We start from the raw sequence: 57,671 nt of genomic DNA on the forward strand, positions 1-57,671 counted from the left end.
AACCACTTATGTTACGGCATATGTGGGGTTGTAGGACTACGATGTGGTATACTAAAATGAAGTGGAACAGGATGGGAAGCCTGGCAATATAGCGTGAGAGCCGCGTACACGTAAGTAATAGTAACCTAGTAGTATCCTGAGTACCGCGAGGTCGGAGACGCCTTGTGGGAATCTGCCGGCACCATCCGGTAAGGCTAAATACTCCTGAGAGACCGATAGTGAACCAGTACCGTGAGGGAAAGGTGAAAAGAACCCCGAACAGGGGAGTGAAATAGAACCTGAAACTGTGTGCTTACAAGCGGTCGGAGCGTCCAGGTGGCGTGACGGCGTGCCTTTTGCATAATGAGCCTACGAGTTACTCTTCTCTGGCAAGGTTAAGTGTTTAAGACACGCAGCCGAAGCGAAAGCGAGTCTGAATAGGGCGTATAGTCAGGGGAGGTAGACGCGAAACCTTGTGATCTACCCATGGACAGGTTGAAGGTGCGGTAACACGTACTGGAGGACCGAACCGATAAACGTTGAAAAGTTTCCGGATGATCTGTGGGTAGGGGTGAAAGGCTAATCAAACTGGGAAATAGCTCGTACTCCCCGAAATGTTTTTAGGAACAGCGTGGTGGTAAAGTTATATAGAGGTAGAGCTACTGATTGGGTGCGGGGGAGTCAAATCCTACCAAATCCAGACAAACTCCGAATGCTATATAATATACACTGCAGTGAGGCCCGGGGTGCTAAGGTCACGGGCCGAGAGGGAAAGAACCCAGACCATCAGCTAAGGTCCCCAAGTTATAGTTAAGTTGAACTAACGAGGTCCGATTGCATAGACAGCTAGGATGTTGGCTTGGAAGCAGCCATTCATTTAAAGAGTGCGTAACAGCTCACTAGTCGAGCGATCGGGCATGGATAATAAACGGGCATTAAACTATACACCGAAGCTATGGGTAATATTAATATTACGGTAGGGGAGCATTCCAGCGGCAGCGAAGTTATGACGTAAGTTGTGGTGGAGCTTCTGGAAAAGCAAATGTAGGCATAAGTAACGATAAGGCGGGAGAGAAACCCGCCCACCGAAAGGATAAGGTTTCCTGATCAACGCTAATCGGATCAGGGTTAGTCGGGGCCTAAGGAGAACCCGAAGGGGATATTCGATGGACAACTGGTTAATATTCCAGTACTTTTTATAACTGCGATGTGGGGACGGAGTAGTGACACTGCCGCGATCTGACGGAATAGATCGTTAAAGGGCGTAGGTATTAGGACTGTAGGTAAATCCGCAGATCTAGCTGAAACCCGATAGTACTGCAAACCTTCGGGGGCGTAGATAGCGCAGGTAATCAGACTTCCAAGAAAAACCGCTAAGCTTCAGGTTATAAAAACCCGTACCGCAAACCGACACAGGTATCCGGGAAGAGAATTCTAAGGTGCTCGAGTGAATCATGGCTAAGGAACTCGGCAAAATGGCCCTGTAACTTCGGGAGAAGGGGCGCTGACAGCAATGTCAGCCGCAGTGAAAAGGCCCAGGCGACTGTTTAACAAAAACACATGGCTTTGCAAAATCGAAAGATGAAGTATAAGGCCTGACACCTGCCCGGTGCTGGAAGGTTAAGAGGGGATGTTAGTCGCAAGGCGAAGCATTGAATCGAAGCCCCAGTAAACGGCGGCCGTAACTATAACGGTCCTAAGGTAGCGAAATTCCTTGTCGGGTAAGTTCCGACCTGCACGAATGGTGTAACGATCTGGGCGCTGTCTCAGCCATGAGCTCGGTGAAATTGTGGTCCCGGTGAAGACGCCGGGTACCCGCAACGGGACGGAAAGACCCCATGCACCTTCACTACAATTTAACATTGACATTGGATACAGGATGTGTAGGATAGGTGGGAGACTATGAAGTGGCATCGCTAGGTGTTGTGGAGTCAACGTTGAAATACCACCCTTTCTGTATTCGGTGTCTAACCCCACTCAGTGGGGGACATTGTTTGATGGGTAGTTTGACTGGGGTGGTCGCCTCCAAAAAGGTAACGGAGGCTTTCAAAGGTAAGCTCAATACGCTTGGTAACCGTATGAGGAGTGCAATAGCATAAGCTTGCTTGACTGTGAGGCAGACAAGCCGAGCAGGGTCGAAAGACGGATATAGTGATCCGGTGGTTCTGCATGGAAGGGCCATCGCTCAAAGGATAAAAGGTACGCTGGGGATAACAGGCTGATCTCCCCCAAGAGCTCATATCGACGGGGAGGTTTGGCACCTCGATGTCGGCTCGTCACATCCTGGGGCTGGAGAAGGTCCCAAGGGTTCGGCTGTTCGCCGATTAAAGTGGCACGCGAGCTGGGTTCAGAACGTCGCGAGACAGTTCGGTCCCTATCTGTTGTGGGCGTAGGAATTTTGAGTGGGGCTGACCTTAGTACGAGAGGACCGGGTTGGACTAACCTCTAGTGAATCTGTTGTTCCGCCAGGGGCATTGCAGAGTAGCTACGTTGGGAATAGATAAGCGCTGAAAGCATCTAAGTGCGAAACTAGCCACGAGATGAGAATTCCATATAGGACCGTAGCAGACTACTACGTTGATAGGTTACAGATGTAAAGGTGGTGACATCAAAGTCGAGTAATACTAATAATCCGAAGCTTTCAAGAGCAATAAACTGTTGTTTGTTCTTCCTAACTTAACTTCTTTCAATAATATGTCACTGTTTGATGGTGAGCTGCAATAGCAGATACACTGATAAAAGATCAGACAATAAAAATATTTAGGTGCCTATATCGGTGGTGTCTACCTCTTCCCATTCCGAACAGAGAAGTCAAGCCCACCAGAGCCGATGGTACTGCGGTAACACGTGGGAGAGTAGGTCGGTGCCAAATCTTAAAGTAAGCCTGTAGTAATACTACAGGCTTTTCTTGTTTATAACCCTTCTGGGTTTCAAGACCTACTCGCTCTATCGCTCGGTAACGCGATTATTATTGTTAAAAAATGCTAAAACTTTATCCCTGATGCAATAAAACCGTATTATTGTATTTTACGTTAGTTTATAAAAGCAATTTCAAATGAGGTTCAGAGAATTATTATTTACAGGACTATTTTTATTAATTAATGCTTCAGGTTTTGCTCAGAGCAAGGATGTTAAACTTCCTGCGAACTGGTTTAATCTGGATCTTGTTCAGGATGGTTATTTTGGAATAAGTACAGAAAAGGCATATAAAGAACTGCTGAAGAATAAGAAGCCTAAAGAGAAGATCATCGTAGCAGTAATTGATGGTGGTATTGACATCAACCATGAGGATTTAAAGGATATTTTATGGACTAATAAGAAGGAAATTCCTGGAAATGGTATCGATGACGATGGAAATGGATATGTTGATGATGTTCATGGGTGGAATTTCATAGGCTCTAAAAATGGAAATCTGGCTTATGATAACCTCGAATTGGTTCGGATTTATAGAGAGTATGCGCCAAAATACCGGTCTACGATAAAGTCAACAGTTCTTGATAGTGCTCAAAAGAAAGAATTTGAATTGTACACTAAAGTAACTGCCGAGTTTGGTAAGAAATATGATGAAGCGGATCAGACTTTCAGGGTTGTTTTTGCTATTAATAAACTGATGGATTCTGTTGGATCTATTCATAAAAAAGCTATTCCATCTCTTGAAGATATCGAAAGCTATAAGGCTGAAGATGAGATGGAAGAACAGATTAAAAAAATAATCAGATCAGGATCTAAAGAAAGTGGAAGTATAGAGAAGTTCCATAAGGAGATAAAAGATGCTTACAAGCAGTACGATGTGATGTTAAGGTATAACCTAAATCCTAAGTATGACCAAAGAGCTGAATTGGTAGGGGACGATTATTCCAATGCCAAAGAGAAATTTTATGGCAATAACGATGTTAAGGGGCCAAATGCCGAGCATGGTTCTCATGTTTCCGGGATTATAGGGGCCAACAGAAAGAATGAAGTTGGCATTAATGGGGTTGCAGATTTTGTAAGTATAATGGGGATCAGAGTGGTTCCTGAAGGTGATGAAAGAGATAAAGATGTAGCAAATGGCATTAGGTATGCCGTAGACAACGGAGCGCGGGTAATTAATATGAGCTTTGGAAAGGGCTACAAATGGAACAAGGAGATAGTAGATGAGGCGGTAAAATACGCGGAACAAAAAGGGGTTTTATTAGTTCATGCAGCTGGTAATGACAACCTGAATGTGGATCTGGAAGATAACTATCCTAATAAGTATTATGATAGTCCTGAAGCAATTGCACACAAAAAGAAAATGGAAAAACTGAAGCCGGCAGTTATCCCATTTAAACCTTTAAATAGTCAGATGCAAAACCAGGGAATGGGAAGGCCAGCTGTGAGACCAAATATTAAACCTGTAATAGATTCGGCTAAATTTAATCTTCCACATGCAACCAACTGGATCGAAGTGGGTGCCAGTGCCTATAAGAATGATGCCACATTAAAAGCTTCATTCTCAAATTATGGGAAATTCAATGTTGACGTATTTGCTCCCGGATTTTTGATTAACTCTACTGTTCCTGATTCTAAATATGAAGAATTGGACGGGACAAGTATGGCGGCACCAGTAGTATCGGGCCTGGCTGCATTGATTCTGAGTTATTATCCGGATCTTAGCCCTCAGCAAGTCAGGGAAGTCATTATGAAATCTGTTTCCAAAGTGCAGCAGAAAGTTAAGCTGACCAATGAAAGAGGAGAGAATGTTAAAGCATCTTTTTCTGAACTTTGTGTAAGTGGCGGTATTGTGAATGCTTATGAGGCTTTAAAACTAGCACCAGGTTACAGCAAAAAAAAATAGGAGAATTTTCGGCTTAATCTATTGTGATTGAAGGAGGAAGCAGTGCTTGGTACCCCTTTTTATCTTTATAGACATACCGTTTTGTAATGGTGTAGTTGCCTTTTTTTCCGGGTTTTATTTTATTGGAAATTTCTTCTGGAAGACCTTCCCGATCTGATGCAGTATAGGTTCCCTTCGTGATGACCATAATATCCCTAAAGTATTTTTTCTTACCAGGAAGAACTTTATATTCACTTGACCAGGAAGATGGAGCTTCATCTTCTCCTCCTATCGTCTTTTTAACGCCATATGCCGACATAATTTGCTGATAACGGCCATTGGTTCCGGCAATGAGAAATAATGACCCGTAAAACGGCCCTCCACCGCCGCCATTCAAATGCTCAATCATAAAGGCATATTGATCTTCTCCGATTAGTAAAGGTTTAGGTATCGGACATTGTGAAAAAGCACCATAGCCTGCAATTGCCGGTTGGAATATCCTTAGCTTCCATCCCTCCTTTGTCAAAGCAAATTTCGCTAGTCCCAATAGTCCACCGGTAAATCTGGAAGTCTGGAGCCCCTCCTGATCAAATTCTGAATGATTAAAACTGATGACCTTATATTGCAGACCTGTAGAATCCCTGAAGTCCATTATATTTATCAACCTTGTGGCTGTTCCTCGTTTAAATGGAAATATAAGATTTCCTTCCTCTCCATTTGCATCAATATAAGATGATCTGTTGGAGGAGTTGATATCCCAGTTGATCAGTTCTTTTGTATAGCCGGCTTTTTTCGTAAGATTATAATATTTGCCGGGGAAAAGTTTTAATAGCGTCTTTTGTGCATTAAAAGGTTCTGAAATTAAAAGACTGCGATTATTTAATATGGAATCATTTACTATTATTTTTTTTAGGTATTCCTCGTCATTTTGAGCATAGGAAGAGTTGAAGAATTGCAATGATATAATTAAAAAGAAGAAAGCAGATTTCATAAGTAATGGTTCGGAGAACCTTTGCAGGTTGTGGCGAAAAATATAAATATTAGCGACTAAAATCTGGATTTTAATTTAAAAATAGCCTTAAAATGCTCCAAGTTTTTTTTATTTTGGAAGAGAAAACGTCATTTTCTGCTCTGATTCTGTAAAGATGAGGACTAAGCTGGAAGATAAATATTTAGTGATTTTCTATTGAAGCTTACAGTATTTGGGCTGAAATTCCTGATGCTTTTAAAGTATGCAAATCGGGATATAATAGATGTGAGATGAAATTAGTATATTGTAAAATGCTGATTATAAATCGATTTAAACGTAAAAAAGCCCATCCGTAGATGAGCTTTTATCAGTAGCGGGGAGCAGGATCGAACTGCCGACCTCAGGGTTATGAATCCTGCGCTCTAACCATCTGAGCTACCCCGCCGGGCATCTTCTTTTTTAAAGAGTTGCAAATATAGAATAATTTACTTTTCTTTAGAAATAAATATTAAAAAAAATAGTCTAGTAGTTCAAAATATAAGGATCCATCGATGTCAGAAAAGAAAAAGTTTACGTTAGAATATGAATTGAGATCGTCTCCTCGTATTTTGTTTAGCTTCATTAGTGAGCCAAATGGCTTATCTCAATGGTTCGCTGATGATGTGATTTTCCGTGATCAGCTTTATACATTTACATGGGATGACGAAATACAAAAAGCAAAGCTTTTAAGTATTAAAGAGAATAAACTGGTAAAGTTTAAATGGCTTGATGATGAACCTCATTGTTATTTTGAAATGGAAATCGTTCAGGATGAGTTAACGAATGATGTTGCATTGTCCATTACTGACTTCGCCACTGAAGATACACTTGCAGAACGTACTTTGATCTGGGATAATCAGATTACCTATTTACATAGTGTACTTGGGGCATAATTTTTCGCTTGCTTTGATTACCTTTGTATATTGAAAAAGATTCATTTACTTCTGCTCAAAGCATTTATTAGGCCTTTCTTCGTCACATTTTTTATTGTGATGTTCATCTTGTTGATGTTTTTTCTCTTTAAATATGTGGATGATTTAATAGGAAAGGGCTTCGAATGGTATGTGATTCTGGAGCTGATGTATTACGCTTCAGCTGCAAATGTATCCATGGCTTTGCCTCTTTCGATCCTGTTGTCTTCTATTATGACATTTGGAACGTTAGGGGAAAATTATGAATTGGTAGCGATAAAATCTGCAGGCGTTTCCCTGCAAAAGGCAATGATGCCCTTATTGGTTCTCATTGTTTTTATTGCCATTGGTTCTTTTCTCTTCTCAGATGTAATGCTTCCAAAGGCTAATCTGAAATTTGGCTCTTTATTATGGGACATCAGAAATAAAAAATTGTCTTTTCTGATTAAAGAAGGAGTATTCAACAACAGCATTCCAGGCTATTCGATTAGGGTAGATAAAAAAGGAGATGATGGTGTTTCACTGGAGGGAGTGATGATCTATGACCATACCAGTAACAATGGAATTGCAAAGATCATTATCGCTAAAGAGGGGAAAATGGCCAGTGATGATAAAAATCTTTTGCTGAAACTGAAGAATGGGGTGAGGTATGAGGAGTCTAGTGGCCGGAATACTGTTTATAATCCAAGACAGCAATTTACCCGAATGAGATTTAAAGAAACTGATCAGAAATTCGATATTTCAAGTTTCAAGATGAATAGGACGGATGAGCAGGGTTTCAGAAATAATACACAAATGCTCAATCTTAAGGGCTTGGTTAAAAAGGAAGATTCCTTGAGTAAGGAACTGGATAGCGTTAATAAATTTGCTGCCATGACTGTCTCCAGTTACTTTAAGCAGAATAATTATGTTAAAGGCTATACTAAGGTTAAAGCTGTTGAGAAGGCGATTGATAAGCCTGTATTAAGCTTAATGCCGGTAACGCAGAAACAAGCTGTAATTCAAAGTGCATTAGATCAGGCTAATTCTATAAAACAAACCACTTCCGGAAGGTTAACTGATTATGGAGACAGGATCAGAAATATTATCAAAGTCCAGATTGAATACCAGAAGAAATTTACTCTTGCAGCATCTTGTCTCCTTTTGTTTTTTATTGGTGCACCCTTAGGAGCTATCATTAGAAAAGGTGGTTTAGGTTTGCCTGTTGTAATGGCTATTGTTTTCTTTTTAATTTACCATATTATTGCTACTGTAGCTGAAAAGTCTGCAATTACAGGTACCCTTGCACCATTTTTCGGACCCTGGCTGGCGATTATTATATTATCTCCTGTAGGTGCATTCCTTACTTATAAGGCGACAGTTGATTCTGCATTATTTGATGTGAACAACCTGAAGCAATTTGTAGTAAGCCTGTTTAAAAAGAAAAAAACGAACCTTCAGGTCAAGCCTTAATCATTTAAGAAGTAAGGATCCATATTGGCTATTATTCCTTACTTATTTATGATACTTTAACAAGGGAATTTGAATGGGAAGGTTGTAACTTTGTACTTAATCTTAATAGCTAAACAAGCAGCTGATCTTGGCGTTTGTTTATCGATATATTTCAAAAAATGGAAATCAAATTAAATGCGATAGAAGAAGCTATTGCTGAAATACAAGCTGGTAAAGTAGTTATTGTTGTTGATGATGAGGATAGGGAGAATGAGGGTGATTTCCTTACAGCTGCTGCAAATGCAACACCTGAAGTGATTAACTTTATGGCAACGTATGGCAGAGGACTGATCTGCGCTGCTTTAACTGAACAACGATGCGATGAACTCGGATTAGAGCTGATGGTAGGAAAAAATACTGCAGCTTATGAGACAAATTTTACGGTTTCTGTTGATTTAATCGGCTATGGCTGTACTACTGGAATTTCAGCTTCTGATAGGTCAAAAACTATTCAGGCATTAATTAATCCTAAAATAGACCCTTCGGAATTGGGTAGACCGGGACATATATTTCCCCTAAGGTCTAAAGATGGAGGGGTCTTAAGAAGGTCCGGACACACAGAAGCTTCAGTAGATTTAGCGAGATTGGCTGGAATGGAACCTGCCGGGGTTTTAGTTGAAATCATGAAAGATGATGGAGAGATGGCCAGATTGCCCGATCTGATTAAAATTGCAGCTCAGCATCAGTTGAAAATTATTTCAATAAAAGATTTGATTGCTTATCGCCTAAGCAAAGAAAGCTTAATTAAAGAAGAAGTAACTGTTAATCTTCCAACAGATTGGGGAGATTTTAAAATGACAGCTTATACACAGCTGGATACCGGAGCAACGCATCTGGCAATCAGTAAAGGAGAATGGCTGCCTGATGAACCAGTGATGGTACGGGTGCATAGTTCTTGTGTAACCGGAGATATTTTTGGTTCCTGCCGTTGTGATTGTGGGCCGCAATTACACAAAGCTATGGAAATGATTGATAAAGAAGGTAAGGGCCTTATCGTCTACATGAATCAGGAGGGCAGGGGTATAGGATTAGTGAATAAATTACGTTCTTATAATCTTCAGGACGCAGGTTTAGACACTGTTGAAGCCAATATTAAACTAGGCTTTAAAGGTGATGAAAGAGATTATGGAGTAGGTGCCCAGATATTAAGAGCTCAGGGAATTTCCAAAATGAAACTAATGTCTAATAACCCCACAAAACGTGCAGGCCTGATTGGATATGGATTGGAAATTGTAGAGAATATTTCAATCGAAATCGAAAGCAACATACACAATGAACAATATCTGAGAACCAAGCGCGATAAAATGGGACATCAGATTATGAAGGGGTAAGACCCAATTCTATTTCTTTGGATTATTCTTTTGTTGTTCGTTAAGAATGGCCTCTTTGTTAATTAATTGCCTGGTTTTGGGAGCTTCCCCTTGCTGGGCTTTTTTCTTTTGATCTCTTTTGTACTTACCGGTTATTTTCTGAAGAAATTCTCTAAAGCTGTCAAACTGTTGAGTATAAACCAATCCTAATGAGGTTACATTGTTGTTCTGGTTGATGCCAGAAGTGGTAAAGATGGTTTGTTGGGTAGGAGGCTTGTTTGACAACTTGCCAATCAATGTGCCATCCTTTTTGATCAGGCCGAGAATCTCTACCTCACCTCCAACATTGTTTCTTGTGAAGCCTGAAAGTGATAAATCGTTCGTACTACCTCTGTTCACAATTCCTGCATTTAAGATGACACGATCATTAAAGAGCCTGAACGAGGCATTAGCTTCCGTTAGTGAGCGCACATTGAAGTCAACAAAGTCAAGATTTAAAGACGAAAGAACATTATTAAGCTGATTGAATAATAGCTCTGTTGCTGTACTGGTTACACCACTGGTAAGCTGTTTCCCCAGATCTTCATTTCCGGTTCCGGGAGCAAAGCTTCTTCTGATGATTAAGCTCAATGCCTGTAGGTTCAGGTTATTGGAGTCATTGAAATAAGCCTGCATTTCTTCCTTGATTGCCGGATTTGACGGGAAGAAGATGTCCAGTTTGATATCGGGTTTTAGTAGTAAGCCTGATAATCCCATTTCTACTTCTGTCAATACCCGTTCATCTTTGCTACTTCCGGGGTCTCTGTTGGCCGCAGTATAGAGATCCCTCAGGCTCGTTCTAAGTGCATATATGGCCTTCAATTGTATTTGGGCAGCGGTAGGGTTGCCTGTCCATCTGATCGTCCCACCTTGTCTGATATTGAATTTCTTATTGATCACTTCCTGCGCGGTGAAATCGAAACTACCATTTTCAATGATATAATCTCCGGACATGTCGAAATCCCCCAGGCTATTTATCTTTAAGGTGAGATCAGTAGCATTCCCTCTTCCACTAAGGTTCCCCAGACTGGTAAAGATGTTGGCAACACTATTTGCATCAACATCTAGTTTTAAATTCATGGTGAGTCCATCAAAACTGGTTTGCTTTTTTACCGTTTTGGTCGTATCCTTACTTACAAATGTGATGAAATCCTTACTTGAAACGGTTTCAGAGCTATTTAATGGAAGATTAAAAACGGTTCCTTTTTCAGTTTTTGCATCTATATCGATAAACATGCGATTCGTCGGGCCTTTGAAAATAAACGTCCCTGTTCCGTAGGCTTGTCCATAGTAAACGGGGTTGTCTTTCTCTGTGGTGTTAAGTGCCATGAAATTTTTCGCTTTTACTACCACATCAATAGTCGGGTTATCGATGTTATTGAGGTCGACTGTTCCATTTGCCACTGCCTGGTTATTATCTACATCAACTAATATAAGGTCATTTATTTTAATGATACTATTGTCTATAATCACCTGGTCATTGAGTGTATAGGCTGTTTGAAGATAATTTATAGTCATTTTGCCCTTGTTAAAAGCCACTTCTCCATTGATTTCAGGTTTTTCAAAGGGGCCTTTGACATTGAGGTCTGCTGAGATATTTCCTTTTAGTTTTGACACCAGTTGCTTCACAAAAGGCTCCAGAACAGCCATTTCTGTCTCATCTAATTTCAGGTGAAGATCTATTTCTTTTTTCTCCAGATCGAGATTGCCTCTTGCTCTGAGGGTTTCTTTATCAAGGGCAACAATGGTAGTGTAGATATTGACCACGTTGTTGGCTTTGTGATAAGAAGACGTATCTGTTAAACTACCAATATAAGTATCATTGAAACTAAGCGAGTCAATGGTGATGTTGTCCGAAATTCTTGGCGATTTCAATACCTGATAAAGTTTTGTTTCCCCATTTAACTGCCCGGATAATCTAACGCCAAGCCCTTTTACAAAAGGATTTAACGTCTTCAAATCAAATTTTTCGAACCCAACAAGGATCAGGTCTTCGGGATCTTTGGAAAGGACCCCGTCAATTTTTAACAGCTGATGCCCATTACTTAGATCAAAATTGTCGATCTGTGTTTTGCCCTCATGAAAACTAATTCTTACTTTTTCCTGAATTTTCCAGTCTTCATTATTGATTTTCAAAATAGAAGGTAGGATGCTAATCCGGCCAACAGTATCTGTAGCAAATTCAACAAGACCGTTCAGATCGAGTGAATTTGCATCGTCTGAATTGGCGAGTTTTACGTTTAAAGCCAGACTATCATTTCTGAGAATATTTGAAATATTGACATTCTTAATGTATAGACTATCATTAATGTCAACCCGGTCGGAAGTGATAATTGCCTGTAGCTGATTGACAGATGTATTCTCATCTACAATGATGTTGTTGACTACTATCCCTTCATATTTCAATTTTTTTACAAAACCATTTATGGTGGCTGTCTTCTTCTGAGAATCGAAATTTCCAATAAAAATTGCCTGATCTTCAATTTCTAAGCCTGGAACAAGGAGCTGGGCAACGGGCTCGAATTTTTTGATCTTTAAGTTGAATTGAAAAATCTGGTCTTTATAATTGATGATTTCCGCTTTAAGTGAAGGAATATAAGTTTTAGCTAATGCCTTAAAGTAAGATGGTAATGTGTTCAGATCATATTGACCTTTGATACTGGCATCCAGAATATCTGAATTGATTGTCAGGCTTCGGTCTTTGCCAATACCATTGGCATTTAGCTGTATGGAATCAATATGATAAATTCCTTTTACATTATTCAGTTGTATATGTTGTACTAGTAAGTTACCCTGAATATTGTCCAGATTGGTCCCAGAAAAATTAGTGCTGAATGTAGCGTCAACCTGAAGAGAGTCCTTATATAATTTTAGTGCTTTGAGTCTCGCTTTTTTTATGTCAGCTTTAAAGTTGAATTCCGGAAGTTTTCCGTTAAGATTGACTCCCCCATCAAAATTCAGTTTAATATTTTTATCATTAACCTTTAAACTTCCATCGAAATATTTTTTTTCAAAAGTCCCATCGATATTAACATTTGTATACCTGTAATTGTTGAAATCAATATAATCGATATCTCCATCTAGTTTTTCATACAGACTTTTGATTTCCGTACCTCGGCCTTTAACATTTAGGGAAGCGGTAATTCTTCCAAGGCTTTTTTCGTCAATAAGGTTTCCCAAATTGAAATCGTAGGTTTTTACATTTCCTGAATAGGATGGAGTTCCTTTTTTGTCGATTTTCATATTGACATCGGAAACCACACGGCCTAGCTGTGTTTTGAATTCTCCATAGGCGATGAAATCATTCTGGAAACCTGTAAAAGAGCCATTAAAGTTTACATTTCCGAATTTGGAGACCACCTCAGGTATTGTTTTTGCTTTTTTTCCAGTGATGCCAGTCAGGATTTGATCAAGATCCTTTTTATTCGTTCCCGCCATTTCAATTTTGAGATCCATAAATGTCTCTTTTAAAACCGGCAGTCCTTTGAGGACAAAATCACCTTTGATATGAGTTGCTTTCCCCGCTTTTATGGCCAATTTTTTTGCCCTCAGGTTGTTTACCAAACCAGTGATCTGCCCGTCAACGTCCAGATTTAGGTTCATCTGATCCAGCTCTGAGGTAAAGAAAGATACATCACGGGAAGCGATATGACTATTTTTAAAGTTAGCCTTCATTCTTACTTTATTGACATAATCATTGAAATCTTTGAAACGATTAAAGCTCATTTTAAAATAATCCTGGAGCTTGCTGTGATTGGTTTCCAATAATAATTTCTGAAGTTCTATTTTATTGGTATCAACAGTGGTGAAAGCGGTTAAATTTTTAAGGTAAAACCCACTTTTCTCTTTAAAGGTGAGATTTTTGATATCTGCCTGAAGGATGTGATCAGTAGTATTCAGTTTTTCAAAGATTCCATTGAGGTTGCTCAGATGAACATCTTCAAAGTTTACCCCTTTCATGACCGTATCAATCTTGAGATTCTTATATTTAAAATCGATGTTATTCAGAATTATCCTGTCAAATGTAATTTTGTATGGTTTTTTCTTCTTTTTTACTGTTGGTGCACCCGAATCAAAGTAATCGATGATGAAATCAAGGTTGGTAGATTCATCTTTATAAGATTTAAGAAAAAAAGTCCCGTCATTGAGCTGAACAGTACTTACATCAATAATCCTCTTCTCCAGGGAAAGTTGATTAATATCTACCAGAAGCTTAGGTGTATTTAGAAGCGTATCCTTTTGCTGATCCAAAACCAGCAGGTTTTCAAGCACAAGAGATTTAAAAGGTTTGATATATATTCCCGTTAAAGATATCGTGGTATTGAGCTCTTTGGATAAATATGCCGCTGCTTTTTTTGCTACAAAAGTCTGTACCGGCTTAAATTGAAGCGCGAATAACAAGATCGCAACTAGCAATAATACTGATGCAACAAACCAAAGAAGTATTTTTAATAGTTTTTTAATAGTTTTGTAGCTTAATTATAATCATTGTGCCAGTAATACTCGCTATTGAATCTTCTTGTGATGAAACTTCGGTTGCTATCTGTAACAACGGCAAAATTACTGCCAATGTTATTGCAAACCAAACAATTCATGAAAATTATGGTGGTGTAATTCCTGAATTAGCTTCAAGAGTACATCAACAAAATATCGTGCCTGTGATACAACAGGCCTTAATTGATGCTAATGTAGACAAAAAGGAGCTAAATGCGGTTGCTTTTACTCGGGGACCGGGTTTATTAGGTTCTTTATTGGTTGGGGTTTCATTCGCTAAATCTTTTGCATTGGCACTAGATTTACCATTGGTGTCCGTTAATCATATGCATGCGCATATTCTCGCCCATTTTATCGATGAGCCAAAACCTGCTTTCCCTTTTCTTTGTCTGACGGTTTCTGGGGGTCATACACAAATTGTTCTTGTAAAGGATTATTTCGATATGGAAATTGTTGGAGAGACCTTGGATGACGCGGCAGGAGAAGCTTTTGACAAAACGGCTAAAATTCTGAATCTTCCTTATCCTGGTGGTCCGTTGATCGATAAATACGCAAAGCTTGGAAATCCATTGGTATTTAAGTTTCCAGAGCCACAAATTAAAGATTTGAATTATAGTTTTAGTGGATTAAAAACTGCGATACTCTATTTTATAAGAAAGCAGGAAGTGGAAAATCCTGACTTTATACCAGAACATTTAAATGATATTTGTGCTTCTGTTCAATATAGCATTGTGCATATCTTGCTCAATAAACTAAAGAAGGCGGCAAAACAGTATGGGATTAAGGAAATTGCTATTGCAGGGGGAGTGTCAGCAAATACCGGATTAAGGGAAGCGTTGCAAAAAACAGCTGTAGAATCTGCTTGGAATGTTTATATCCCTGCTTTTGAATATTGTACAGATAATGCTGCCATGATAGCTATTGCCGGATATCAGAAATATTTAAAGGGAGATTTTGTTGAACAGGATGTTGCCCCAATGTCCAGGATGAATTTTTAATATAATAGAAGTGAATTATGAATGCAACGAGTTTTATTTTTTTCGGGTTAATGCTAATTCCCTTTATCGTGTTTATCGTTTGGTTGATTAAACAAGATAAAAAGCGAAATTACCTTGGGTTAGCTGTGTTGCTTGCTGCGATTATAGTAGCAGTTATAGTGGCTATTTATGTGGATGCAAAATATATGAAGATGCACTAAATGAAATTCAGCAATAAAAAAACGCCTGTTTTGTAATTTACAAAACAGGCGTTTTTTTATGTTGGGATAGGAATTAAACCCTTTCTTCCAGTTTTTCACCTGTTACCTCTGCTCTGATCTTAGCTTCAATTTCTTCAGACAGTTCAGGGTTATCCAGTAACAACTGTTTAACGGCATCTCTACCTTGACCAAGTTTTGTCTCTCCATAAGAGAACCATGAACCTGCTTTTTTAATGATGTTAAAGTCTACACCTAAATCTATAATTTCTCCGGTTTTAGAAATACCTTCACCGAACATGATGTCAAATTCTGCAATGCGGAATGGAGGGGCAACCTTATTTTTTACAATTTTTACTTTTACTCTGTTTCCTGAAACTTCATCAGAATCTTTAATCTGAGAAGTTCTACGGATATCTAAACGTACAGAGGCATAGAATTTTAAAGCATTACCACCTGTAGTGGTTTCCGGATTTCCAAACATCACCCCAATTTTTTCACGTAACTGGTTGATGAAAATACAGCAACATCCTGTTTTTGCAATTGTTCCTGTTAGTTTACGAAGGGCCTGTGACATTAGACGTGCTTGTAATCCCATTTTAGAATCACCCATCTCGCCTTCAATCTCTGCTTTAGGTACAAGTGCAGCAACAGAGTCAATTACGATCACGTCTATTGCTCCTGATCTGATTAGATTATCTGCAATTTCAAGCGCCTGCTCTCCGTTGTCTGGTTGAGATATCAACAGATTGTCCACGTCTACACCCAGTTTTTTTGCATAGCTTTTATCAAAAGCATGTTCCGCATCTACAATAGCTGCAATTCCGCCTTTTTTCTGCGCTTCTGCAATAATATGAGTAGCAAGAGTAGTTTTACCTGATGACTCAGGACCATATATTTCTATCACCCTTCCTTTTGGAACACCGCCGATGCCTAAGGCAATATCTAAACTAATTGATCCTGTTGAAATAGATTCAATTGCCTCTACTGCATTATCGCCTAATTTCATTACGGTACCTTTACCATACGATTTCTCTAACTTATCTAAAGTTAGTTGTAGTGCTTTTAATTTGTCTGCGTTTACGCTCATATTATTAAATTCTGGAAGTAAGATAAAATATTACCGTTGGAAGAATAAATAACTTTTACTTACATGCTAATTATATTAGCAAATATAGCTAATCTTTAATCTAATGCAAGAAATAAAAATATTTTTTTTGATTAGTCCGTTTTTTCGCTAATTATTTTAGTTATTTTATTATTTTGTTGGAAATATTTACAAATATTAGTTATCTCACAAATGTTGCATTTAGGAGATCTTGCAAGGCAGACATACCTTCCATGTAGAATCAACCAATGATGTGCAATATGAATGGTATGTTCCGGAAGGTTCTTTACCAGTTCTTTCTCTACTGCCAATGGAGTTTTTCCGGAAGATAAGCCAATCCTTTTGGAGACCCTGAATACATGGGTATCTACAGCCATTGCCGGAGCGTTGTAAATTACTGAAGCAATTACATTTGCGGTTTTCCGGCCAACACCAGGCATCTTCTGCAATTGGTCAATATCTGAAGGAACTTCATTGTTAAAATCATTTAATAACATCTTGGCCATTCCAACCAGATGTTTTGCTTTATTATTGGGATAACTGACACTCCTGATATAATCGAAGACGATGTCCGGAGTTACATCGGCTAATGCTTTTGCATTGGGAAAACGTTGAAATAATGCAGGAGTCACCTGGTTGATCCGCTTGTCAGTACATTGTGCAGACAGGATAACTGCAACTAATAACTGATAGGGATTATTGTAATGTAGTTCTGTTTCAGCATCGGGCTGTTTTGCAGAAAAATGGGCAACAAAAAGTTTGTATCTGTCTTTTTTGAGCATAGGCAAATATATACAGAAGAACTAAGAGAAGGTTAAAAAAATCGGAAGGAAAATAGAAAGTGCAGATTAAATCAGGGATTATCGAAAGCTGGCCGAAAAATAAGTGCATAAAAAAGCTGCCCTTTTGAGGCAGCTTCAGTTTTTTTTTGAATTACTTTGCTCTGGAATAGGCTAAAATTTTCTCGATGGTTTCATCGGAAGGATTTTTTGTTAAGCGGTCCAGTTGTGGCCTGATGTGGTCATAGAACATCATGTCGAGTTCTATAACTGCATCAACTGCAGGTTTTTCCTGCTTCGGTTGTGTGCAATTCAATCGGTTAAGTGAAGTAAAGGTTTCCATCATAAGCAATAAAAAAATATTTGTTTACTAATGTAAACGTTATTGTTATAAATTTATTTTAACCTAAACTACAATTTTTTGTGGACATTTTATCCAGATAAAAATCATGAAATTTCTTTCACCTTCATCATCTTACGAAGATTGCTTAAAGCGTAGCGCATTCTTCCCAATGCGGTATTTATACTCACATCGGTCAGGTCCGCAATCTCTTTAAAACTTAGATCAGCATAATGACGCATAATTAAAACTTCCTTCTGGTCATCGGGTAATAAATGAATCATTGCCCGAAGGTCATAATGAGTTTGTTCTCTCAGCATCTTTTCTTCTGCACTTTCTTCGTGAATCTGAAGCAGATTAAAGATATCCGTTCCGTCAGCGCTGGTGATCACAGGAGCCCGTTTCTCGCGTCTGAAATAATCGATCACGAGGTTATGTGCAATACGCATTACCCAGGGTAAAAATTTACCCTCTTCATTGTAACGCCCCGACCTGAGTGTATTGATGACTTTTATAAATGCATCCTGGAAAATATCCTCCGCGAGATATTGATCCTTAACTAATAAATAGATAGATGTGTATATTTTTGACTTGTGTCTTCTCAGAAGTTCTTCCAAAACCGATTCATCACCGGTAAGATATAACTTCACCAAGTCCTGATCACTATATAATTCTAATTTCATAGGAGTATCCGTACTAAAAAGTTCCCTGCTAATTGCTATAAAATACTTAGTAGATGTTTTTTTCGATATTTTTCTCCTGTTAGTTAGTGGTTTAGTTTGTCAGTTGATTTTTCAAAAGAAGCATTTTTTTATTACAATACAATATAAAAAGTGTTAAAAAAAATTAAAACTGCACTGAGACCCTTATTTTTGCATCCTCTCAAAAAAGGTAATATTGCTTTTTTTGGGTTATATTAGCACTATTCTATCCAGAAGTCAATGAATAACGAAATCAATAAAGATCCACATAAACATATAATCATAAAAGGTGCCAGAGTCCATAATCTGAAGAATATAGATGTCGCAATCCCGAAAAATAAGCTGGTAGTCATTACCGGAATGTCAGGATCCGGGAAATCTTCTTTAGCTTTTGATACTTTATATGCCGAAGGTCAGCGGCGCTATGTAGAAAGTTTGTCTTCTTATGCACGACAGTTTATGGGAAGAATGAATAAGCCGGATGTGGACTATATCAAAGGAATTGCACCAGCGATTGCCATTGAACAAAAGGTAATTACTTCCAACCCAAGATCTACGGTTGGTACCTCTACCGAAATTTACGATTACCTTAAACTTTTGTTCTCCAGAATCGGAAAAACCTACTCCCCGGTATCAGGTGAGATCGTTAAGAAGGATACTGTCAGTACAGTGGTTGATTTCATTTCCGGTCTTGAACCAGAAAGCGTAGTCACCATTTTCTGTCCTTTATTTCCTCATAACAACAGGTCTATAAAAGAAGAGCTGGCCGTATTACTGCAAAAAGGATTTCTCCGGATTTTTTATCAGGAGCAGATTTTAAAAATCGAAAGTATTCTAGAGGATGAGTCTTTTGCCGATTTTGAGCTGGCCGATGCAGATACCGTAAGAATCCTGATCGACAGGATTGTCCTGAATAATGATGAGGAAACATTGAGCCGGATTGCAGATTCTGTACAAACTGGTTTTTTTGAGGGCAAAGGCGACCTATATGTAGAGCAGGAAGGTAAATCAACACATTTTTGCGATCGTTTTGAGCTTGATGGGATTCGCTTTGACGAGCCTACTCCAAATTTCTTCAGTTTTAACAATCCGTATGGAGCATGTAAAAGGTGTGAAGGTTATGGAAATGTAATTGGCATAGACGAAGATCTGGTTGTTCCGGATAAAAGCAAGAGTTTATATGACAATGCAGTCGCTCCCTGGCGTGGGGAAAAAATGAGGGAATGGTTAAATAAACTAATCAAAAATGCAGATAAGTTTGATTTCCCTATTCACCGCCCTTATAATGAATTAACAGAGAAGGAGCAAAGGCTGATCTGGACCGGAAATAAATATTTTGAAGGTTTAGATGCCTTTTTCAGGGAATTGGAAGAACAGACTTTCAAGATTCAGTACCGGGTGATGTTGTCCAGGTACCGTGGAAAAACTGTTTGTCCGGACTGTAAAGGATCCAGATTGCGTAAAGATGCTTCCTATGTGAAGATTAATGATAAATCTATCATTGACGTCGTATTGATGCCGCTGGCGACGATTCTTGACTTTTTTAATCAATTAGAACTTACGCCGAATGATGAGAAAATCGCAAAAAGATTGCTGGCTGAAATTGTCAACCGTGTGCTGTATCTTAACAATGTCGGATTGGGGTATCTGACTTTAAATCGTCTTTCAAATACTTTATCAGGGGGAGAATCACAAAGGATTAATCTTGCCACCTCATTGGGAAGTAGTCTGGTTGGCTCTGTATATGTTCTGGATGAGCCAAGTATAGGTTTGCATCCCAGAGACACCAATAAGTTGATAGAAGTATTAATTTCGCTTCGTAATGTAGGAAATACAGTGCTGGTAGTGGAGCATGAAGAAGAGATGATGAAAGCAGCCGATCATATTATTGACATTGGTCCGGAGGCTGGAACACATGGTGGTAATCTTGTTTTTAGCGGCACTTATAGCCAGATCATAAAAGATAAAGAAAGCCTTACCGGCCGTTATCTTTCCGGAGAAGAGAAAATTGCTATACCTGCTAAAAGAAGAGGTTGGAAGGACCATGTTCTGATAAAAGGGGCGAGGGAAAATAACCTTAAAAATATTGATGTGAAATTCCCTTTGGGCGTATTCACTGTGGTAAGTGGAGTTTCCGGAAGTGGAAAAACCAGCTTAATTAAAAAAATACTTTATCCTGCCTTACAAAAAGCAATAGGAAACTATGCCGGAGAGCAAACTGGTGCCTATGATGGGATATATGGGAACTACGATTTGGTAAGCCAGGTGGAGATGGTGGATCAGAATCCGATCGGAAGATCTTCAAGGTCCAATCCTGTGACCTATGTAAAGGCCTGGGATGATGTGAGAGCGTTGTTCTCTGCCTTACCCGCTGCAAAGGCTGCCGGACTAAAACCTGCAGCATTCTCGTTCAACGTAGAGGGCGGACGATGTGATGTTTGTCAGGGAGAAGGAGAGGTGAAAATTGAAATGCAGTTTATGGCCGATATTTATCTGCCTTGTGAAGCATGTGGAGGAAGAAGGTTTAAGCAACAGGTACTGGATATCACCTATAACGATAAAAACGTTGCAGATATTCTGGATTTAACGATTGATGAAGCGGTCGACTTCTTTAAAGGAGAGCCCAAAATCATGACGAAGCTTCAGCCGCTGGTAGATGTTGGTTTGGGATATGTACATCTTGGTCAGTCATCCAATACCCTGTCTGGTGGAGAAGCGCAACGGATAAAACTGGCCTCTTTTCTGATTAAAGGAAATAATGCGAACAAAACCTTATTTATTTTTGATGAACCAACTACAGGATTGCATTTCCATGATATTAAAAAGCTATTGATTGCACTGAACACGTTAATTGAACAGGGAAATACAATTTTAGTAATTGAACATAATATGGACATGATCAAATCTGCTGACTGGATTATCGATATAGGCCCTGAAGGAGGGGATAAAGGCGGTAACGTTGTTTTTGAAGGAACTCCTGAAGAATTGGTTTCCTCAAACTCTTCTTATACTGCGAAGTATTTAACTGCACACATGAAATAATTGTATCTTCGCGCATGCTTTTTTTAACACTCTTTTTAGGGGTAATACTGAATATGGTGGGATATATTCCACCTGGAAATATTAACCTTACTGTAGTTCAGATTACAATAACCAGGGGAATCCGACAGGCACTATACTTTATTGGGGCTTTCTCTGCGATTGAAATACTTTTCACCTTTGGGGTGATGCGTTTTGTGCAGTGGCTTTCCAGTGAAATCAAGTTAGGGGACATTATTGATGTAATTATGGTCCTGATGTTTGGCATTTTAGGTTTCATCACCTGGAGATCAAGAAAAGAGATGCCTAAGGCAGATTATTCTAAAAAGGACAGCATTAGATATGGGATGCTTTTAGGGGTGATTAACCCCATGCAGATTCCCTATTGGTTATTTGTGGGTACCTATCTGATCTCTCACGAATGGATTGATATCGGTTATCTCTCATTGACAATATTCAGTATTGGCTCAGGAATAGGAGCGGCTTTAGCTTTATACGGATTTGCCCGTTTCGCCCAATATATACAAGAAAAGTTTGCGTTAAGTAGTTATCTGGTAAATAAGGGGATTGCATTGTTGTTCTTTGCTTTGTCGGGATACCACATTTGCAAAATAGTATACATTCATTGTATTAAATAGGTCTTTATTTTTTCAGAAACTCTACATTCCAGATTTTTTCAGCTCTTCGTCCGATAATCCAGAAAGATGCTGCAAGGACACAGAAAAATAGCGCTTTATGCCAGTTATCCCAAAAGTATTCGAAATACCGGGTGTAAAGGTTAATAAATAGAAAAGTAATCCCGAATTCCCGGGCAATATCGTCCCTGTATTTTAGACCTGCAAAAATACTGATGATGCAGGCTGCTGCAGAAATGATAGCCCAATAGAACAAACTGATTTGCTTTACTCCATACCAGGCTTCTAAAGTCTCGTAGTTGCCAAATACAGAAAGGAACCATAGGGATACAAATAAATAAACCATTCCACTGATGTACGTCGCCGGGAAAAAATGACCGGTCTTTTTACGACCTTTCATTAAAAAAGATAATCCGGTAAGTGCAGCTCCAAAGCAGACAAAACGAAGTGGATAATTCATTCCTGCGAAGTACCAGTTCCATCTGGAAAGGTACCCTGTTTCTGTTCCGAACCAGGCACCTAGGGAAATCAGTGCAAAAACCCATATCAGTCTTGATTTGAAAAAATAAGCAAGAACGGCATAGATCAATACTGCAAAAAGCAATAACAAAGAAAAATGAGCACTGCCAGTACCTATTGCTTTGCCTAAATAGGCGATAGCATTAGCCGTAAGCATAACTGCGGTAAATATTAATGCTTCATTACTGAATACCTGATGTGATTTGGTTTTCTTTCTTTTGAAGCTCAGATAGAAGAGGTAGGATGCACCAGCTATAGAGAGAAAGCTGATGATGCCATCGGAGGTGTCATAAAGACGCTCCAGATACTGCAGAATCGTATTGTCTATGAGCAAGGCTCCCAACGAAATTACCCCGCATGCCATTGCGATCCAGAAAGAATATTGAGCTAACCGCCTCCAATCAAAGGATTTTGTTTCGTAGCTGGCCCGCAAACGTTGAACATCCGCTTCAGTAAGCAATTGTTCTTCCTGCCAATGCTCCAGCATCTCATCTAGAAACTCACTCTTTTCCGAATCTATCTTCATTTTTTTACTGACTGTGGTGATGTTTTTTTCTGTTTCCGGATAAAACCCTGCCGGCATTTTGTCGGCAGGGTAGCATTGCTATGGTAAGAATAAATATTTTTCCCGGGATTATTTCAATAAATCGGGTACTTTTTTACTATTTCCTACAATCCATACAATATCTTCATTTTCGAAGATAAGATTGGAATCCGGATTAAGAATGCGCTCTCCTTTTCGTTCAATTCCGACAACCAGTCCCTGTGTTTTTTCCCGTATTCCGGAACTGCGTATGCTTTGCAAATAAACAGGAGAACTGCTATTGATCACGATTTTCTGAAGTGTCATGTCCTTTTTAGGAAAACTGGATTCTTCCGCTATTTCCTCTTTAGCACCCTCAAACAACTCTTTGATTGCTGCCAGCTGATTATCTGTACCAATCACCAATACCTTATCATTCGGATAAAGCCTTTCATCCCGGCCGGGTGTAGGAATCATTATTTTTCCACGTTCTATCAATGCGATATTTACACCGTATTTTTCTCTGATCGAGAGTTCAATAAGTGTTTTTCCTACAAGTGCTGACTCAGGTGCAACAATCAGTTCGGCAAGGTGAGTGTCCCATGGCAATATTTCCGGCTGAGCATTTTGTGCTTCACGTGCGTTGAGGTTAAGCAGGAAGCGACTTTCCATTTTATTGTAGAAACCCTGCAACTTTCTGGAAAAAATAAACATCCCGACAATCATCAGAACAATGGCAATGACCACCGCAATCCAGGTACTATAGAATTGATAAATGAGAAACCCAACAAAGAAGAGTGCCAGGGAAATTCTTAAAACTTCCAACGCTACCAAAGGGCCTCTGGTATATTTCTTGTTTAACCACAAATGAGAATAAGCTTTCTTTTCAATTTTTCTGATGGCCAATGCCCATAAAAAAGGAGTCATGAAAAACAGCGTAAGTATTAAGCTGATAATGATCCCGTTGTTTCCGTTGATAATGTTTTTGGTGATGAAAGGTTGCAGGTATCTGGATCCCAGAAACACAATCGCAATGATGATCACCGAATGGATAATTGTGTTAAAAGTATAAGATTTCAATAAAACCTTCCAATCACTCAAGGTGGTAATCCCGGCTGTGCTGGAACTATATCTGTTGATGGCTTCTACCCATCGTTTAGGTAGCGTACGTTCCAGAAACAGGTAAAAAGGTTCTGAGGCCTTGATCAGATAGGGAGTGGTAAAGGTGGTAATTGCAGATACAGCTACTGCAATAGGGTAGAGGAAGTCGCTGGTTACCTTTAAAGTCAGGCCAAGAGTTGCGATGATAAAAGAAAACTCCCCGATTTGTGCCAGACTTAAACCTGTCTGAACAGAAGTCTTGAGGGGTTGTCCCGATAATAAAGCACCCATTCCGGAGCTTAGAAATTTGCCCAGTACCGTAGCCACTGTAATGACCAGGATCGGAACTGCATAATCAATTAAAATTCCCGGATCAATCATCATCCCCACGGAGACAAAAAAGATAGCTGCAAATAAGTCTTTCACAGACTTTGTCAGATGTTCTATGCGCTCAGCCTGAGTCGTTTCAGCCAATATGGAACCCATGATAAAAGCGCCTAATGCTGGTGAGAAGCCAACTTTTACAGCCAGTAATACCATCAACAGACATAAAGCAATAGACACAATTAACATAGTCTCATCATTCATGAGCTTTTTTGTCGCCTTTAAAAAGGTCGGAACAAGAAATATTCCTCCGATAAACCATAGGACAAGAAAGAAACAAAGCTTCAGAATGGAAACCAACATATCTGCGCCTGCAAATTGCTGACTTACCGCAAGTGTGGAAAGCAATACCAATAATAAAATGGCGACCAGATCTTCGACAATCAGCACCCCAAAAACCAGGCCCGCAAACTTTTTATGTTTTACTCCAAGTTCTTCAAAAGCCCTAATGATAATGGTGGTAGAAGAAACAGAAAGTATTCCTCCCAAAAAGATACTGTCCATCGTAGACCAACCCATAGCCAGCCCAGCCATAAAACCAATAAGCAGCATAAAGACAACTTCAACGATGGCGGTAATAGAGGCAGAACCACCCACTTTAACCAGCTTTTTGAAACTGAATTCCAGACCTAAACTGAAAAGTAAAAAGATAACCCCAATTTCAGCCCAGATATGAATGCTGGCATTATCTGTTACTGTCGGGATAAATTTAATATGGGGGCCAACCATTAAGCCGGCCAGAATATAGCCTAAAACTAAAGGTTGTTTTATTCTTTTAAATAATAACGTGGTAATCCCGGCCGCGGCAAGTATCAGGCCTAAGTCGGTGATTAATACGGGTAAATGTATCATAGAAAATGTGTTTTTTTAAAGTTATAAAATTGTGTCGATCAGATTTCGATTATCTATAACTACCAGAAAACATGTTTAGGATACAAGAAGCTAAATATATAAGCATATCCGAAATTTTGGAATAAATGATAATATCGGATGAGTATAAGCGGAACGTATGGTTCTTTTTCTTGTCCACGCAGGAAAAACCAGGGATTACTTACCTGCTTATTTGTCCCATGACTGATGAAGGTAAGGTCTTCCAGAAATGCTTTTTTTAAAGAGGTTCTGGCTTTTGAAGGGGGATTGAAATAAAGTTTCTTAGTATTGAAATTTGATTTACTGACATAAGGGCTGACCGTGCCTAATCCCTTTCCCTGTACATTTTGCAAAGAAATTACCTGACTGAAAAAGAAAAGAATAGCAGATAATAAAAACCTCATTGAGGTAAATATAATAAAAAAATGCCTTTTTTTACAGTAAAAAGGCATTTAATTGTGGTTTAACCTATTTTTTTGAAATAGGAGAGGGTATCTTCTTTGTCTTTTTGAAGCTGCATTTTCAAGGCTTCTAATCCTGTGAATTTAACATCATGCCGTAAAAATTCAAGAAAGGTCATGGTGATGTACTGGCCATAAATTTCTTTATTGAAATCAAAAATGTTAACCTCAATATTTCTGGTCATGCCATTGATGGTTGGTCGCTGGCCGATATAAGCCATCCCCTTATAGGATTCAGTACCCATATCCACAGTAACGGCATAAATACCATCTGATGGAATGAGTTTGTAGGTCTCCTCCAGAAAAATATTGGCAGTGGGAAAGCCGATGGTTCTCCCTATTTTATCTCCTTTGATTACCCTTCCATGTATAGAAAAATTATAACCCAGATAACTGGCAGCCAGAGCAACTTCTCCATTGAGCAGGGCTTTTCGGATTTTTGTAGAGCTGACAGCAACATCATCCACGTCCTGTTTGGCAATCTCCTCAATTTTGTAATCAAACTGTTTGGAAAACATCTCCAGTTCCTGCATCCCTCCTTTACGGTCTTTTGCAAACCGATGATCATAGCCTACAATCAGTTGTTTGATCCCAATGGTGTCAACCAGAATATTTTTAATATACTCAGCAGGACTAAGATTTGAGAAATCCCTGGTAAATGGGGTGATGATCAAATGATCTACACCGAGTTCTGAAAGGATCTTTATTTTTTCTTCAATCGTGTTGATCAATTTAAGATCCTGATTTTCCGGATCAATAATCATCCTTGGATGAGGGAAAAAAGTAAGAATTACACTTTCTCCGCCAGTTGATTTTGCTAATTCACAAAGCCTTTTGATGATCTTCTGATGTCCGAAATGAACCCCGTCAAAAGTCCCTATCGTTGCAACGGCATTATCTAGCTTCTTAAACTCAGAAAAATGGTGGTATGTTTTCATTAGAAAATCAATATTATCGTAAATAAGCTCAAACCATTCCCTCTCATTTTAAGAGAAAATAGCAGGAGCTGTTAATTTCTTAGTGTTTAACCCTAGCGGTTCTTCAATTTTATTAATGCAGAGACTGGCGTTTTAGGACCACTCCTCCCTTTATATCTGCAATTTGTTGTTGGACTACAAAAGCATCCGGATCGATATTTCGAATTTCAGTTTGCAGCTTCCCCATCTCCAGCTTAGTTAATACCGTATATAAAATGTCAATGTCTTTTTTGATTCCATAACCACCTTCACCCTTGTAAATAGTTACTCCGCGTTTCATCTTTTCGATGATAAATTCTTTAATTTCCGCACTCTTATCGGATATGATCGTTACACCTGTATACTGCTCCAGACCATTCACCACAAAGTCTATAGTGTTGGAAGCCGAAAGATAGGTAAGAATGGCATACATAGCTGTTTCTACACCAAGAAATATGGCGGCGAAAGAAAAAATAATGATATTCAGGATCAATATAATATTGCCCACAGTAAGCATACTTTTTCTACTGATGTAAAGGGCTAGAACTTCTGTTCCGTCAATGACACAACCACCACGCATGGCCAGACCTATCCCTCCTCCAAGAAAAAAACCACCAAAGAAAGCGATCAATAAGGGTACATCAGTAACTGGCTTAAATGGCAATACAATCAAAAATACCGCGAGTGCTGAAATAGCAATAGCGGTTTTAATAGCAAAGCCTTTACCAATCTGCTTAAATCCAAGAATAATAAATGGAATATTAATCAGCATAATCAGATAGGATAGTTTTAATCCGGTCAGACTACTGATCAATAGCGAAATACCAGTAACACCCCCATCAATAAAATGATTGGGAATTAAAAAGCTTTTTAAGCCAAAACAGGCCGAGACAATACCACATGTAATCAAAAGGAAGTCTTTTACAGACCTTGCATTTTTACTTTTGAAGTGGCTTTGCATAATTGATTAAGGTTGAGGTTCTGTCGGATTGCCCGATTCTCTTTTACTGCGAAGATAGTTGACTAAATCTGTTACTTCAAATGCATTTTCAAGAAGGAAACTACCGCTGCGTGTACGCGTCAACTTTGAAAGGTAAGCACCATTGTTTAAATGTTTTCCAAAGTCTGAAATCAGAGATCTTATATAAGTTCCTTTGCTGCAAACGATCCTGAAATCAATTTCAGGAAGTGCAATTCTGGTGATTTCAAAAGTTGGCACCGAAACAAACCGCAGGCGTAATTCCGTTTCTTCCCCACGACGTGCTTTTACATATAAGCGCTCTCCGTTTACTTTTACTGCTGAATGAGCAGGTGGATACTGTTGAATTTCTCCTGTAAAAGGAGCAGTAGCAGCATAAATAGCTTCTTCTGTAATTCCATCTAAAGGATATTCCTGATCTACGACGGTTTCCATATCAAAAGATGGGGTAGAGGCGCCCAGGATCATCGTGCCCGTATATTCCTTTTCTTCTGCCTGGAAGGTGTCTATCTGTTTGGTTAATTTACCTGTACAAATAATCAGCAAGCCCGTAGCCAAAGGATCCAGAGTTCCGGCATGCCCCACTTTAAGCTTCAACGGTTTCAGGGAATTTCTGATCTTTCCAACCACATCAAAGCTTGTCCATTTATAAGGCTTGTTAATGAGCAACAATTCACCTTCAGCAAAATTAAAGTCCGGAAAGGTTTTCGTATTTAATATGTTTTCACTCTCTGTCATTTCACTACACGCTTTTAATACGTTTTCTTTGTTAGATTTAATGTTTGGATGCTAATTTCTTCAGTTAAGATACATGAAGAGGAGTGCCGGAAAAATATAAAGCAAGGATCACTACGCCGATAATAATTCTGTACCAGCCAAAAACGCGAAACCCATGTTTAGATAAGAATCCTATAAATGATTTAATTGCTATAATTGCAACAATAAAGGCTATCAGGTTACCAAAAAGAAGCAGTTTAACATTCTCCGCATTTAGTAAATGATATCCCTTAAATAGCTTATAACCTGTAGCTGCGCACATAGTAGGTACGGCTAAAAAGAAGGAGAATTCAGCTGCAGCATGTCTGCTTAACTTCTGTTGCATCCCTCCGATAATCGTGGCTGCGCTTCTGCTTAGTCCTGGAAATACAACTGCTAAGACCTGAAAACATCCAATTTTGAAAGCAGAGATATTGGTGATTTCTGCTTCATGATGAACTTCTGGTTTTGTAAACACTTTATCAATGAAAAGCAAAATAACACCGCCCAGTAGTAAAACAATAGCGATAAATATAGGATTGCCTAATTTTTCATCGATGAAATCATTTAGCAATTTCCCAAATACCAGAGCCGGTATAACTGCGATAATGAGTTTTACATAAAACTGCCATTTGCTAAAGTCAAAAAACTTCTTCCAGTAAAGTACAACAACTGCAAGGATTGCCCCCAGTTGGATGGCTATCTCAAATAATTTAACAAATTCATCTTTCCCAATTCCCATGATGGCACTAGCAATGACCATATGGCCGGTTGAAGAAACCGGTAAAAATTCAGTTATTCCCTCAATTACAGCGAGAATAAAGGCCTGTAAATAATTCATGAAAGCTTTATTTTTTTAGAATGGCATAAACACCAAATCCGAATCCAAATAAAACGGTCATAGGAGCCAATAAGGTTTTTCTGAAATCGTAAATGTCTGTAGTACCTATCATAAGGATAAAGCCGAATACGACAATCGCAATACTAATCAATAGCAATTGATAGTTCTTTTTTGTGAATACAAGTTCAGTTTTGCTTTCCTGATTTACAGGAGTGTTTTTTTTTTCTATCATTATCTGTAAAGGTCGTAAATTTTTAGACGTAAATATTTGCTGACAGCAAAGGAGGTACTGATGGCGGTGATGAAAATTCCAACTCCCACCAGGCCAAGTAAGACAATGCCAAATTCGGTGTAATTGCGTAAAATTACTATTTCAGGAATTTCTCTTTGTGCATAGTATAAAATGCCTAGAAGAATAAGAATAGCAATAAATGCAGCGATTAGTCCATGTAATGCCGCGAATAAAATAAAAGGCTTGCGGATAAAATTTCTGGTAGCACCTACAAGTTGCATACTCTTAATTAAGAATCGTTGAGAGTAAATCGCCAGACGTATGGTATTGTTAATTAATGCAATGGAGATGATTAATAAAATTGCTGCGAATGCTAAAATAATCAGTCCGATAGTATTGATATTTTTATTCACCATATCAATTAACGAGCTTTGATAGATTACTTCCTTTACGACCGGGCTTTTGCCAATATTAGCTTTCAATGCGTCTATGCTTTTGTTATTTGCATAATCTGCTTTCAGATACACGTCAATGGTTGAAAGTAATGGGTTATAACCTAAAAAGTTTACAAAATCCTCACCTAAATCAGTGGTCAGGTTTTTAGCCGCCATTTCCTTGTTTACATACTGTGTCGTTTTAATTGCAGGATTCGCATTCAGCTCTTTTTGGAAAGCCAGAACATCGGCCTCCTTAGCACCCTCATCCACAATGATATTCAATACAATGTTTTCTTTAACATAATTGGAAAGATTTTTAGCATGTACTAATATCAATCCTAACATACCCAGCATTAATAAAACCAGTGCTATGCTAAAGATAGTAGAAATATAAATGGTTTTTGTCTTCTTAGAAGCATCGCTTACTTCAAATTCTTCCATGTATTTGTTTTTATGTTTTGCGAAAATAAAAAAATATAAGCAACTAATTTAAAATTATAGGCCTTTATCCCTTTTTAATCTTTCAAACTACAACGTTGTATCTGTAAAAATAGTTTAATGAAGCTGCTTTTAACCTGATTTATTGGACTGAAAAATCTTTTCTATGTAAGACTTTTGTAACATTTCCGTACCAAATAGGAGTTTTGGTCGTTAGTATGGTGTAAAAACACAAGTACTCAAAGGGGGGGAGAAGGCGAATTTTAGAAGGGAAACGTGTACTTAACATACCGAAAAACAAAAAAATACCTTATGAAAAAACAAATTACTTTAGCTGTCATGGTCTTATTTATCGTAGCAGGAACACTAACCGGATGTAAAAAAGAAACTGGGGAAGCAGCCCCGTTAAAAAAGAAAATCGAAGGAAGATGGCAGGTTGCCAAAGTAGAAACTACTATTGAAGGAAATGAAATGGCTGTTTATACCGGGGTTTCAGGAGATTTCTTCGAATTCAGAGGTGATGAAAATGATCAGATGGAATTTAATATTGGCACAGACCGGGCGCTTGGTAACTACGTCGTTTTGGCTAGCGATGACATTAATCTATCATTTTCGGGAAAATTGTTCAACTGTGATGTACATACCATTACCGATAATCAATTGGAGTTTACGGCAACATCAAACGGTGTCAGCCCAGCGGAAACCAGGAAGTATTTTCTGACCCGATAAATCAGAGGAAAATAAATAAAAGAAGCTATCCTGTTGTTTCAAAAACATTAGGATAGCTTTTTTTATATTTGCCATCAGCCTGTATTTTCACCTCTTGTCACAGGCTTTATTATGCTAAAAAGATATAAAGATCCAGATTTTTTGAAGCCTGTACCGGAGTTTCTCAATAGAGCTTCTATACTGCATTATCTGCTAAAATGGCTGGTTCTTACCCTGTTGATAGGTACTGCTGCGGGAACACTTTCCGCATTGTTCCTGACTTTGCTCAATCTGGTAACAAATTTTAGGGAAGGCCATACGGCACTGCTTTATCTGCTTCCGTTAGCTGGGTTTCTGATCGGGTTATTATACCATTATAAAGGAAGAGATGTGGAAAGAGGGAACCACCTCGTTTTTGATACTATCCATAATCCAAAAGATGTGATCTCCTTTAAAATGACGCCTTTTGTATTGTTGGGAACTTTGATTACTCACTTGTTTGGTGGATCTGCGGGAAGAGAGGGAACAGCCCTCCAGATGGCAGCGTCTACTGCTGATCAATTGTATAAACCTTTTCAATTAGGACCTGATGACCGCCGTATTTTACTAATTGCAGGGTTGAGTGCTGGTTTTGCTGCCGTGTTCGGAACGCCATGGGCAGGAGCGATATTTGGGATTGAAGTATTGCTATTGGACAAAATCCCTCAAAAAGCATTATTCCCAACCATCGTCGCGGCTTTTATCGGGGCTTGGATAACTGAATTATGGGGAGTAGGGCACACACATTACCATATGGGGCTGGTGCCTTCGGTTTCATGGAAGGGAATTGGTTATAGTGCGCTGGCAGGGTTGGCTTTTAGTACCGCCGCGATTTTATTCGTCAGATTAACTCACTTGTTTTCTACCCTGTTTAAAAAACTGAATTATCCTCCCCTGCGCCCATTTGTTGGTGGGGTTATTGTACTTCTTCTGGTCTTGGTGCTGGGTACACATAAATATATAGGATTAGGAATTCCGATCATTGTAGATGCCTTTGGCCAGGCTTCGCAAGTGGAGGATTTTGCTTTAAAGATACTGCTGACTGCCATTACACTGGGGGCAGGCTTTAAAGGAGGTGAGGTTACCCCATTATTTTTTATCGGAGCAACTCTTGGAAGTGCCTTATCTGTTTTTTTACCATTACCGGTAGGCTTACTTGCTGGAATGGGATTTGTTGCCGTATTTGCAGGAGCGGCAAAAACGCCGGTTGCCTGTTGTATAATGGCATTTGAATTATTCGGTGTTTCCTGTCTGATCTATGTAACAGTTGCTTGTGTGGTTTCCTTTCTGATCTCTGGTCACCACAGCATTTATAATGCACCTGAAAACAAATCGCCACGCCATTTTTTGTTCGGTAAATTAGGTATTTAAGAAAGGGTTTCTAATCCAACCTTTATTTCCTTATTTTCGCGCTATATATAAGGCATAGCTGTAATGGATTATCAATTTAAAGAAATAGAACAAAAGTGGCAAGAGTTTTGGGCTCAGAATCAAACGTTTAAAGCAGAAGAGCAATCTTCAAAACCTAAGTTTTACGTACTGGATATGTTTCCTTATCCTTCAGGAGCAGGTTTACATGTTGGTCATCCACTAGGTTATATTGCTTCAGATATATTTACAAGATATAAAAGATTAAAAGGATATAACGTATTGCATCCAATGGGATACGATTCATTCGGTTTGCCAGCAGAGCAATATGCCATACAAACAGGGCAGCATCCGGCTCTTACAACGGAAGTAAATATCAATACTTACAGGAGGCAGTTAGATCAGATTGGTTTTTCATTTGACTGGACTAAAGAAGTGCGGACTAGTGATCCTGAATATTATAAATGGACACAATGGATCTTCATGCAGCTTTTCAACTCCTGGTATAACCTGGAAACCGATCGTGCGGAAGACATTACCAGCCTGTTGGAAAAATTTAATGCTTCAGGAAGCGCTGATGTAAAAGCAGTCTGTGACGAAGATATAAAGTCTTTCCTGCCAAGTGATTGGGCAGCAATGACTCATGAGGAAAAACAGGAAGAATTGTTAAAATACCGCTTAACTTATCTGAGAGAAAGTACAGTGAACTGGTGCCCGGCATTGGGAACGGTACTCGCAAATGATGAGGTCAAAGATGGCTACTCAGAGCGTGGAGGCCATCCGGTAGAACAGAAAAAAATGATGCAGTGGAGCATGCGGATTTCTGCCTATGCAGAGCGTCTGTTGCAAGGATTGAATACAATCGACTGGCCGGAACCCGTTAAAGAAATGCAACGCAACTGGATTGGAAAAAGTGTGGGAGCCAGCGTTCGTTTTAAAATTGAACCGTCTGAAAAAATCGCAGCATTAAGCCAGGATTATATTGAAGTTTTCACCACCCGTGTGGATACGATTTTTGGGGTTTCTTATCTGGTACTTGCTCCAGAGCATGAACTGGTAATTGGCCTGACTACTCCTGAGCAATTGGATGAGGTGAACAATTATATCGCTCAAACCAGGAAAAAATCTGAACTTGACCGCATGGCTGATGTTAAAGCTGTTTCGGGTGCATTTACAGGAAGTTATGTCATTAATCCGGTAAGCGGAGAGCGTATTCAGTTGTGGATTGCAGATTATGTATTGGCTGGATACGGTACTGGTGCGGTAATGGGAGTGCCTAGTGGTGATCAGCGCGACTGGTTATTTGCCACTAATTTCAAATTACCCATCGTACAGATTCTGGATAGCCAGAAAGATATCGATACACAGGCTGATGCCACCAAAGAAGGTAAATATATCAATTCCGGTTTCATTAACGGAATGAATTATGCAGAGGCAACACAAACTTTAAATAACTGGTTGGAAGAGCAGGAAGTGGGAAAAGCAAAAGTCAATTACCGCATGCGTGATGCCATCTTCGGACGTCAACGCTACTGGGGAGAGCCAATTCCTGTTTATTTTAAAGATGGATTACCATACCTGATCAAGGAAGAAGAATTACCCTTAATGCTTCCTGAAATTGACAAATACCTGCCAACGGAAAGTGGTGAGCCCCCATTGGGAAGAGCCGAAGACTGGAGTTATGACGATCAGTATGAGTATGAACTGAGTACGATGCCCGGTTGGGCAGGTTCGAGCTGGTACTGGTATCGCTACATGGATGCGAAAAATAAGTCTGCTTTCGCTTCTAAAGAAGCCATCGAATACTGGAAAGATGTTGATCTATATATTGGTGGTGCAGAACACGCTACCGGACATTTGTTATATAGCCGGTTCTGGAATAAATTCCTGAAAGATCTTGGTCATGTGAATGAGGAAGAACCTTTCAAAAAATTGATTAACCAGGGAATGATCCAGGGTAGAAGTAACTTTGTGTATCGCGTGGTAGATGAAGAGGGAAGAGGAACGAACACTTTAGTTTCTTATGGGCTAAGGAAAGAATATAAAACGTCTGCATTACATGTTGACGTTAATATTGTGGAAAATGAAATCTTGAATATTGAGAAGTTTAAGTCTTTCAGACCTGAATTTGCTGATGCAGAGTTTATCCTGGAAAATGGAAAATACATTTGTGGAGTAGAGGTGGAGAAAATGTCCAAATCCAAATTCAATGTGGTCAATCCGGATGTGCTGATTGCGAGCTATGGAGCAGATACTTTAAGAATGTATGAAATGTTCCTGGGGCCATTGGAACAAAGTAAACCATGGAATACCAATGGAATTGAAGGCGTCTTTAAATTTCTTCGTAAATTCTGGCGCTTGTTCCACAATGAAGAATGGATTTTTAATGTAAGTGACTCCGTACCGGCGAAAGCGGAGTTGAAGGCCCTGCATAAAATCATTAAAAAAGTACAGGATGATGTAGAAAGGTTCTCTTTTAACACGTCTGTCTCCAGCTTTATGATTGCAGTAAATGAATTGACCGACCTGAAATGTAAAAATCGCCAGGTATTGGAAGACCTTGTAATTGTACTTTCTCCTTATGCTCCTCACATTTGTGAAGAACTTTGGGCGAATCTGGGACATGAGCCTGGTAGCTTATCATATGCTAAATATCCTGAATTCAACCCTGCTTATATGGTAGAAGATGAATTTAGTTATCCGGTCTCCGTGAATGGTAAAACTCGCTTAAACCTGAATTTAAGTCTGACTTTAGAGCCCAAAGAAATCGAAGAAACAGTTCTGGCTGACGAGCAGGTGCAAAAATACCTGGAAGGAAAAACACCTAAAAAAGTAATTGTCGTGAAAGGTCGTATCGTAAATATTGTGATCTAGATCTTAAAACTGATGTTTTAATCACAGAAAAGCTCCGGGCAATTGTTCGGAGCTTTTCTTTTTACTAGAGAATTTTTCCTTTTAACAGGTGTATTTTTGATTGTTCAGATGTATCATAAATTTGCATACCTTAGGATTTTTGTTTTCCGGATAGATGAATGATCAGAAGAATATAGCTTGGTACAGTTATAAACTAAAAGGGTTTATCAGCGTGTTGCATAGCTTTTTGTTCCTAGATAAGATTTTCCGGTTATCAACCTTAACCAGACACAATCACACAAAATGAATAAACCTATCCTACTTATCGCAATCATTTTATTGTTAAAAATGAATGCTTTCAGCCAGCCAAATGTGCATGGCCAATCCAGTACTTATCAATGGCCTTCAGATCCTTTAGTAAAGAACAAACTGGAAAAATGGCAAGACCAGAAATTCGGAATGATCATTCACTGGGGGCTGTATGCAGTCCCGGGGATTATGGAATCCTGGAACCTCTGTTCCGAAGATTGGATTTCCAGAGATAGTACCATCGCTTATGAAGATTATAAAAAGTGGTACTGGGGCTTAAGCGAAAAATTTAACCCGGTTAATTTTAATCCGGAACAATGGGCAAAAGCAGGAAAGTCTGCAGGTATGAAATATCTGGTATTTACAACAAAACACCATGATGGTTTCAATATGTTTGATACAAAGGAGAGCGATTTTAAAATTTCCAACGGTCCTTTTAAAGGAAATCCGAAAGCAGATGTGGCGAAATATGTTTTTGATGCTTTCAGGAAACAGGACTTTATGATCGGGGCCTATTTCTCTAAACCAGATTGGCATTCTCAATATTACTGGTGGTCGAAATATGCAACGCCAGACCGCAATAATAATTACGACATCAAAAAGAACCCATGGAGGTGGAATAAGTTCAAAACACAAACCTTTAATCAGATTTCTGAGCTGATGAACAATTACGGATCTGTCGATATTCTTTGGCTTGATGGCGGATGGGTAAGGCCACTGGAAACTGTAACTGATGAGGTGCGTGCCTGGGGAGCAACCATCCCGGCATGGAGTCAGGACATTGATATGCCAAAGATTGCAGAAATGGGTCGTAAGGCACAACCCGGACTGTTAATTGTAGACCGGACTGTTCATGGGCCTTACGAAAATTATCAGACTCCGGAACAACACATTCCGGAAAAACAATTGGATCATCCCTGGGAAAGTTGCATGACCCTGGGTGGCGCCTGGGGATTTGCGGCAAATGATCAGTATAAATCTGCAGGAACCGTAATCCATTCCCTGATTGAAATTACAGCTAAAGGAGGAAGTTTGCTGCTTGGTGTAGGGCCGAAACCAGATGGAACCATGCCGGAAAAGGTAATTAGCCGTTTAGAAGAAATAGGAAATTGGATCAATAAAAACGGGAAAGCGATTTATGGAACGAGAATCACCAAGAATTATCATCAAGGCAATACCTGGTTTACACAAAGCAAAGATGCTAAAACCAGGTATGCATTGGTATGCCTGAAGGAGGGAGAAGATATTCCGTCTACAATTTCATGGGTTGGCAATGAGCCGGCTAAAGGAACAAAAATCAAACTTTTGCAAACCGGAGAAAATGTGAAATGGGTAAAAGAAAATGAACAGATTAAAGTAATTCTGCCAAAAGGACTCCCTAACAACCTGCCTGCACTCGCATTTTCTTTTTCTACTGCTCAATAAAACAAATGAAACAGGTTTTTCAAATATTTATATTGACAGCAGTCTTGACGACTGCCTGTTATCAATCTGGTCGCGCTCAGAAAAAAGCCGCTTATAAAGACCCGACGGTTGCTATAGAACTGAGAATAAAAGATCTTCTTGGCAGAATGACCCTTGAAGAAAAGGTCGGACAGTTATCTGTACTGCTTGGGTGGGATATGTATAGCAAAAATGGAAATGCAGTGGAGGCAAGTGAGCAGTTCAAAAAAGCATTGGCCACACAGCATACAGGAATGTTATGGGCAACGTTAAGGGCCGATCCCTGGACAAAGAAAACACTGCTGACCGGATTAACCCCTGTACAGGCAGCCAAAGCCACAAATGCCATTCAAAAATATGCTATAGAAAATAGCCGGTTAAATATTCCAATGTTGTTGGCCGAAGAATGCCCGCATGGGCATATGGCGATAGGCACAACTGTCTTCCCTACTTCTATAGGTCAAAGCAGTACCTGGAATCCTGATCTGATTAGAGAAATGGCTGCAGTTATTGCATTCGAAGCCCGTCTCCAGGGCGCCCATATTGGTTATGGACCTGTTCTGGATCTGGCACGTGAGCCAAGATGGTCCCGGGTAGAGGAAACCTATGGAGAAGACCCGGTACTCAATAGCAGAATGGGAGAAGCGATGGTTAAGGGTTTTCAGGGAAATAATTTAAAAAGTGGAAAGAATATTGTTGCGACACTTAAACATTTCACCGCCTATGGTGTGCCCGAAGGAGGGCATAATGGAGGTAGTGTAGCTGTGGGAAAAAGAGAATTGTTCCAGTCTTATTTACCACCATTTAAAGCCGCAGTAAAGGCGGGTGCTCAATCAGTCATGACTGCTTATAATTCTATTGATGGAATTCCTTGTTCTGCGAATCATGATCTGCTTACCGGTATTTTAAGAGATCAATGGGGCTTTAAGGGTTTCGTTGTCTCTGACTTGGGGAGCATCTCAGGACTGGTTAGTAACCACCATGTCGCAGCAAATGCAACTGCCGGGGCGGCAATGGCTATAAATGCCGGTTTGGATGCCGACCTGAGTGGTTATGGTTATGGACCTGCGTTGATAGATGCATTTCGTAAAGGAGAAGTGAAAGCCGATGTGCTGGACACTGCAGTAGCACGTGTACTTCGGATCAAGATGAAAATGGGACTATTCGAAAACCCTTATGTGGATGTTCAAAAAACGAAGTCAGTCAGGAATGAAACGCATATCGCTCTGGCGAGAAAAGTAGCAAGTGCTTCGTTGGTTTTGCTTAAAAACAAAAATAATGTCCTTCCTCTGAGTCATAAGCTTAAAAAAATTGCAGTGATAGGACCCAATGCTGATAACATTTATAATCAGCTGGGAGATTATACCGCACCTCAGGACGAAAATGCAGTAGTGACGGTGCTGGAAGGAATAAAAGCAAGTGTTGGTAAAGGTGTTGAAGTAAGTTATGCTAAAGGCTGTGCGATAAGAGATACGGCTTCAAACGGTATAAATGAAGCGGTTGAACTTGCCAGAAATGCTGAGGTAGCTGTTGTTGTATTGGGTGGATCCAGTGCCAGAGATTTTAAAACAGAATACCTGAATACAGGCGCAGCACAGGTGAAAGCTGCTGAAGTAACGTTAAGTGATATGGAAAGCGGAGAAGGATTTGATCGTTCTACACTCGACCTTATGGGAAGGCAAATGGAACTGCTTCAGAAAATAGTGAAGACTGGAACCCCTGTGGTATTGGTCCTGATTAAAGGGAGGCCTTTAAATCTGAATTGGGCTGCGGATCATGTGAATGCCATTGTGGATGCCTGGTATCCCGGACAGGAAGGAGGAAATGCGATTGCTGATGTCCTTTTTGGACGTTATAATCCTGCTGGAAGATTACCGATTTCTGTTCCAAAATCAGTAGGTCAGCTTCCGGTATACTATAACCTCAAAAAGCCGGCAAATCACAGCTATGTGGAAGTAGATGATCGTCCGTTATACCCTTTTGGCTATGGATTAAGCTATACAACTTTTGAATATAGCAATTTGAACGTCCAGGTCTCGGGAGCACAGGAGAACCTCTCTGTTAAAGTAAAACTGGATGTTAGGAACAGTGGAGAAAGAGATGGTGATGAAGTTGTTCAGCTGTATATTGTCGATAAAGTGAGTTCAGTCGTTACTCCGGTAAAACAATTGAAAAAATTTAAGCGTGTCTTTTTAAAATCCGGACTGCAGCAGTCGGTAGAATTTGAGTTAAATGCAGAGGATCTAAAACTGTATAATCAGCAAATGAACTGGGTTCTTGAACCTGGTGATTTTACGGTAACGCTGGGTGGCTCCTCTGAAGACGTCCGACTAAAAAGGGATTTTACAGTGCAGTGAATTTAACGTGGTTTCTTCTTTTAACCTGATTTTATAACAAAGGACTCCAACTCTTTTCACCGATCAAAAAGAGTAATTCGCCGTCAAATAATTGCGCGAAACCTAAAATCTATGGATGTAATCTGTAACAAAAATTACCTTGCGCAGACTAATTGAAGAAATGAAAATTATTATGAAAAAATCTATACTATTATTTGTTGGTTTAATCTTAATGCTGGGAGCAAAAGCCCAGTTTCCAATGGGAGGGACATCAGCTAAAAAGATGGTCACAGGACGGATTACCGCGATAATTCTGGATTCAGTGAGCAAAAAACCAGTCGACTATGCAACCGTATCCTTAATAAAAACTAAAGACAATAAGTCCGTAAACGGGGCAGTAACTGATGAGCGTGGAAAATTGAGCCTATCAAATATCAGCCCTGAGGAATATAAACTGTCTGTTGGTTTTATGGGCTATAAAACCAAAGTAATTGTGGTGAAAACCACGCCTGAGAAACCGGATTTAAATGCGGGAACAATTTATCTGAGCCCTACTGCCAGCAATCTGAAAGAAGTAGAAATCAGCGGACAAAAAGCCTTGATTGAAAATAAAGTGGATAAACTGGTTTATAATGCAGAACAGGATATTACCAATGCAGGTGGAGATGCCACCGATGTAATGCGTAAGGTACCGATGTTGTCTGTTGATGTAAACGGAAATCTGCAGATGAGGGGAAGTGCGGTGCGGGTATTGATCAATGGAAAACCTTCCGGAACGATGGCAAACAGTGTTGCTGATGCTTTAAAAATGATCCCTGCAGAGCAAATAAAAAGTGTGGAAGTAATCACCAGCCCCTCGGCAAAATATGATGCTGAAGGTTCAGGTGGGATTGTCAATATCATCACAAAAAAGAAATCTGCCGAAGGAACCAGCGGAAGTGTAAATGCTTCAGTAGGTACCCGCTCAAACAACGGGGCTTTTAATTTAAATGCCAAAACAGGACGTTTGTCCTTAACCGGTAGCCTGGGGGTAAATCACGCTTATCCTCAAAATTCAAAAGTGGTGTCTTCAAATATATTGACGAAAAAAACCGGGGAAATCACCAGCGTATTGCAGGATGGATATTCTAAATGGTCGAGAGTAGGTTACAACGGTAGTGCCGGACTCGACTATGATTTCAATAATTACCATAACATCAGCACCAATGTGAAAATTAACAGGTTTTCTAATGGCGGTCCGGGTAGTTCAGACGTGACGACGAATGGTGCCGTTCTTCGGAATATTCGCGACATGGATATGGGATTCAACAATATAGACTGGAGTGTGGATTACCGCAAAACAAGTAAAAAAGAAGGAGAAGAATTTAGCGTTTCCGCACAATTATCTGCGGGAAGAAACACCAGTGATTTTTCTAACCGGACTATCGCTGAGCTGCCTGAACCATTTGACGTAACAGAATTGGGGTCAAATACAGGAAAAAATAATGAATATACAGTGCAGTCTGATTACGTTTACCCTTTCAGTAAAACAACAACTTTGGAAACAGGCTTAAAAGGGATTTTTAGAAACATCATCAGTAATTATGGTAATGCATCACAGGATTTTGATTACGATCAGAATGTTGGATCTGCTTATGGTGTGCTGGGCTTTAAGCTGACTAAAAAGATTACTGCCAAAGCAGGCCTTAGAACAGAATATACCAAGATAAATGGATTGTCTGGCAATGGAGCAAAATTCAATAATGACTATTTTAACCTATTCCCAAGCTTGATCCTTTCTCAATCATTAAAAGGCGCAAGTACGATTAAGGTGAGTTATAACCGAAGAATTCAACGCCCGAGTTTGTTCTATTTAAACCCCTTTGAAAATAAAAGCGATCAGTTTAATATCATGAGGGGTAATCCTGATCTGAATCCGGAGTTGAGTGATAATATAGAGATGGGGTACTCCACTTTTATCAAAGGATCTGTGATTAACGCTTCCGTATTCTATCGTTCCACTAAGGATGTGATTGAAAGTGTTGTTACTCCTCTCCCTGTTCCTTCTGGAGCACCTCAGGCCTTCCTGACCAGTTATACCAACGTAGGAAGAAGCGAATCTTATGGTATGAACCTTTTTGGAAGTTATAATCCTAAACCAAAATGGACCTTAATGGCAAATATTGGTTTAAATACCTATAACGTGAACAACAATAGTTCTGAGAATAGTGTGAACACTGGCACATTCCTGAATTATACTGCATTTGCCCGTTCGGCTTACGCCTTCCCTGGAGGATGGAACACCGAGCTATGGGGAGTGATCAACTCTCCCCGTCGTACATTCCAGGGTAAAACTGATGCAATGTACTTTTACGGTGGGGCAGTGAAGAAAGAAATCTGGAAGAAAAAAGCAACGATAGGTCTGAATGTATTGAATCCTTTTAGTCGTGACCTGGTGATCAATACTGTAAATAACGGAACAAATGCAAAAGATGGTTCCAGCTATGAGCAAAAGACGAATATCCATTATCCTTTGCGTTCATTTGGAATCAACCTGAGCTATAACTTCGGTAAATTGAAATTCACCCAACCTAAAAAAGGTGTCAAAAATGACGATTTAAAGAAAGAAGACCAGGGAGGAATGGGAGGTGTTCAGAATTAGATTCTGACCTCAACGATACCTGATTAATAACAGCCCTTTCCGGACAGCCCGGAAAGGGCTGTTTTATTTTTTCCTGACTGTTTTCAGAATCATCAGGTTTAAAGGATTCAGTGGATATCCACTGATGTTGTTTTGAGTCATAACGATAGACTGGTCATAGAGTATCGGAACGATATTCGCATATTCTATCACCATTCTATCCATTTGTTGGTTAAGAAGGAAGCGCTTTTTTGGATCGTTTTCATAATAGCTGCTTTCAAAAAGACGATCAAAATCTTTATTGAAGTATCCGGTATAGTTGGGGCCATCCGGGACTTTGTTTTTGGAATAAAACATGGCCAGGTAATTTTCAGCGTCCCCATAGTCGGCGATCCAGGAACCTCTGAAAAAATTTACCGCATTTTTTGACATCATATCTCTTAAGCTTGCATTCGGGCTCACATCAACCTTTACCTTTATCCCTACGGCATTCAGCTCCCCCTGAATAAATTCCATCAGGTCTTTGTAAGTGGTAGAGGTACTGAGGGTAACTTGTGGCATACCTTTTCCATTTGGGAAGCCAGCCTCAGCCAGTAACCTGGCCGCCTTCTCCGGATTATAATGATATCCCTTTACCGCAGTGCTGTCAAATCCAGGCATGCCCTGGGGAATAAAACCTGAAGTTGCCGGGATTCCAATACTGTTCCTCAGGTATTTAATTAGTTTTGGCTTGTCGATGGCGTAGTTAATTGCCTGACGTACTTTCTTATATTTTAATGGCGAATTTTTGGCGATAGATTTAGAAGTGTCAACCAGAAAACCTGCATATTCCGTACAAAGATAAGCGCCTTTCCGAAGTTTGAATTTGCCCTTGTATTTGCTGGTCATGTTCCCGCTTTTAGTTAAAATATCATCGCGGTAACTGCCGTCAACTTTATCGAAAAAATCAAGCTCTTTTTTGATAAAGTTCATAAAGGCACTCTGCTTGTCGCTAATAAAAGTGACCTTCACCGCATCCAGGTAGGGTAAAGGCTGGCCATTCTCTTTCTCCCAGTATTTTTCATTTTTTACCATGACAAGAATTTCATCTTCTTTCCAATACTTGAATTTGAAAGGACCCGTTCCTATTGGATGACTTCGGAAATCTTTGCCATAATGCTCAACTACTTCATTCGGAACTACAGAACAGTACTGTGCAGTCAGTAAGCTGAGGAAGGGCGGAAAAGGTTTAATGAGTTTGATTTGAAAGGTGCTGTCATTTATAGCGACAAAATTATGGATATCCTTTACTTTATCACTAAAGATCCAGCTTCCTGATGAGGCAACTTTAGGGTCTATTAAACGGTTAAAACTATATACAAAATCAGAAGCGATTACCTTTCTCCCTTTTCCATCCGGGAAAATTGGGTCATCATGGAAATAAACATCAGCCCTGAGGTTAAAAGTATAACTCAACCCGTCATCAGATATTTTCCAGCTTTTTGCAATGCAGGGCAGTGTATTTAAGTTGCTGTCTATCTGCACCAGTCCGTTAAAAATCTGGTTTACCATCCAGAGCGCATTCTGGTTCCTGGCAAAGGCGGGATCCAGAGAGGTCAGGTTCTGATCAAGGTTCATATTAAACACCTTTTTCTCTTTATCAGAAGTGCCATGTGTACAAGCCGCAATGCCCAGAAGGAATAATCCGCAAAAAATATGTGTGATAATACGATGCATCAGTGTAGGAATACTAATTTTGCACAAAGTAATAAATAATTCAATATGTCTTTTTTAAATGCGGTTATAAATAAACTGGAGGATGAAGTGCTAAGTGAAGAACTTCAGGAACGTGTAGATCTGATCCAGCATAAAATAAAATTTATGGAACAGGTAACTGTCGCCTGTCTGGATACCGAAAATCATTTAAACTTTGATTTGGAAGGCATTATTAACGACGCAGGAGGTGTTTTACAGGCCGATATCAGTCAGGCAAGAGTTTTAATTTATCTGGAAAAGGGTGCAGGTATGTTGGAAATGATGGGTATTGTGCCTTCCTTGCTGAATAAGGACTGGCCTGCAGTAGAATACAATAGGGTATACCTTTTGGATGATCAGGCTGCGGAAGCCAGCGATGCTTCTGCCATGGTGGCTTTATTGGAGGATATCGCCGAAATGTTATATCCTGGATATTTCATTTTCGGAAATGAAGGTAAAAACTGGAGTAGTTTTGGAGTGTAAAACTTTTTAAAAAGCAATGAATTTATCCATTTGCTGATTGCTGAACTTTAAAGTATCTTCTTTAAAAAAATCATCCTGCTCATTCAATTCCGTTTTAATAGCGGAAACATGAATTCTTAAAGGAAGAACATTTAAATGGAGGTAACTGCAAACTCCACCAAAATGATCAATGCCTCTGATGTTGCCGTATTTCCCTGAAGATATACCCACTAAGGCAGCCTTTTTATCGTAAAAACTATCTGGAAACTGGCAGGCATCAATAAAAGTTTTCAGTACCCCTGGAAAACTGCCATTGTACTCGGGGATGACGAATAGAAATTTGCTGGTTTTGATCATCAACTCCTGAACCGGTTCAAATTCAGGGCTTCTTTTTCCATATAAATCCGATGAAATCAGGCTGTCCGGTAACTGCTCTAAACTAAATATATTTGCTTGTAATCCTTTTTCTGCTAGTGCTTTCTGGTAATATTTTGCTACTTTCAGCGTATTACTTCCAGGTCTGTTTGTTCCTGATATGATAGTTACCATGTAAAAATTGTTAATAAGATGTGTAAAACACTTCTGACCTATATGCCGTATGTGTCAAATTGTTTGTATCTTAGCTAATCATTAAAATGTGCCTAAATCAATACAAAAATAGCATTTTTTATAGACTTAAATCAAGTAAACAGCAAGCCTTCAGTAAATAATTGGTAATTATTAAAAAGATAAATGAGTAAAATTATTGCATTGGCAAATCAAAAAGGTGGTGTAGGTAAAACTACTTCATCTATAAACTTAGCCGCAAGTTTAGCCGTACTGGAATACAGAACTTTATTGGTTGACGCAGATCCTCAGGCAAACTCTACCTCTGGTATTGGCTTTGATCCAAGAAGTATAAAAAATAGCATCTACGAGTGTATCATCAATGATATCGAACCAATGGATGCGATACAGAAAACAGAAACCCCTAATTTAGATCTTTTGCCTGCACACATCGACCTGGTTGGTGCGGAGATTGAAATGATCAACCTGAACAACAGGGAGTATAAAATGAAGGCCGTTCTGGAGAAAATCAAGGATCAGTATGATTTTATCATTATTGACTGTTCTCCCTCTTTAGGTTTGATTACCATTAATGCACTTACTGCTGCAGATTCAGTAATTATTCCTGTTCAGTGTGAATATTTCGCCCTTGAAGGATTGGGAAAACTATTGAATACAATTAAAATTGTTCAGAACCGTTTAAATACTGAACTGGAAATCGAAGGTATTTTACTCACGATGTATGACGTCCGTTTACGTTTGTCAAATCAGGTAGTAGAAGAGGTAAGAACTCATTTCCAGGAATTGGTTTTTGAAACAATTATCCAAAGAAATACCCGCCTCAGCGAGGCACCTAGTTATGGTATATCTGTTATTATGCATGATGCAAATTGTAAAGGAGCGATCAACTATCTGAACCTGGCACGGGAAATCGTCCGCAAAAACGGATTGGTAAATGAAGTGCAGGATGTAAATACAGCAATTATATAAAATTATTTTAATGACATCTTTTCAGCGAAAAACAGGTTTAGGTAAAGGGTTAAGTGCGCTTTTAGATGACAGCGACTCGGTTAATCCGCCGAAAAACGGAGTAAACCCTGTCAGCGAAACCAGGCAGGAAACCAGCAATAACAGTGCTATTGGAAATATCAGGATCTCTGATATCGATACGAATCCTTTCCAGCCGCGTACTGAGTTTGATCAGGTTGCTTTAATTGAACTTTCTGAATCAATCAAAGTTCAGGGACTGATCCAGCCCATTACAGTTCGAAAACAAAGCGGAAACAGATATCAGCTGATTTCAGGTGAACGAAGACTAAGGGCCTCCAAATTGGCAGGCCTGACCGAAATTCCTGCATATGTACGTAGTGCCAATGACCAGCAAATGCTGGAGATGGCGCTTATCGAAAATATCCAGCGTGAAAATCTGAATGCAATTGAGGTAGCCCTTAGCTTTCAGAGGATGATGGAGGAATGTAACCTCAAACAAGAGCAATTGGGTGAACGTGTAGGTAAAAACCGGTCTACGGTAACCAATTATCTTCGTTTGCTGAAATTACCACCGGTGATTCAGATTTCCATCAGGGATCAGAAGATCTCTATGGGCCATGCACGCGCATTAATCAACGTTGAAGAGGTGGATAAACAACTTTTTATCCATCAGGAGATTATTGATAAAGGTCTTTCGGTAAGAAAAGTTGAAGAACTGGTAAGAAGCATTAACAGTGTTGAGGTAAAATCCAAGTTTCAAAGGCAGCCAAAAGGGGTGTCTTTTGAATATCAGAAATTACAAAAGGACCTGGCCTCTAAATTTGCAACTAAAGTGAAACTCAAAGTAGGGCAGAACGGTAAGGGAGCAATTGAAATTCCTTTTATGTCTGAAGATGACCTCAGCAGGATTTTAGAATTATTGGATTGGTAATGTCGAAAATTTTTCTGCTGTCGGTCTTTTTATTTTTTGCTTCTTTCGCAGCGAGATCACAAGAAGTATTGGTCAATAAAAAAGACAGCACGGCCTTAACTCCGGTTGCAAAAAAAGTAGATACTTTAAAACCTAAATATGTAAACCCTGGTAAGATAGCCGGACGTCGCGCAATGATCCGCTCTGCAATGTTGCCTGGTCTGGGGCAGATCAGAAACGGATTTACCTTTTATAGAGGATTAAAAGTAGCCGGAATCTATACCGGAGCGACCTTACTCACCCTTTCCTTCATTGATAACAATAAGAACTACCATATTTTTCTGGATGAACTTCTGGCACGTCAGAATAATGGTGGGAAACCCGTTAACCCACGTTACGCCAGTGTCAGCGATCAGGGTTTGATTACCGCAAAAGATACTTTTAAACGAAACAAAGAGGTTATCATCTTCTCTTATGTTGGGTTGTATCTTTTAAATATTGTAGAAGCTTACATCGATGCAAGATTGAAATATTTTGATGTGGGAGATGTTGCGGTTAAATTTTCTCCGACAGTGATCAACATGAACACCAATTCCATGTATGGTTTGAGTACACCTGCAGCGGGATTGAAGCTTAGTCTTAGTTTTTAAGGCAAGATAAAATAACGACTAGAATACAAATAGAAGCAACGATGAAACCTTCATAATTCATGAAAGCTTCATCACCTTTAAATACAAATAGAAGCAACGATGAAAATAGCACTATTGGGTTATGGTAAAATGGGTCAGATTATTGAACGTTTTGCACTTGAAAGAGGCCACGAAGTGGTCTTAAAAATTAGCGTAGATAATCTAGACGATCTGAATAAATCTAATTTATCTAAAGCAGATGTTGCAATAGATTTTAGTGCTCCAGATGCTGCAATAGGCAACATTTATGCGTGTTTTGAAGCGAATCTTCCAATAGTTGTCGGCACTACAGGCTGGTATGGCCAACTTCAGGGAGTAAAAAATGAATGTTTGAGCAGTAACAATACCCTATTGTATGGATCAAACTTTAGTATAGGAGTAAATATCTTTTTCCATATCAATAAAGTATTGGCAAAATTGATGAGTAATTTCCCTGCCTATGACGTGCAGGTCGAAGAGATTCATCATACCCAAAAGCTGGATTCTCCAAGTGGAACCGCAATGACCATCGCAGAAGGAATCATTGAAGAGCTGGACGGTAAAACGGAATGGGTAAATGAGCTGGTAGGAACTCCTTTTGAGGATGTCATTAAAAAAGAACAGGTGTTGATTGAATCACACAGAATTGAAAATGTCCCTGGAACGCATACTGTAGTATATAGTTCTGAGGTGGATGACATTGAATTGAAACATACCGCACACAGTCGTGCAGGTTTTGCTTTAGGTGCTATAGTTGCAGCGGAGTGGTTGCAAAATAAACAAGGCTTTTATAACATAGCCGATATATTTAATTTTAAATAAAGAAGTATGAATTGGAAATTCTGGCAAAAGAACAAAGATGCCAAGCCAAGAAAGAAAAAAACTAAAAGCCGTGAATGGTTTGACGCCATCTTATTTGCGGTAATAGCTGCTACTATTATCAGGGTATTTTTTATTGAAGCTTATACCATACCTACCGCTTCCATGGAAAGGTCATTACTAGTCGGTGATTTTTTGTTTGTAAGTAAAGTAAATTATGGCGCAAGAATTCCTATGACACCGATTGCATTTCCTTTTGCACACCATACCATGCCTGTTACCGGTACTAAAGCATATTGGGATGGAGTTCAGTGGAAATACCGCAGGTTGCCTGGTTTATCAGATATTAAAAGAAATGACGTAGTAGTATTTAATTATCCTCAGGGAGATACGGTGGCCCTGGAATATCAGGATCAGGATTATTATCAACTGGTAAGATCTCTGGGCTGGAAGCAGGTAAACAGTCAGTTTACAATAGTTACCCGCCCTGTAGATAAAAGAGAGAATTACATTAAACGATGTATAGGAATTGCCGGTGATACGGTTAGTATGAAAAACGGATTGGTTTATCTCAATGGAAAACCAGAGAAGTTGAAGAATACGGGCCAGATCGGTTATGAAGTTGTATTTAAGAGTCAGGATGTGAATTTTGGCGTTTTTGAGACGTTGGGCTTTAATGTTTCAGAAGATATTGCTCCAATGAGTCAGACTTCTTATCAGTTTACCGGTACAGAACCAATGATGGAGAAGGTGAGAAAGCTGGACTTCGTTCAGTCGGTGAAAGAGCTTACTGAAGCTGACCAGAAAAGAGATGGGGATATTTTTCCTTACGATCCGAACAGAAACTGGAACGTAGATAACTTTGGTCCGATCATTCTTCCAAAAAGAGGATGGACGGTAAAACTGGATAGTGCGACTATGCCTTTGTACGAAAGAAGCATCAGAATTTATGAAGGAAATAAAGTAGAGAAATCTGGTAAAGGCTGGTTAATTAACGGTGTGCCTGCAGATAGCTATACTTTCAAAATGAATTACTATTGGATGATGGGAGATAATCGCCATAAATCAGCGGATTCACGCTATTGGGGTTTTGTACCTGAAGATCATATCGTTGGAAAAGCATTGTTCATCTGGATGAGCTATGATACTAACGGGTCTTTCTTTAACAAAATCAGGTGGAACAGGTTACTTAAAGGAATACATTAGACCATATTTATTAGGTTAAAAGCGGGTAATGCTATGCATTACCCGCTTTTTTTTACCGGATTTTCGCTTTGAAAAATGCGTTTCTGGCTTATTATAGAGAATATATCTTATTTTTTTGTTACTTAAGTAGATCGTACTTAAAAAATAATTTAAAAAGTATGCTGTTAATTCGTAAAAATATTTTAAGTTTGAGATGACAAAACCTAAACCTTTGACCGCTAGTATCAAAAAATATCACCAGCTAAGGACAGATGTGATCAAACATCTTTACTACAGTAAGGCTTTAACACTTACTGAGTTGAGTCATCGTACGCATAAAAGCTTGCCCTTAATTACAAGTGTGGTTAATGATCTGGTAGAAGACGGGTACGTTTTGGAGCATGGTCTGGCTCCATCGACAGGAGGAAGACGTGCGCTGACCTTTCTGTTGAATAAGCAAAAGCAAAGGTATATCGTTGCCGTAGCTATGGATCAACTGGTAACTCAGGTGGTAATTTACGATTTGCTAAATCAGGTTCAAGCGAAACCTGAAATCTTAAAGCTTACCTTAAAAGACGATCCTGAAGTCACAAAAACACTGATAAATTTCTTAAAAACATATATATCCGGATCCGGTATTTCAACCGGACAAATATTGGGAGTAGGAATGGGAATGCCTGGTTTTGTAAATGCAGAACAAGGAGTAAATCATACTTTCTTTACCATAACAGGGGATGGAAATTTAACAAAATATTTAAGTAAGGAACTTGGACTACCTGTATTCATCGACAATGATTCCAGTATTATTGCATTGGCAGAATTGAAATTTGGTGCGGGAAAGGAACTTAAAGATGTTATGGTTGTCAATATCGGTTGGGGGATCGGTTTGGGAATGGTAATCAACGGTAGTTTGTTTAGAGGACATAGCGGATATGCTGGCGAATTTAGTCACATTCCCTTATCTCAAAGCAACAAACTCTGCTCTTGTGGGAAACGGGGTTGCCTGGAAGTCGATACCTCTTTACTGGTATTGGTAGAAAGGGCCAAATCTCAGATCGCTGAGGGCGTGAGTTCTAGTCTGGAACGCTTATTTGAAGAGAATAACAAATTACCTGGTGATCATTTTCTGGAAGCAGCTAAGGCGGGGGATCCCTTAGCTGTTTCTATTCTGGCTGATGCCGCTTTTCTGATTGGAAAAGGGCTGGCTACCTTAATTCACATTATTAACCCAAAGCTTATTGTCTTAAGTGGTAGAGGTGCAACTGCAGGAAAAATCCTGATGGCACCAATACAACAAGCCATTCACGAGTTTTGTATCCCCCGACTTGCGGAACATACGGATATCAAAGTCTCTGAACTGGCCAATGAATCTGGTCTTTTAGGTGCGGCGACACTCGTAGTAGAGAATTGTAACTTTAACTAAAAAATACAGAAGGATTTTAGCCTAGGGATAAGCTAAAACCTTTTAAAGATCAATGCATTACTAAAACAATTAACCTAAATTCTAACTAATTAAATTTATCGGAGATGAAACACATGTACTTAAAGTGTATGGCTGTTTTGTTATTAAGCGTAATAACAATATCGGCTTATGCGCAGCAGAAAGTTACCGGAAAGGTAACAGAAAAATCAGGGGAGCCCATCCCTGGTGTGAGTGTTACTGAAAAGGGCACAAAAAATGGCACCGCAACAGACGGCAGCGGAAGATTTTCTATCGCCGTGAAACCAGGTGCAGTTCTGACTTTTTCTTCTATTGGATTGCTAACGCAAGAGATTACTGTAGGAGCGAATGGAACTATAAATGTTACTATGGCGGATGATGCAAAAGCATTATCTGAAGTAGTGGTAACTGGTTTTGGTACAAAAACCAATACCAGGAAGATTAGTTACTCTGTGACTGAAGTAAAGGGGGAAGAACTCGCCAAGGCCAATAGTGCGAACGTCGTAAATGCTTTACAAGGGAAAGTTGCAGGAGTAATGATCAATCAGGGAGCCAGCGGGCCTCAATCTTCTTCAAGAATTAGAATCCGTGGTAATGCTTCATTAGGGGGAAATACTCAGCCATTGGTTGTGATCGACGGGGTTTTAATCGAACCGGGAACAACTGGTGCGGATTCTTGGGGTGATAATGCCGATTTTGGTAATATTATGAAGAATTTGAATGCTGATGATTACGAAAGTTTAACGGTCCTAAAAGGAGCTGCTGCTTCCGCATTATATGGTTCTAAGGCGCAAAATGGGGTGTTATTAATTGCTACAAAAAAGGGACGTAAGACTGATGGATTGGGGATTAATGTTGCACAGACTTCTTCTTTTGATCAGGCATATAAAATTGTTAATTTCCAAAATGAATATGGTGGCGGTATCTTGCCACAATTTGAGAAAGATGCAAATGGCGTTGATAAAATAGAGGACATCGCTGCAATTAATCGGGGTGGATATTCCTTCGGACCAAAATTCGATGGACATATGGTAAAAGACATGAATGGACGTATGGTTCCATGGAGTGCAAATGATCCGCTTAACTTCTTTGAAACTGGTAAATTTATAAATACAAACGTTGCGATTGAAAAGGCTGGTGAAAACAATAGCTTCCGCTTGTCTTATACCAATCTTCACAATACCAGTATTCTTCCAAACAACGCACTGAATAGAAATACTTTCGCATTTAGGGGTACTCAGAATATTTCCAGAACAATTTCTGTTGATGCGAGTGTAAATTATACCATGTCTGAATCAAAAAATCCTGGAAGACAAGGAAGTAGGAATAATCCATTGTTCGCATTTACTTATTATATGCCTCGACATGCAGACATTGATTACTATACTAAGAATTACATCAACCCTGCAGGTGGTGCGTTAAGCTCTGTTGATGCAGATATCAATGATCCTTATCGTTTGGGAAGCTGGGCTTATGCTTTTTTTGAGGACAATAGAATTCAAAAAGAAAATAACTTAATTGCCAATATTGATTTTAATATCAAATTAACGCCTTGGTTAACAGGATTGGTAAAAGCAAATACAAATGCTTATACCACTCAATATGAAAGAAAAAACAGGGGGGCGAGGATCGGTTTTGCAGGAGGAGATTATCAAATTGATCAGTCCAGCAATAAATCATACCGCGTACAGGGATTGTTGACCGGAAATCGCAAAATTACTGAAGACCTGGAAACTAATTTTGCTCTGGGGGGAGAAACCTATCGGTCAAATGTTAATAATTCTGGATATTTCAGTTCGGCATATACCAATGGAGGTTTGAATGCTCCCGGGTTATTTGCGATCTCCAATTCATTGAATCCGGCAACTACCAAATCTTATCCAAATCCTGGAAAGCGTACCGATGCGGTATATATCTATGGTGATTTTACCTGGAGAAATATGTTGACTTTGAACTATAGTGCCAGGAATGACTGGTCTTCAACGTTGACTTACAGAGATGGTTCAGGTGATCATTCTTATTTCTATCCTAGCGTGGGTATGGCATGGACTTTCACCGAATTACCTTTGTTTAAGGGAGAGAATTCTATCTTATCTTTTGGTAAATTAAGAGCGGCATATTCTTATACCGGTCTGGATGCAGAAGCACAATTCACGAATAAAGCAGGATATTATAACCTAAACGGAACTTTCAATAATGCATCTGGTGGTAATCAATCCATATTTGGTTTCTCAGATAGAATTTTGAAAAATCCAGATCTTAAGAATCAGTTAACTAAGGAATTAGAGATCGGTACTGATTTAAGATTCTTTGGAGATCGCCTTGGGTTTGATGTCTCTTATTATAAAAGAAATTCAACCAATCAGATTTTAAGTCTATCTCTTCCTATGGAATCGGGAGTAACCTCACGATCGTTAAACGCCGGGAATGTGCAAAATCAAGGGGTGGAGATCTTAATGACTGCAAAACCAATCGTTACAAAAAATTTCAACTGGACTTCCAGCATTAACTTTACAAGAAATAAAAATAAGATTATCTCTCTTACTTCAGGAGTGGATACTTATGAACTGGATTATGCTTTTGGTAACGACATCGTTTCTGTTGCGAAAGTTGGTGGAGATTATGGTACGCTGGTAACGGGGTCAGCTTTCTCTTACTATCAAAAGAAAGATGCCAATGGAAATGCGATTGCCAGCCCTAGCAATGGTAAAAAGGTATTGGGAAATACAGGGTATGGAACAACAGGAGGTTATTATACCTTTGTTCGCTCTCAGGATTATAACGGAGAAAGAAAAGAATTGGGTACTATGATGGAGAAATTCCTGGCAAGTACAACTCAGCAATTCACTTATAAAGATTTTACACTTGGTTTTCAGATTGATGCTAAAGTTGGTGGTCTGATGGCTTCAGGAACACATCAATATGGTTCTGCAAATGGATCATTGGAAAACTCATTATTTGGGCGTGATGCAGCAAGTGGAGGAGTAACTTACACTGATGCTGATGGTGTTGTAAAACATGATGGAATCATACCTGATGGCGTTTTGAATGACGGACTGGTTTCAAAAGGAGTGGATCTTGGTGGTATGACCTATGCCGAAGCTGTTGATAAAGGTTTATTGCAACCAATCCCAGCTTATGCTTATTATGAAAACCTTAGTCAATGGTCTAGTGGTATTCGTGAATATTCTGTATTCGAAAACACATGGGTGGCTTTAAGAGAAGTTTCTGTTGGCTATTCTTTGCCTAAAAAACTGCTTTCAAACTTCAAAATCAATAGCCTTAGAGTAACATTGACAGGTAGAAATTTGGGTTATATATATAAAACGGCTAAGAACGGAATTAACCCTGAAGGTATCTTTAGCAATAGAGCAGGTGCATTCGCTGAGTATGGAGGCTGGCCTTATGTGAGGAGTTTAGGTTTCAATATAAAAGCGGCGTTTTAATCAAATTAAAAATATTGACATGAAAAATATAAAGAAAAACACAAAATATCTTTCACTACTATTTGTAGTTATGATATCAGGGGCGTCATGTAAGAAACAGGCCTTTGTGGATGCGAACTTGAATCCGGAAACACTTTATAGCGTTAAACCTGAGGATCAGTTTTTAAAAGCATCTACAAGTATCCCAAATGACTTTGAGTACTTTGCCGATGTATACCGTGCAGCGAATCTTTGGATGCAATATGCGACACTTAATGCAGGAAACTCTGCAAACTTTAACAATGTCGGTTCACAGTTTAATACCCGTTACGGAAACTTTTACAATAATGTAGGGTCTGCTTTGGTCGATGGCATCCGTAATATCGATGGAATGCCGGCTGATCAGAAAGGAAAATATACCCATATACGAGCCATTAGTCAGGTACTGTTGAGCTATTATGCGTTTTACACAAGTGATATCAATGGAAGTATTCCATATACTGAAGCTTTTCAAGGGCGATATGGCGGTACTTTTACACCAAAATACGATACTCAAAGTACAGTTTTTTCTACCATTGATACTCAGTTGAAAGATGCTGTTGCTGTTCTTAAATCTGGAGCTGCGGGGCAAGTAGAACTTGGTGGAAACGATCCAATGTTTAATGGAGTTGCTGCCAATTGGGCTAAAGCGGCAAATGCACTTCGTTTGAAAATCGCACTCCGTTTAATCAAGGTTGACCCTGCAAAATTAAAAGCAATTGCAACTGAAGTTCTAGCTGACAATGTACAGATGTCTGGAAACGCAGATTCCTGGATGGTTAAAGTTGGTCCAAGTTATGCTGATGCAGGCTCTAACTGGAATCCTGATAATTTCGTTGCAGGGAAACCTGTCCTTGATTTTATGAAGGCCAAACAGGATCCAAGATTGAGAATTTATTACAGAACCAATAAAAATCAACAATACTTAGGTAGTTATACAAGCCCGGATGATGCTAAACTTCCACAGCATGCGGCTCTTTATAAAGCAACGGATACACTGTCAGAATTGCAGCATAGATTGTTTACACCTAATTTTGATGAAAACGATGGATTTAAGTCTGGTACAGGAAAAGGATTCTTTCCCATTCTTACCTATCCTGAGTACTGTTTTATACGAGCAGATCTTGCTGCAAGAAGCATTACTTCTGATGTGGCAGAAGATTGGTATAAAAAGGGAGTTTATGCATCTGTACAGTTTTATAATGAGAGAGCAATAGATGCAAAAATCAGCTCGTATGTAGAGGTTAAATCTACCGAGATAGATAGTTATTATAATGCCGTAGGGGTGAAATTTGAGGCTGCTAAAGCAATGGAGCAAATTGCTGTTCAGGCTTATCTGGATTTCTTCAGACAGCCATTGGAAGCATGGGCATGGTGGAAGCGCACTGGATTTCCGAATACGACTTCCGTTCTGGCATGGTCACCTTTAGTCGCTAACGGTTCTGAGTTGAAACTAATTAGAAGAGCTGGTTTGACTAATTTGGCTCCTTCAAATCTTAATTACAATAACCAACAAGCAGCATTTGCGGAAATGGCTAAGAATCCTGATTTTGGACAAGGACCAAATGATCCTTTCGGCCGCGTATGGTGGGATAAAAAATAATCAATGAAAAATCATTAAATTTAAGGAACTCCGGATTACATCCGGAGTTCTTTCTATTTTCGAAGGCTATGAAATTTAATAAATCGATCGTGATGATCTTGTGGTTTGTAGGAACATTTAACATCTCAGCAACCAATGGTCCAAAAATACTATCCTGGTCTAAATTGTCTTCTTTTCATTTAATAGATAAAAGTGGAAAGGATGTTGGTCTGATCTCAGAAAAATTAACCGTATTGTTATTGCTGTCTCCCGAATGTCCATTGTGTCAGAATTACGCTCCTATAACAGCTAAGCTAAAACTTAAGTATCCGGGTGTTGCATTCTATGGAATTGTTCCCGGAGCGGCTTATAGTGCAAAAGAAGTGGCAGAGTTTAGTCAGAAATACAAAGTCAATTTTCCGGTTTTAATAGATAAAAATCATTTGCTGACCAAATACATTAAAGGTACTACAACACCCGAGGTTCTGGTCATTAATCGAATAGGAGCAATCACTTACAGGGGATTAATTGACAATTGGGCGGTTAGCCTTGGAAAAAAAAGACAGATTATTACAGAAAATTACTTGGATGATGCTTTATCTCAACTTATGACTACAAAAACAAGTATTTATAAAGAAACCAAGCCTGTTGGATGCTTAATCAATGATTTATAACTTATTATCTAATCCAAGCAAAAAATATTTGAATGAGAAATTATTTCGTGATTAGCCTGCTGTTGTTGAGTACAGTGGTTTCAGCTCAGAAAATTACCTATTACCAACACATCGCGCCCATTATTAAGACAAAATGTGCTCCTTGCCACCGGCCTGGAGATGCGGCTCCATTTTCCCTGCTTACTTATCAGGATGTGGCCAAAAGAGCGAGTTTTATTAAAAAAGTAACGCAGGCTGGATATATGCCTCCATGGAAACCCGATAATCACTATAGGGACTTTCAAAATGACCGCTCCCTTTCAGCAAAAGAAAAGCAACTGATTGTAGATTGGGTAGATCAAAAAGCTCCAGAGGGAAAAGCAACTCGCGGACAGGAAGAAATAGCTTCTTTAAGTGCAACCGAAACAAAGTTTCATAGAAAACCTGATTATACCATCAAGATGAAAAAGCCATTCCTTGTAAAAGGGGATAATAAAGAGCGTTTCATTGTTTTTAAAATTCCTTTTGAGCAGGGACAGTTGCAAAATGTCGAAGCAATTGAATTTGAGTCCAGCAATAAAAAAATAATTCACCATGCCAACTTTGCTATCCATCCGGTAGAAGAAGGAATTGACATTAATCAGGGGGATGATTATTTGAACCTGACGGATGATGATCGTACAAAGTACGCGATGTATTTCCCATTTAAAAAATCAATGACGTATTATGGAGGCTGGATTCCAGGAACTTCTTATGAATCTTATCCAAATGATATGGGCTGGGTGATGCCAAAAAGAGGCGTGATTTTGTTAACAATCCATTATGCACCAACAGGAGTCGATATGGAAGATATCTCAGGAATTAACTTCTTCTATAAGAAGACCCCGATAAACAGAAAAGTGAGTGTGATCAGTTTGGGATCTGGTGGAATAGGAGAGAAGTCTATCGAACCTTATTTTATGATTCCTGCAGACTCAGTGAGAAAATTTAATCTTAAGATTACCACCCCTGAAGATCAATCCTTGCTATATGTCTGGCCTCATATGCATTTGTTGGGTAAAGATTTTAAAGCTTATGCTGTATCTCCACAAGGGGATACAATCAAATTGGTCTCCATTCCTTCATGGGATTTCAGATGGCAGGAGATCTATCGATTTAAGAAACTGGTCAAAATTCCAAAAGGTTCTGTGCTGACAATTGAGGGAACCTATGACAA

The 57,671-nt window shown here is 39.3% G+C and carries 42 protein-coding genes, 1 tRNA gene and 2 rRNA genes (2 of these 45 running past the window's edge); 27 read left to right on the plus strand and 18 right to left on the minus strand.

Translation table 11 applies throughout. From position 1 onward, the window contains the following. The 3 genes from BFS30_RS08370 to BFS30_RS08380 all read left to right on the plus strand — a co-directional run. Positions 1-2,626: ribosomal RNA gene (locus BFS30_RS08370) — 23S ribosomal RNA — on the plus strand (it extends 252 nt beyond the left edge of the window). A 113-nt stretch (positions 2,627-2,739) separates the two neighbouring features. After that, positions 2,740-2,851, plus strand: a 5S ribosomal RNA gene (gene rrf, locus BFS30_RS08375). Between the two features lie 183 nt (positions 2,852-3,034). After that, a complete protein-coding gene (locus BFS30_RS08380) occupies positions 3,035-4,798 on the plus strand; it encodes a S8 family peptidase (protein WP_069378865.1) in 1,764 nt (587 codons plus the stop codon). A gap of 13 nt (positions 4,799-4,811) precedes the next feature. Here BFS30_RS08380 and BFS30_RS08385 read toward each other — a convergent pair whose 3' ends face one another. Beyond that, positions 4,812-5,768 carry a hypothetical protein gene (locus tag BFS30_RS08385; protein WP_069378866.1) on the minus strand — a complete coding sequence of 319 codons (957 nt, stop codon included), beginning with the start codon at positions 5,766-5,768 and terminating at the stop codon, positions 4,812-4,814. 350 nt (positions 5,769-6,118) lie between these two features. Continuing rightward, positions 6,119-6,192 (minus strand) — tRNA-Met (locus BFS30_RS08390). Positions 6,193-6,298: 106 nt separating this feature from the next. On the opposite strand from BFS30_RS08390, the gene BFS30_RS08395 reads away from it, so the two are divergent. From BFS30_RS08395 to BFS30_RS08405, 3 genes are all read left to right on the plus strand, one after another. Beyond that, positions 6,299-6,679, plus strand: coding sequence for an START-like domain-containing protein (locus BFS30_RS08395; protein ID WP_069378867.1), 381 nt, complete (start codon positions 6,299-6,301; stop codon positions 6,677-6,679). A 30-nt stretch (positions 6,680-6,709) separates the two neighbouring features. Next, entirely contained in the window at positions 6,710-8,149 is a 1,440-nt protein-coding gene (locus BFS30_RS08400; protein WP_069378868.1) for an LptF/LptG family permease, read from the plus strand. 158 nt (positions 8,150-8,307) lie between these two features. Then, positions 8,308-9,519, plus strand: coding sequence for a bifunctional 3,4-dihydroxy-2-butanone-4-phosphate synthase/GTP cyclohydrolase II (locus BFS30_RS08405; RefSeq protein WP_069378869.1), 1,212 nt, complete (start codon positions 8,308-8,310; stop codon positions 9,517-9,519). A gap of 9 nt (positions 9,520-9,528) precedes the next feature. Here the strand turns inward: BFS30_RS08405 and BFS30_RS08410 are convergent, their stop codons facing one another. Further along, positions 9,529-13,953, minus strand: a complete 4,425-nt coding sequence (locus BFS30_RS08410; protein ID WP_069378870.1) for a translocation/assembly module TamB domain-containing protein — start codon at positions 13,951-13,953, stop codon at positions 9,529-9,531. Between the two features lie 74 nt (positions 13,954-14,027). On the opposite strand from BFS30_RS08410, the gene tsaD reads away from it, so the two are divergent. Continuing rightward, positions 14,028-15,029, plus strand: coding sequence for a tRNA (adenosine(37)-N6)-threonylcarbamoyltransferase complex transferase subunit TsaD (gene tsaD, locus BFS30_RS08415; protein ID WP_069378871.1), 1,002 nt, complete (start codon positions 14,028-14,030; stop codon positions 15,027-15,029). A 17-nt stretch (positions 15,030-15,046) separates the two neighbouring features. Further along, the gene (locus BFS30_RS08420) at positions 15,047-15,229 is read left to right on the plus strand and encodes a hypothetical protein (RefSeq protein WP_069378872.1); all 183 of its coding nucleotides are present in this window, start codon (positions 15,047-15,049) and stop codon (positions 15,227-15,229) included. A gap of 73 nt (positions 15,230-15,302) precedes the next feature. On the opposite strand, the gene recA is transcribed toward BFS30_RS08420, so the two are convergent. From recA to BFS30_RS08440, 4 genes are all read right to left on the minus strand, one after another. After that, positions 15,303-16,316, minus strand: a complete 1,014-nt coding sequence (gene recA / locus BFS30_RS08425) for a recombinase RecA (RefSeq protein ID WP_069378873.1) — start codon at positions 16,314-16,316, stop codon at positions 15,303-15,305. Positions 16,317-16,447: 131 nt separating this feature from the next. Further along, on the minus strand, positions 16,448-17,116 hold the full coding sequence (nth, locus tag BFS30_RS08430; RefSeq protein ID WP_069378874.1) for an endonuclease III: 669 nt from the start codon (positions 17,114-17,116) through the stop codon (positions 16,448-16,450). A 151-nt stretch (positions 17,117-17,267) separates the two neighbouring features. After that, positions 17,268-17,459 (minus strand): hypothetical protein, encoded by a 192-nt coding sequence (locus BFS30_RS08435; protein ID WP_069378875.1) that lies wholly within the window; start codon positions 17,457-17,459, stop codon positions 17,268-17,270. Positions 17,460-17,560: 101 nt separating this feature from the next. Further along, entirely contained in the window at positions 17,561-18,136 is a 576-nt protein-coding gene (locus BFS30_RS08440) for an RNA polymerase sigma factor (protein WP_069378876.1), read from the minus strand. A gap of 258 nt (positions 18,137-18,394) precedes the next feature. Here BFS30_RS08440 and uvrA point away from each other — a divergent pair, with 258 nt between their 5' ends. Both uvrA and BFS30_RS08450 read left to right on the plus strand, forming a co-directional pair. Next, complete coding sequence (gene uvrA, locus BFS30_RS08445; protein ID WP_069378877.1) at positions 18,395-21,196, plus strand: excinuclease ABC subunit UvrA; 2,802 nt, start codon at positions 18,395-18,397, stop codon at positions 21,194-21,196. A gap of 14 nt (positions 21,197-21,210) precedes the next feature. Next, entirely contained in the window at positions 21,211-21,831 is a 621-nt protein-coding gene (locus BFS30_RS08450; protein ID WP_069378878.1) for a lysine transporter LysE, read from the plus strand. A 4-nt stretch (positions 21,832-21,835) separates the two neighbouring features. On the opposite strand, the gene BFS30_RS08455 is transcribed toward BFS30_RS08450, so the two are convergent. The 9 genes from BFS30_RS08455 to BFS30_RS08495 form a co-directional block, all read right to left on the minus strand. Further along, a complete protein-coding gene (locus BFS30_RS08455) occupies positions 21,836-22,873 on the minus strand; it encodes a DUF2157 domain-containing protein (RefSeq protein WP_069382353.1) in 1,038 nt (345 codons plus the stop codon). A gap of 108 nt (positions 22,874-22,981) precedes the next feature. Beyond that, positions 22,982-25,207: a cation:proton antiporter gene (locus BFS30_RS08460; protein WP_069378879.1), complete on the minus strand. Its 2,226-nt coding sequence runs from the start codon at positions 25,205-25,207 to the stop codon at positions 22,982-22,984. Between the two features lie 59 nt (positions 25,208-25,266). After that, positions 25,267-25,629, minus strand: a complete 363-nt coding sequence (locus BFS30_RS08465) for a hypothetical protein (RefSeq protein ID WP_069378880.1) — start codon at positions 25,627-25,629, stop codon at positions 25,267-25,269. Between the two features lie 59 nt (positions 25,630-25,688). Then, positions 25,689-26,624, minus strand: coding sequence for a bifunctional riboflavin kinase/FAD synthetase (locus BFS30_RS08470; protein ID WP_069378881.1), 936 nt, complete (start codon positions 26,622-26,624; stop codon positions 25,689-25,691). A 112-nt stretch (positions 26,625-26,736) separates the two neighbouring features. Further along, on the minus strand, positions 26,737-27,603 hold the full coding sequence (locus BFS30_RS08475) for a YitT family protein (protein ID WP_069378882.1): 867 nt from the start codon (positions 27,601-27,603) through the stop codon (positions 26,737-26,739). 6 nt (positions 27,604-27,609) lie between these two features. Beyond that, positions 27,610-28,359 (minus strand): tRNA pseudouridine(55) synthase TruB, encoded by a 750-nt coding sequence (truB, locus tag BFS30_RS08480; RefSeq protein ID WP_069378883.1) that lies wholly within the window; start codon positions 28,357-28,359, stop codon positions 27,610-27,612. A 64-nt stretch (positions 28,360-28,423) separates the two neighbouring features. Next, positions 28,424-29,218, minus strand: coding sequence for an undecaprenyl-diphosphate phosphatase (locus BFS30_RS08485; RefSeq protein WP_069378884.1), 795 nt, complete (start codon positions 29,216-29,218; stop codon positions 28,424-28,426). 7 nt (positions 29,219-29,225) lie between these two features. After that, positions 29,226-29,450, minus strand: coding sequence for a DUF3098 domain-containing protein (locus BFS30_RS08490; protein WP_069378885.1), 225 nt, complete (start codon positions 29,448-29,450; stop codon positions 29,226-29,228). Continuing rightward, positions 29,450-30,328: a cell division protein FtsX gene (locus tag BFS30_RS08495; RefSeq protein WP_069378886.1), complete on the minus strand. Its 879-nt coding sequence runs from the start codon at positions 30,326-30,328 to the stop codon at positions 29,450-29,452. The genes BFS30_RS08490 and BFS30_RS08495 overlap by 1 nt, the downstream gene beginning before the upstream one ends. A 309-nt stretch (positions 30,329-30,637) precedes the next feature. Here BFS30_RS08495 and BFS30_RS08500 point away from each other — a divergent pair, with 309 nt between their 5' ends. From BFS30_RS08500 to BFS30_RS08525, 6 genes are all read left to right on the plus strand, one after another. Beyond that, positions 30,638-31,054: a hypothetical protein gene (locus BFS30_RS08500; protein ID WP_069378887.1), complete on the plus strand. Its 417-nt coding sequence runs from the start codon at positions 30,638-30,640 to the stop codon at positions 31,052-31,054. A 111-nt stretch (positions 31,055-31,165) separates the two neighbouring features. After that, complete coding sequence (locus tag BFS30_RS08505; protein WP_083251994.1) at positions 31,166-32,443, plus strand: chloride channel protein; 1,278 nt, start codon at positions 31,166-31,168, stop codon at positions 32,441-32,443. 63 nt (positions 32,444-32,506) lie between these two features. After that, positions 32,507-35,314, plus strand: coding sequence for a leucine--tRNA ligase (gene leuS / locus BFS30_RS08510; RefSeq protein ID WP_069378888.1), 2,808 nt, complete (start codon positions 32,507-32,509; stop codon positions 35,312-35,314). Positions 35,315-35,596: 282 nt separating this feature from the next. After that, positions 35,597-37,027, plus strand: a complete 1,431-nt coding sequence (locus BFS30_RS08515) for an alpha-L-fucosidase (protein WP_069378889.1) — start codon at positions 35,597-35,599, stop codon at positions 37,025-37,027. 32 nt (positions 37,028-37,059) lie between these two features. Further along, positions 37,060-39,402 carry a glycoside hydrolase family 3 N-terminal domain-containing protein gene (locus BFS30_RS08520; RefSeq protein WP_237028726.1) on the plus strand — a complete coding sequence of 781 codons (2,343 nt, stop codon included), beginning with the start codon at positions 37,060-37,062 and terminating at the stop codon, positions 39,400-39,402. A 172-nt stretch (positions 39,403-39,574) separates the two neighbouring features. Continuing rightward, complete coding sequence (locus BFS30_RS08525) at positions 39,575-42,022, plus strand: TonB-dependent receptor domain-containing protein (RefSeq protein WP_069382355.1); 2,448 nt, start codon at positions 39,575-39,577, stop codon at positions 42,020-42,022. Between the two features lie 63 nt (positions 42,023-42,085). Here BFS30_RS08525 and BFS30_RS08530 read toward each other — a convergent pair whose 3' ends face one another. Beyond that, the gene (locus BFS30_RS08530) at positions 42,086-43,717 is read right to left on the minus strand and encodes an ABC transporter substrate-binding protein (protein WP_069378891.1); all 1,632 of its coding nucleotides are present in this window, start codon (positions 43,715-43,717) and stop codon (positions 42,086-42,088) included. Positions 43,718-43,762: 45 nt separating this feature from the next. Here BFS30_RS08530 and BFS30_RS08535 point away from each other — a divergent pair, with 45 nt between their 5' ends. Then, complete coding sequence (locus BFS30_RS08535) at positions 43,763-44,218, plus strand: hypothetical protein (RefSeq protein ID WP_069378892.1); 456 nt, start codon at positions 43,763-43,765, stop codon at positions 44,216-44,218. 6 nt (positions 44,219-44,224) lie between these two features. Here BFS30_RS08535 and BFS30_RS08540 read toward each other — a convergent pair whose 3' ends face one another. After that, positions 44,225-44,746 (minus strand): NADPH-dependent FMN reductase, encoded by a 522-nt coding sequence (locus tag BFS30_RS08540; protein ID WP_069378893.1) that lies wholly within the window; start codon positions 44,744-44,746, stop codon positions 44,225-44,227. Positions 44,747-44,929: 183 nt separating this feature from the next. Here BFS30_RS08540 and BFS30_RS08545 point away from each other — a divergent pair, with 183 nt between their 5' ends. The 10 genes from BFS30_RS08545 to BFS30_RS08590 all read left to right on the plus strand — a co-directional run. Continuing rightward, positions 44,930-45,733: a ParA family protein gene (locus BFS30_RS08545; protein WP_069378894.1), complete on the plus strand. Its 804-nt coding sequence runs from the start codon at positions 44,930-44,932 to the stop codon at positions 45,731-45,733. 10 nt (positions 45,734-45,743) lie between these two features. After that, positions 45,744-46,664, plus strand: a complete 921-nt coding sequence (locus BFS30_RS08550; RefSeq protein WP_069378895.1) for a ParB/RepB/Spo0J family partition protein — start codon at positions 45,744-45,746, stop codon at positions 46,662-46,664. Continuing rightward, positions 46,664-47,293: a DUF5683 domain-containing protein gene (locus BFS30_RS08555; RefSeq protein WP_069378896.1), complete on the plus strand. Its 630-nt coding sequence runs from the start codon at positions 46,664-46,666 to the stop codon at positions 47,291-47,293. The genes BFS30_RS08550 and BFS30_RS08555 overlap by 1 nt, the downstream gene beginning before the upstream one ends. Positions 47,294-47,392: 99 nt before the next feature. Beyond that, positions 47,393-48,133 carry a 4-hydroxy-tetrahydrodipicolinate reductase gene (dapB, locus tag BFS30_RS08560; protein ID WP_069378897.1) on the plus strand — a complete coding sequence of 247 codons (741 nt, stop codon included), beginning with the start codon at positions 47,393-47,395 and terminating at the stop codon, positions 48,131-48,133. Between the two features lie 6 nt (positions 48,134-48,139). Beyond that, the gene (lepB, locus tag BFS30_RS08565) at positions 48,140-49,336 is read left to right on the plus strand and encodes a signal peptidase I (protein ID WP_069378898.1); all 1,197 of its coding nucleotides are present in this window, start codon (positions 48,140-48,142) and stop codon (positions 49,334-49,336) included. Between the two features lie 211 nt (positions 49,337-49,547). Continuing rightward, on the plus strand, positions 49,548-50,738 hold the full coding sequence (locus tag BFS30_RS08570) for an ROK family protein (protein WP_237028727.1): 1,191 nt from the start codon (positions 49,548-49,550) through the stop codon (positions 50,736-50,738). Positions 50,739-50,842: 104 nt separating this feature from the next. Beyond that, the gene (locus tag BFS30_RS08575; protein ID WP_208603044.1) at positions 50,843-54,202 is read left to right on the plus strand and encodes a SusC/RagA family TonB-linked outer membrane protein; all 3,360 of its coding nucleotides are present in this window, start codon (positions 50,843-50,845) and stop codon (positions 54,200-54,202) included. A gap of 19 nt (positions 54,203-54,221) precedes the next feature. Next, on the plus strand, positions 54,222-55,823 hold the full coding sequence (locus tag BFS30_RS08580) for a SusD/RagB family nutrient-binding outer membrane lipoprotein (RefSeq protein WP_069378901.1): 1,602 nt from the start codon (positions 54,222-54,224) through the stop codon (positions 55,821-55,823). A gap of 68 nt (positions 55,824-55,891) precedes the next feature. Next, on the plus strand, positions 55,892-56,476 hold the full coding sequence (locus BFS30_RS08585) for a redoxin family protein (RefSeq protein WP_069378902.1): 585 nt from the start codon (positions 55,892-55,894) through the stop codon (positions 56,474-56,476). Positions 56,477-56,508: 32 nt separating this feature from the next. Continuing rightward, positions 56,509-57,671, plus strand: partial view of a calcium-binding protein gene (locus BFS30_RS08590; RefSeq protein WP_069378903.1) — the 5' portion only. The gene runs 151 nt beyond the window's last position; only the first 1,163 of its 1,314 coding nucleotides appear in the window; it begins with the start codon at positions 56,509-56,511; the stop codon falls past the right edge of the window.

The organism is Pedobacter steynii, from assembly GCF_001721645.1.
In the GTDB taxonomy this organism is placed as follows: Bacteria; Bacteroidota; Bacteroidia; order Sphingobacteriales; family Sphingobacteriaceae; genus Pedobacter; species Pedobacter steynii_A.

What these genes read in the sequence shown, in the direction of transcription:
- BFS30_RS08380 (WP_069378865.1), top strand. Translation starts at nt 3,035, where the DNA reads ATGAGGTTCAGAGAATTATTATTTACAGGACTATTTTTATTAATTAAT.
- BFS30_RS08385 (WP_069378866.1), bottom strand. Translation starts at nt 5,768, where the DNA reads ATGAAATCTGCTTTCTTCTTTTTAATTATATCATTGCAATTCTTCAAC.
- BFS30_RS08395 (WP_069378867.1), top strand. Translation starts at nt 6,299, where the DNA reads ATGTCAGAAAAGAAAAAGTTTACGTTAGAATATGAATTGAGATCGTCT.
- BFS30_RS08405 (WP_069378869.1), top strand. Translation starts at nt 8,308, where the DNA reads ATGGAAATCAAATTAAATGCGATAGAAGAAGCTATTGCTGAAATACAA.
- BFS30_RS08420 (WP_069378872.1), top strand. Translation starts at nt 15,047, where the DNA reads ATGAATGCAACGAGTTTTATTTTTTTCGGGTTAATGCTAATTCCCTTT.
- recA (WP_069378873.1), bottom strand. Translation starts at nt 16,316, where the DNA reads ATGAGCGTAAACGCAGACAAATTAAAAGCACTACAACTAACTTTAGAT.
- nth (WP_069378874.1), bottom strand. Translation starts at nt 17,116, where the DNA reads ATGCTCAAAAAAGACAGATACAAACTTTTTGTTGCCCATTTTTCTGCA.
- BFS30_RS08435 (WP_069378875.1), bottom strand. Translation starts at nt 17,459, where the DNA reads ATGATGGAAACCTTTACTTCACTTAACCGATTGAATTGCACACAACCG.
- BFS30_RS08440 (WP_069378876.1), bottom strand. Translation starts at nt 18,136, where the DNA reads ATGAAATTAGAATTATATAGTGATCAGGACTTGGTGAAGTTATATCTT.
- uvrA (WP_069378877.1), top strand. Translation starts at nt 18,395, where the DNA reads ATGAATAACGAAATCAATAAAGATCCACATAAACATATAATCATAAAA.
- BFS30_RS08450 (WP_069378878.1), top strand. Translation starts at nt 21,211, where the DNA reads ATGCTTTTTTTAACACTCTTTTTAGGGGTAATACTGAATATGGTGGGA.
- BFS30_RS08455 (WP_069382353.1), bottom strand. Translation starts at nt 22,873, where the DNA reads ATGAAGATAGATTCGGAAAAGAGTGAGTTTCTAGATGAGATGCTGGAG.
- BFS30_RS08460 (WP_069378879.1), bottom strand. Translation starts at nt 25,207, where the DNA reads ATGATACATTTACCCGTATTAATCACCGACTTAGGCCTGATACTTGCC.
- BFS30_RS08465 (WP_069378880.1), bottom strand. Translation starts at nt 25,629, where the DNA reads ATGAGGTTTTTATTATCTGCTATTCTTTTCTTTTTCAGTCAGGTAATT.
- BFS30_RS08470 (WP_069378881.1), bottom strand. Translation starts at nt 26,624, where the DNA reads ATGAAAACATACCACCATTTTTCTGAGTTTAAGAAGCTAGATAATGCC.
- BFS30_RS08475 (WP_069378882.1), bottom strand. Translation starts at nt 27,603, where the DNA reads ATGCAAAGCCACTTCAAAAGTAAAAATGCAAGGTCTGTAAAAGACTTC.
- truB (WP_069378883.1), bottom strand. Translation starts at nt 28,359, where the DNA reads ATGACAGAGAGTGAAAACATATTAAATACGAAAACCTTTCCGGACTTT.
- BFS30_RS08485 (WP_069378884.1), bottom strand. Translation starts at nt 29,218, where the DNA reads ATGAATTATTTACAGGCCTTTATTCTCGCTGTAATTGAGGGAATAACT.
- BFS30_RS08490 (WP_069378885.1), bottom strand. Translation starts at nt 29,450, where the DNA reads ATGATAGAAAAAAAAAACACTCCTGTAAATCAGGAAAGCAAAACTGAA.
- BFS30_RS08495 (WP_069378886.1), bottom strand. Translation starts at nt 30,328, where the DNA reads ATGGAAGAATTTGAAGTAAGCGATGCTTCTAAGAAGACAAAAACCATT.
- BFS30_RS08500 (WP_069378887.1), top strand. Translation starts at nt 30,638, where the DNA reads ATGAAAAAACAAATTACTTTAGCTGTCATGGTCTTATTTATCGTAGCA.
- BFS30_RS08505 (WP_083251994.1), top strand. Translation starts at nt 31,166, where the DNA reads ATGCTAAAAAGATATAAAGATCCAGATTTTTTGAAGCCTGTACCGGAG.
- leuS (WP_069378888.1), top strand. Translation starts at nt 32,507, where the DNA reads ATGGATTATCAATTTAAAGAAATAGAACAAAAGTGGCAAGAGTTTTGG.
- BFS30_RS08515 (WP_069378889.1), top strand. Translation starts at nt 35,597, where the DNA reads ATGAATAAACCTATCCTACTTATCGCAATCATTTTATTGTTAAAAATG.
- BFS30_RS08525 (WP_069382355.1), top strand. Translation starts at nt 39,575, where the DNA reads ATGAAAAAATCTATACTATTATTTGTTGGTTTAATCTTAATGCTGGGA.
- BFS30_RS08530 (WP_069378891.1), bottom strand. Translation starts at nt 43,717, where the DNA reads ATGCATCGTATTATCACACATATTTTTTGCGGATTATTCCTTCTGGGC.
- BFS30_RS08535 (WP_069378892.1), top strand. Translation starts at nt 43,763, where the DNA reads ATGTCTTTTTTAAATGCGGTTATAAATAAACTGGAGGATGAAGTGCTA.
- BFS30_RS08540 (WP_069378893.1), bottom strand. Translation starts at nt 44,746, where the DNA reads ATGGTAACTATCATATCAGGAACAAACAGACCTGGAAGTAATACGCTG.
- BFS30_RS08545 (WP_069378894.1), top strand. Translation starts at nt 44,930, where the DNA reads ATGAGTAAAATTATTGCATTGGCAAATCAAAAAGGTGGTGTAGGTAAA.
- BFS30_RS08550 (WP_069378895.1), top strand. Translation starts at nt 45,744, where the DNA reads ATGACATCTTTTCAGCGAAAAACAGGTTTAGGTAAAGGGTTAAGTGCG.
- BFS30_RS08555 (WP_069378896.1), top strand. Translation starts at nt 46,664, where the DNA reads ATGTCGAAAATTTTTCTGCTGTCGGTCTTTTTATTTTTTGCTTCTTTC.
- dapB (WP_069378897.1), top strand. Translation starts at nt 47,393, where the DNA reads ATGAAAATAGCACTATTGGGTTATGGTAAAATGGGTCAGATTATTGAA.
- lepB (WP_069378898.1), top strand. Translation starts at nt 48,140, where the DNA reads ATGAATTGGAAATTCTGGCAAAAGAACAAAGATGCCAAGCCAAGAAAG.
- BFS30_RS08575 (WP_208603044.1), top strand. Translation starts at nt 50,843, where the DNA reads ATGAAACACATGTACTTAAAGTGTATGGCTGTTTTGTTATTAAGCGTA.
- BFS30_RS08580 (WP_069378901.1), top strand. Translation starts at nt 54,222, where the DNA reads ATGAAAAATATAAAGAAAAACACAAAATATCTTTCACTACTATTTGTA.
- BFS30_RS08585 (WP_069378902.1), top strand. Translation starts at nt 55,892, where the DNA reads ATGAAATTTAATAAATCGATCGTGATGATCTTGTGGTTTGTAGGAACA.